Annotated in this window: 43 protein-coding genes (1 of these 43 only partly in view); 4 read left to right on the top strand and 39 right to left on the bottom strand. The window is 31.0% G+C overall.

Annotated features, from left to right (window positions below; translation table 11 throughout):
• The 4 genes from E4J94_RS12175 to E4J94_RS12160 form a co-directional block, all read left to right on the top strand.
• A protein-coding gene (locus E4J94_RS12175) for an amino acid permease (RefSeq protein ID WP_135836078.1) crosses the window boundary here: on the top strand, window positions 1-1,117 show its 3' portion. It extends 293 nt beyond the left edge of the window; the window shows 1,117 of its 1,410 coding nt (coding positions 294-1,410); its start codon lies beyond the left edge, outside the window; its stop codon occupies window positions 1,115-1,117.
• A 272-nt stretch (window positions 1,118-1,389) separates the two neighbouring features.
• Window positions 1,390-1,971: a hypothetical protein gene (locus tag E4J94_RS12170; RefSeq protein ID WP_135836077.1), complete on the top strand. Its 582-nt coding sequence runs from the start codon at window positions 1,390-1,392 to the stop codon at window positions 1,969-1,971.
• Window positions 1,972-2,028: 57 nt separating this feature from the next.
• Window positions 2,029-4,944 (top strand): hypothetical protein, encoded by a 2,916-nt coding sequence (locus E4J94_RS12165; protein WP_135836076.1) that lies wholly within the window; start codon window positions 2,029-2,031, stop codon window positions 4,942-4,944.
• A 15-nt stretch (window positions 4,945-4,959) separates the two neighbouring features.
• Window positions 4,960-5,463 (top strand): hypothetical protein, encoded by a 504-nt coding sequence (locus E4J94_RS12160; protein ID WP_135836075.1) that lies wholly within the window; start codon window positions 4,960-4,962, stop codon window positions 5,461-5,463.
• Window positions 5,464-5,886: 423 nt separating this feature from the next.
• Here the strand turns inward: E4J94_RS12160 and E4J94_RS12155 are convergent, their stop codons facing one another.
• The 39 genes from E4J94_RS12155 to E4J94_RS11970 all read right to left on the bottom strand — a co-directional run bounded on the left by E4J94_RS12155 (window position 5,887) and on the right by E4J94_RS11970 (window position 57,530).
• The gene (locus E4J94_RS12155; protein ID WP_135836074.1) at window positions 5,887-8,034 is read right to left on the bottom strand and encodes a DEAD/DEAH box helicase; all 2,148 of its coding nucleotides are present in this window, start codon (window positions 8,032-8,034) and stop codon (window positions 5,887-5,889) included.
• Window positions 8,031-9,347, bottom strand: a complete 1,317-nt coding sequence (locus E4J94_RS12150; protein ID WP_115000691.1) for an ATP-binding protein — start codon at window positions 9,345-9,347, stop codon at window positions 8,031-8,033. Before E4J94_RS12150 ends, E4J94_RS12155 begins: the two co-directional genes overlap by 4 nt.
• A complete protein-coding gene (locus tag E4J94_RS12145) occupies window positions 9,340-10,785 on the bottom strand; it encodes a tellurite resistance TerB C-terminal domain-containing protein (RefSeq protein ID WP_135836073.1) in 1,446 nt (481 codons plus the stop codon). Before E4J94_RS12145 ends, E4J94_RS12150 begins: the two co-directional genes overlap by 8 nt.
• A gap of 104 nt (window positions 10,786-10,889) precedes the next feature.
• Entirely contained in the window at window positions 10,890-11,915 is a 1,026-nt protein-coding gene (locus E4J94_RS12140; protein WP_135836072.1) for a TerC family protein, read from the bottom strand.
• Between the two features lie 9 nt (window positions 11,916-11,924).
• A complete protein-coding gene (locus E4J94_RS12135; protein WP_135836071.1) occupies window positions 11,925-13,436 on the bottom strand; it encodes a helix-hairpin-helix domain-containing protein in 1,512 nt (503 codons plus the stop codon).
• 4 nt (window positions 13,437-13,440) lie between these two features.
• Entirely contained in the window at window positions 13,441-14,907 is a 1,467-nt protein-coding gene (locus E4J94_RS12130) for a protein phosphatase 2C domain-containing protein (protein WP_135836070.1), read from the bottom strand.
• A gap of 2 nt (window positions 14,908-14,909) precedes the next feature.
• Window positions 14,910-15,953, bottom strand: coding sequence for a TerY-C metal binding domain-containing protein (locus E4J94_RS12125; protein WP_135836069.1), 1,044 nt, complete (start codon window positions 15,951-15,953; stop codon window positions 14,910-14,912).
• 11 nt (window positions 15,954-15,964) lie between these two features.
• Window positions 15,965-16,603 (bottom strand): vWA domain-containing protein, encoded by a 639-nt coding sequence (locus E4J94_RS12120; protein ID WP_135836068.1) that lies wholly within the window; start codon window positions 16,601-16,603, stop codon window positions 15,965-15,967.
• A 3-nt stretch (window positions 16,604-16,606) separates the two neighbouring features.
• Entirely contained in the window at window positions 16,607-17,245 is a 639-nt protein-coding gene (locus E4J94_RS12115) for a vWA domain-containing protein (RefSeq protein WP_135836067.1), read from the bottom strand.
• A gap of 8 nt (window positions 17,246-17,253) precedes the next feature.
• On the bottom strand, window positions 17,254-17,934 hold the full coding sequence (locus tag E4J94_RS12110) for a TerD family protein (protein ID WP_135836066.1): 681 nt from the start codon (window positions 17,932-17,934) through the stop codon (window positions 17,254-17,256).
• Window positions 17,935-17,968: 34 nt separating this feature from the next.
• A complete protein-coding gene (locus E4J94_RS12105; protein WP_135836065.1) occupies window positions 17,969-18,580 on the bottom strand; it encodes a TerD family protein in 612 nt (203 codons plus the stop codon).
• A gap of 2 nt (window positions 18,581-18,582) precedes the next feature.
• Window positions 18,583-19,545, bottom strand: coding sequence for a hypothetical protein (locus E4J94_RS12100; protein WP_135836064.1), 963 nt, complete (start codon window positions 19,543-19,545; stop codon window positions 18,583-18,585).
• Window positions 19,546-19,552: 7 nt separating this feature from the next.
• The gene (locus tag E4J94_RS12095; RefSeq protein ID WP_135836063.1) at window positions 19,553-20,629 is read right to left on the bottom strand and encodes a toxic anion resistance protein; all 1,077 of its coding nucleotides are present in this window, start codon (window positions 20,627-20,629) and stop codon (window positions 19,553-19,555) included.
• 6 nt (window positions 20,630-20,635) lie between these two features.
• Entirely contained in the window at window positions 20,636-21,190 is a 555-nt protein-coding gene (locus tag E4J94_RS12090) for a TerD family protein (RefSeq protein ID WP_135836062.1), read from the bottom strand.
• Complete coding sequence (locus E4J94_RS12085; RefSeq protein ID WP_135836061.1) at window positions 21,130-21,999, bottom strand: phosphoribosyltransferase family protein; 870 nt, start codon at window positions 21,997-21,999, stop codon at window positions 21,130-21,132. Before E4J94_RS12085 ends, E4J94_RS12090 begins: the two co-directional genes overlap by 61 nt.
• Before the next feature lie 2 nt (window positions 22,000-22,001).
• Window positions 22,002-22,667: an HAD family hydrolase gene (locus tag E4J94_RS12080; RefSeq protein ID WP_135836060.1), complete on the bottom strand. Its 666-nt coding sequence runs from the start codon at window positions 22,665-22,667 to the stop codon at window positions 22,002-22,004.
• Between the two features lie 7 nt (window positions 22,668-22,674).
• Window positions 22,675-23,253 (bottom strand): TerD family protein, encoded by a 579-nt coding sequence (locus E4J94_RS12075; protein WP_135836059.1) that lies wholly within the window; start codon window positions 23,251-23,253, stop codon window positions 22,675-22,677.
• Window positions 23,254-24,101: 848 nt separating this feature from the next.
• Window positions 24,102-24,485: a hypothetical protein gene (locus E4J94_RS12070; RefSeq protein ID WP_246034321.1), complete on the bottom strand. Its 384-nt coding sequence runs from the start codon at window positions 24,483-24,485 to the stop codon at window positions 24,102-24,104.
• A gap of 24 nt (window positions 24,486-24,509) precedes the next feature.
• Window positions 24,510-25,538: a hypothetical protein gene (locus tag E4J94_RS12065; RefSeq protein ID WP_135836058.1), complete on the bottom strand. Its 1,029-nt coding sequence runs from the start codon at window positions 25,536-25,538 to the stop codon at window positions 24,510-24,512.
• A complete protein-coding gene (locus E4J94_RS12060) occupies window positions 25,535-25,894 on the bottom strand; it encodes a hypothetical protein (RefSeq protein ID WP_135836057.1) in 360 nt (119 codons plus the stop codon). Before E4J94_RS12060 ends, E4J94_RS12065 begins: the two co-directional genes overlap by 4 nt.
• 165 nt (window positions 25,895-26,059) lie before the next feature.
• The gene (locus E4J94_RS12055; RefSeq protein WP_135836056.1) at window positions 26,060-27,061 is read right to left on the bottom strand and encodes a hypothetical protein; all 1,002 of its coding nucleotides are present in this window, start codon (window positions 27,059-27,061) and stop codon (window positions 26,060-26,062) included.
• Entirely contained in the window at window positions 27,061-28,002 is a 942-nt protein-coding gene (locus E4J94_RS12050) for a hypothetical protein (RefSeq protein WP_135836055.1), read from the bottom strand. Before E4J94_RS12050 ends, E4J94_RS12055 begins: the two co-directional genes overlap by 1 nt.
• A 2-nt stretch (window positions 28,003-28,004) precedes the next feature.
• On the bottom strand, window positions 28,005-32,576 hold the full coding sequence (locus E4J94_RS12045) for a fibronectin type III domain-containing protein (protein WP_135836054.1): 4,572 nt from the start codon (window positions 32,574-32,576) through the stop codon (window positions 28,005-28,007).
• Window positions 32,577-32,594: 18 nt separating this feature from the next.
• Window positions 32,595-33,293 carry an IS1 family transposase gene (locus E4J94_RS12040; protein WP_135836053.1) on the bottom strand — a complete coding sequence of 233 codons (699 nt, stop codon included), beginning with the start codon at window positions 33,291-33,293 and terminating at the stop codon, window positions 32,595-32,597.
• 270 nt (window positions 33,294-33,563) lie between these two features.
• Window positions 33,564-34,019, bottom strand: a complete 456-nt coding sequence (locus E4J94_RS12035) for a hypothetical protein (protein ID WP_135836052.1) — start codon at window positions 34,017-34,019, stop codon at window positions 33,564-33,566.
• Between the two features lie 104 nt (window positions 34,020-34,123).
• Entirely contained in the window at window positions 34,124-34,396 is a 273-nt protein-coding gene (locus E4J94_RS12030; protein WP_135836051.1) for a hypothetical protein, read from the bottom strand.
• Window positions 34,393-34,845 carry a hypothetical protein gene (locus tag E4J94_RS12025; protein WP_135836050.1) on the bottom strand — a complete coding sequence of 151 codons (453 nt, stop codon included), beginning with the start codon at window positions 34,843-34,845 and terminating at the stop codon, window positions 34,393-34,395. The genes E4J94_RS12030 and E4J94_RS12025 overlap by 4 nt, the downstream gene beginning before the upstream one ends.
• 1 nt (window position 34,846) lies before the next feature.
• Window positions 34,847-35,014, bottom strand: a complete 168-nt coding sequence (locus E4J94_RS17620) for a hypothetical protein (protein WP_168801870.1) — start codon at window positions 35,012-35,014, stop codon at window positions 34,847-34,849.
• A gap of 110 nt (window positions 35,015-35,124) precedes the next feature.
• The gene (locus E4J94_RS12020; protein ID WP_135836049.1) at window positions 35,125-35,322 is read right to left on the bottom strand and encodes a hypothetical protein; all 198 of its coding nucleotides are present in this window, start codon (window positions 35,320-35,322) and stop codon (window positions 35,125-35,127) included.
• A 46-nt stretch (window positions 35,323-35,368) separates the two neighbouring features.
• The gene (locus tag E4J94_RS12015) at window positions 35,369-35,749 is read right to left on the bottom strand and encodes a hypothetical protein (RefSeq protein WP_135836048.1); all 381 of its coding nucleotides are present in this window, start codon (window positions 35,747-35,749) and stop codon (window positions 35,369-35,371) included.
• Between the two features lie 68 nt (window positions 35,750-35,817).
• Complete coding sequence (locus E4J94_RS12010; RefSeq protein ID WP_135836047.1) at window positions 35,818-36,204, bottom strand: hypothetical protein; 387 nt, start codon at window positions 36,202-36,204, stop codon at window positions 35,818-35,820.
• Between the two features lie 17 nt (window positions 36,205-36,221).
• The gene (locus E4J94_RS12005; RefSeq protein ID WP_135836046.1) at window positions 36,222-38,318 is read right to left on the bottom strand and encodes a hypothetical protein; all 2,097 of its coding nucleotides are present in this window, start codon (window positions 38,316-38,318) and stop codon (window positions 36,222-36,224) included.
• Between the two features lie 346 nt (window positions 38,319-38,664).
• Entirely contained in the window at window positions 38,665-39,453 is a 789-nt protein-coding gene (locus E4J94_RS12000) for an Imm49 family immunity protein (RefSeq protein WP_135836045.1), read from the bottom strand.
• A gap of 1 nt (window position 39,454) precedes the next feature.
• Window positions 39,455-44,383 (bottom strand): fibronectin type III domain-containing protein, encoded by a 4,929-nt coding sequence (locus E4J94_RS11995; protein WP_135836044.1) that lies wholly within the window; start codon window positions 44,381-44,383, stop codon window positions 39,455-39,457.
• Window positions 44,384-44,393: 10 nt separating this feature from the next.
• Window positions 44,394-49,034, bottom strand: coding sequence for a hypothetical protein (locus tag E4J94_RS11990; protein WP_135836043.1), 4,641 nt, complete (start codon window positions 49,032-49,034; stop codon window positions 44,394-44,396).
• Between the two features lie 17 nt (window positions 49,035-49,051).
• A complete protein-coding gene (locus E4J94_RS11985) occupies window positions 49,052-50,797 on the bottom strand; it encodes a porin family protein (protein WP_135836042.1) in 1,746 nt (581 codons plus the stop codon).
• Window positions 50,798-50,805: 8 nt separating this feature from the next.
• Window positions 50,806-52,158: a PKD domain-containing protein gene (locus E4J94_RS11980; RefSeq protein ID WP_135836041.1), complete on the bottom strand. Its 1,353-nt coding sequence runs from the start codon at window positions 52,156-52,158 to the stop codon at window positions 50,806-50,808.
• Window positions 52,159-52,164: 6 nt separating this feature from the next.
• On the bottom strand, window positions 52,165-55,425 hold the full coding sequence (locus tag E4J94_RS11975) for a T9SS type A sorting domain-containing protein (protein WP_135836040.1): 3,261 nt from the start codon (window positions 55,423-55,425) through the stop codon (window positions 52,165-52,167).
• A gap of 17 nt (window positions 55,426-55,442) precedes the next feature.
• Window positions 55,443-57,530 (bottom strand): fibronectin type III domain-containing protein, encoded by a 2,088-nt coding sequence (locus tag E4J94_RS11970; protein WP_135836039.1) that lies wholly within the window; start codon window positions 57,528-57,530, stop codon window positions 55,443-55,445.
• Window positions 57,531-57,671 lie beyond the last annotated feature (141 nt).

Below are 57,671 nucleotides of genomic sequence, written 5' to 3'. Positions count from 1 at the left end.
AACTATGGGTGAATTCATTGCTTGGATTATTGGCTGGGATCTAGTATTAGAATATGCTTTGGCAGCAGCTACCGTAAGCGTAAGTTGGTCGGCATACGTCGATAAATTTTTACAAGGAATAAATATTCATCTACCTCAAGAATTATTACATGCTCCAGCAGATGGAGGTATCATCAATTTACCTGCAATATTTATTGTGTGCTTATTGTCTTTAGTATTAATCAGAGGTACAAAAGAATCTGCAATTATCAACAATATTTTAGTTGTCTTAAAAGTAAGTGTTGTAATTGTATTTATTGTTTTAGGTTGGAGTCATATCAATCCTGAAAATCATATTCCATTTATTCCTAAAAATATCCCAGGAACTCAATTCGGAGGAATGCCAGGTATCGCAGCAGGTGCAGCTGTCGTTTTCTTTGCTTTTGTAGGTTTCGATGCTGTTTCTACTGCAGCTCAGGAAGCAAAAAATCCACAAAAAGGAATGCCTATAGGTATTTTAGGTTCTTTAGTTATTTGTACTATTTTGTATGTATTGTTTTCTTGGGTGATGACAGGTTTAGTACCTTATCAAATCTTTAAAGGAGATGCTTCGCCAGCTGCTACAGCTTTTGCAGTTACTGGTTATACATTTTTACAAAGCGTTTTGATTTTAGCTATTATTGCAGGATATACTTCCGTTATTTTAGTCATGTTACTAGGACAAAGTCGCGTATTTTACAGTATGAGTAATGATGGACTATTACCTTCATTCTTCTCACATGTACACAAAAAATTTCATACGCCTTGGAAAACTAATTTATTCTTCTTAGTATTTGTAAGCATTTTTGCAGGATTTGTTCCAATCAAAGATTTAGGTCATATGGTAAGTATCGGAACTTTATTTGCCTTTACTTTAGTTTGTATTGGTATCATTGTGATGCGTAAAAAAATGCCAAATGCCGAACGTAAATTTAAAGTTCCATTAGTCCCATTCGTTCCTATTTTAGGAATTATTGTTTGTGTTTATTTAATGACTTCATTAACAATGGAAAGCTGGTGGCGACTTTTGATTTGGTTAATTATTGGAATCTGTATTTATTTTTTCTACGGAAAACTACATAGTAAAGTTGATGATTAGAAAATCATTATTTTTGAGTTTTTTTGAAATCCTTTATCTAAAAAGATAAGGGATTTTTTGTCTTTATTATATTTATATACTTAAGTGATTTGCTAATCCAGTATAGACAAAACCACACAAAATCTATGATATGATATCTAGATAATCTAAAATAATCTTATCAGATTCTTTCTTCAATTAATTATTTTTGTAATTAAAATCATAAAATTATGTGAACATTCTCTTTTAATTTTGTATATTCGTAAACATCAACCGATTAACACTATACATGTATGAGAGAATTTTTATTACATTATCTCAATCATACTAAATCTACTTACCTTTTCTTATTATTGTATTTTTTATCAACTTCAGTTTTTCCTTATATAGGAGAAATAAATGAAGAGGTTAATTCTGAATCTCCTACAAATAAAATAGTTATAACAATAAAAGAGAATACAACTTTTTATATTTCTGAAAACACTATTATATCTAATATAGGGACGAAAGAAAAAAATGATACTACTCCATCTCAACAAAATAAAATATTAAAAAAACAGATATTTAAAACTTCCATAAATAAATCAAAAAGCAAAGACAAGCAAAATTTATCTCAATCAGAAAAAGTTTATAAACACGAAAAACTCTTTTATTTACCCTATAAGTCCTCTACTTTTTTTAATCTATATAAACCTAGTGCTCTTGGTGTTTATTATGAGATATTTTATAATTATGCTGCACTTTTTATGACTTTTATAAATAAGATTACAGACCACGATATTCAATACAAAAAAAAATATTACCATTATATTTTTTGCGATTACGCAATCTGCTTGTCTCACTTAGAAATACGCTCTCCTTCATTGTTTATTTAGTTAATTAATATTTCTACTGCCAACCAAAGATTTATTAATTAAACAACTACTATAAACATGAAAAATATTATACAGAATTTATTTCTGTTCCTATCTCTATGCCTGTTTAATTGGGCATACGGGCAGGGAGCATGCAACTCTCCAGTTACCTGGACGAACAATAATTTTGCACCAAATGCTCTTACTGTAAATTCATCGCAAGGTCTCGGTGATCATTTTGCGAATAAAAATAGGTTAACAGACTCCGATTTAACAAATGCAGCAACTTGGACCTCAGTAGTAATTAATCCAACAGCAAATATTGAGGTACAAAACAATTCAACAACTTATCCTGCTGGTACTTATGCTGGAGTAGTTCTGTCTGAAACAAGTACAGTTGCTTTATCAACAACTTATCGAGTAGAAACATATTTAGGTAACGTAGCTACTGGAGATGCTATAACAGTAGAAGTACCTATAACTGCTGTTTCTGCTTCCAATAGAAATCTTGGAGTAACTTCAACCAAACCGTTTAATAAAATAAGGGTAACCGTCACAACATTAGGAATAACAACAACAGCTGTTAACTATGTTTATACCATCACACCTTGCGCAACTCCGCAGACTTTGGTCTGTAATACAAGCACTCGAATTATAGAGAATAATTTTGCAGCTGTCGTTAATTATGAGAATAATAGAACAGGAACAAGCGGACTAACAGTAGGTAACATTACAAACATTGGAAACATTGTCAATAGCGATACAACAGATTTTGCTACAATGTCTTTAGGGGTTGCATTAGGCGCTTCAGCTCAAGTATCGGTAAAAGATTTGAATAAAACATATGATGCAGGATCTTTTGCAGGATTTGAGATTTCGAACACCAATCTACTCAATTTAGATTTATTAAATGGAACAAAAATCGTCACTTATTTGAATGGTGTTTTACAAGAAACATCGAATAGCAATACCTTACTCGTTAGTTTGTCTTTATTAGGAGGTGCTAACAGAGCTGAAGTAGGATTTACGACAACTCTACCATTTAATGAGGTTCAATATGTTCAGACAAATCTGCTAGGACTTAATGTGTTTGGATCAACTCAGATTTATAATTTGGTGGTAAAACGTAATTGTAACGGACCAGCACCCTCTTGTAATGTAGATACTAGAATTATAGCCCCTACTTATCCAGCAACTGTCCAACAAATTCGTACAGGTACGGGAGGAATATCTGTTGCCTCAGTAAGTAATTCAAATAATGTTGTGAATAGTGATATAAATGATTATGCTTCAATTAATGTAACAGCTTCTTTAGCAGGTACAGCAACCTTATCTGTGGCGACAAGTGGTCAGCAATTTAATGCAGGATATTTTGCAGGATTTGAAATCTCGAATACAAATTTGTTAAATGTTAATCTATTAGGTGGAATTTCAATCAGAACTTATTTAAATGGAGTAGAGCAAGAAACATCAAATTCAAATTCGCTATTATTAAATGTAGGTGTTTTAGGCAGTGCTCCACGCAGTGTTGTCGGTTTTGTTACAACAAAACCATTTGATGAGGTTCAATTTAGAATGTCAACATTATTGAGTGTTGATCTGTTAGGTGAGACAAAAATTTATAATATGATTGTCAAACAATTTTGTGAAGGACCAGCATTTGTGTGTAATACGAATACATTAATAGGGAAGAATCAATATCCAGTTAGTATTGGTAACAATACAGGAGTTACAGGTATTGCTACAGTCGGAAATATTGTAGATATTGACCATATTTTAGATAACAATCCTTTAACTTATGCTAGCATTAATATTCCAGTGGGAGCACTTAGTACAGCGACAATAGCTATACACAAACAATTGACACCTTTTAGCGTAGGAGCATATGTTTCTTTTGATGTTGAATTTACAAGTTTGATTAATGTAGCTGTTTTGCCTAAATTAAAACTTCGATTATTAAGAAATAACGCACAAGTAGGGATTATAGAAGGAAGCAATTTCCTTTTGGGTGCAAATGTGGCAACAAATATTCGAAAAACATTAGGGTTCAAGGCGCCTGCTACATTTGATGAAATACAATTAATTTATGAACAACCAGTAGGTATTTCATTAGGAATCGTTAAGATATACGATTTATACATTATGAATCCATGTCAAAATCCTATTGACTGTAGCACTAATCGTCCTATTGAAAACACACCTACACACCCAGTAGTTATAAATCAATTTAAAACAGGACCTGAAGGACTCGCTTGTGCTTTGTGTGGAGTTGACAACGCTCAAAACTTAATTACTCCATCAGCTACGGATTATGCAACTTTAAACATGAATGTTGGAGCTGGAGGAACAGTAGGAATAAGTGTTTTGGATTTAACAAACAGATATCCAAGTGGTACCTACGTAGGATTTACAATAGAAGATGTACCTTATCTTCTTCAGGCAGACGTTTTGGAAGGATTTTTTGTCAAAACTTATCTAAATGGTGTTTTACAAGAAGTAGCTAATGATGCAAGTTTACTGGATTTATCGATCATATTATCAATTGGAACAGGAATGAAAAATTATGGATTCCGAGCAACTAAACCATTTGATGAGGTTAAATTTGAGGTCTTTTCTTTGATAAGTGCTTTCAACAATATAAAAGTATACAATCTTAAAATAGATGCAAGTAACCCGACCGCTAATGACGGAAATCTAATTTGTCAAAATAATATATGTGTTAAACAAGGTGATTTTTCAACTGCAGGTATTCCATCTTCAAGTGTAGGAATATCATCTTTAGCCTCTCCAAGATCAACATGGCCAGCCGACGTTCCAAATGGATTTATTGTATTAGAATCAAAGAATAAAGGTCTTGTAATTTCTAGAGTTTCTAGCTCTACAAATGTTCTTCAACCACAGGAAGGGATGTTAATTTATGACACTAGTGCAAGCTGTATCAAATTATATAACGGAACAACTTGGAAATGTATTTCAAAATCTTGTAATGAATAAATAACTGTTATAATTATGAAAAATCTTGTTTATACCATATTAATCTTAAGTAGCTTTTCTTATGCTCAAATTGCTGTAGGAAAAACAAACGTTGTTGGATCAAACACATTATTAGATTTTGATCAAAGCTCAACAAATTCAAAAGGCATTATTTTACCTGCTGTAACCAATACTACAAATGTAACACCTACTAATGGAACATTTGTCTTCGACATTAATACAAAAAAGGTACGTATGGTTGAAAATAATGTATGGAAAGATCTCAGCGATATAGGAAATACATCAAATCTTATTTCAAATACATCCAATGATATAGGAAATGGAGTTATTATTGGAGCCGAGACCTCTGTCGCAACTGGCATTTTAGTCTTAGAAGCAACAGACAAAGCTATGATTTTGCCTAAAATCTCGAATCCTCATTTAACCGTCAAAAGTCCTTATGCAGGAATGATATGTTATGATACAGTCAGTAAAACACTTGCTGTATTTGATGGAACAAATTGGAATTATTGGAAATAAAATATTTTTTAACTTAAACCAAATTATTGAACAAACCTAATGATGGAATTATATCTGTCATTAGGTTTTTATAGTTATTAAAAATAATATCTCACTCCTTATTTTATTAAATAAAAAAAAGAGATTCTAAATAATAGAATCCCTTTCAGCGGGCTGAAAGGTACTTCTGTCGAACATTTGATGTCATTTTTGACGTTTTTAAATAAACTTTAATTTTCAGATTTTCAAAAAATCATTCTATAAAATATAACAAAAAAAATGATATGATTTAAGAATAAATAAAAAATGGTTCTCTTTGTCTTTTAGCGGGCTGACAGTTATTTCAGTCGAACGTTTTATGTAATTTTTGACGTTTTTAAATGAAATTTTTAAGTGATAATTCTTATCTTTTAAAACCATTTTTTTATAATTACAATTGTAACATTACTTATATTTCACAAACATGTTTGTTTCTCCAAAATTTTTAACTTCATTAAAATCGAAGTACTTTGTTTTGATTAAATCTATCTGCATTTCAAGTGGTAGATAGATAGCCCATTTTGAAAAATCAAGCATTTCTTGTCCTTTTTCAAAAGCTAAAAGCATTTGAAGTTGCTTTTCTATTTCCTTTTTCTCAATATTTTTTAGAATATTTGTAAAATCATCAACCGAAAAAGATTCATTAATAAGCTCGATAGAACTTGATGATTCATCTATCCTATTTTCAATTTTGTTTAAAGTCAAGAGAAAAGAAATAGTTCTATTAACTTTTGAACTTGAAAAAGTATAAAAGATTTTCGATTTTTCTTTTATCAAAACTGGGCGTTGTTTTTTAAGATTTTCAATTTTGAGAAATGAAAATTCTTTTTGCAATTCGAATAAAGCAAACCTGCTGTTTTCATCTATAAAATCATAATCTGTTTTGGATGTAAGCACTTCAAACATTTTTTCTCTAATCTTTGAAGCTACATCTGCACTATTTCCGAAGAAAAGAGGTTTTTTACCATCATTTGTCGGAATAACTTCAACTTTTTTGGATTTAAAATCTACGTCAATTATTTTCCAAATTCGAGCTGATAGAAATACATTTTCGTTTACAATTAATTGAGGAGACAAAGGCAATTCACCTATTTTATTGCCCGAGTTTACAACTTTTAAAAAAGTATCTGTTTTAAAAAGTGAATAAAAATCTTTAGAGTTTACAAGCGGTTCAGCATCGATCCCAAGAATAATTTCATTTCCTATTTTTTCTAAAAAATCTAAACCTATGAGATGATTAATGAGCGATAAAACTTCGTTTTTACTAATTTTTAGAAAAGCAGGATTGTTTGAAACTTGCAAATATAACTTCTCAATTTCAATTCCTGAAGAACTTTTAACAATAGATAAAATCTGATGCAAAAGAACATCATAAGGCTTATCTGAGATAAAAACTGGCTCTATAAAATTTTCTTGATATAAAAGCCAAGACGCCAACGATTGCAAAAAACTCCAAGAATCCGTTGAATAAAGAACTAAATTACTATCTTTTCCTACTCGTCTTCCACTTCTCCCGATACGCTGTATTAGCGATGCAATACTGTGTGTAGCATCAATCTGAACAACTTTATCTACATTACCAATATCAATTCCTAATTCTAAAGTTGAAGTACAAGAAATGGTGAAATTTTGTTGATTTGTATTTTTTGCAAAAAACTCTACATATTCACGCGTTTCTTTATCTACAGCCGAATGATGAGAAAAATAATTTTGATGACCTCCAACTTTATCGGAAATTTTCTTCAATTTTACAGCAACTTCTTCCACACGTCCTCTTGCATTGGGAAAAACTAATGCTTTACAATCTCTAGTTTCTTTATACAAATCTTTTAAAAGATCCAAAGGCAATTCCGTAGAATTGGAATCGAAATATCTAAAATCTGCATTAATAGGTTTTGGTGTAGTATCTCTAATGACTTTTGTATGATCTGGATTACCAAAAAATGACTTTAACTCAACATATTGGTTTGCATCACTCACGGTTGCTGAAAGTCCAACTACAGATACTTTTTTAGAGCTTTTTTGCTGCAATCTGTGAATCAAAGATTGTAATTGTAAACCTCTATCTGAACCTAAAAAATTATGTATTTCGTCAATAACAATATATTCCAGCAGGGAAAAAAGTTGAACAACATTATGAGGTTTATTGCAAAACATTGCTTCAATAGACTCTGGTGTAATGAGAAGAATTCCATTTGGATTTTTTAGAAGCTGTTCTTTTTTACTTTTACTAGCTTCGCCATGCCATTTTGTTACAGAAATATCCAAATAATTGCAAAGTTGTTCTATTCGCAAAAACTGGTCATTAATTAAAGCAATTAAAGGTGAAATGTACAAGACTTTAACACCAGATTCTTTAAAATTTACTTTTGATAAAATAGGAAGAAAAGCCGCTTCCGTTTTACCAGAAGCGGTTCTTGATATTAATATGTAATTGTTATCAGTAGAAGTAATTCTCTGAATTGCAGCTTCCTGAATCGGACGAAAACTATCCCAACGTTTATCTCTTATGTACTTTCGGATCGGCTCAGAAAGCAATTCGTAAGTCGTCATATTTCTTCGATTGAATCTAAAGCTACAAGGTCATTTGGTCTTTCGTCAGAAATTTCGATTTCTCCAAACAATTTTCTTTTATCAATTTCAGGATTTTGACGAATAATGTTGAGAATATTCAGAAAATCTCGAATTACTTCACGAGGTGTCAAAAACTCGGAAGCTCCAGGTTTATTAAACATTTCTTCCATAAATGAAGTAATATCTTCATCAGAAACATTTAATTCTGTTTTATAATTCAAATCAAAAATGGATTTTAGTTTCGTTAATAAAACAAAAATTTCATTGTGATTTAATGGTTTTAATTTAATGACAGGTTGTGCAAAATCTCTTATTTCTAAAGTTTCAAATTTGTTAGGTTCTAAACGAGATTTTAAAGCTTGATAACTAAATAATCCGCGTCTTTCATTTTCTAAAAACTCTTTAGTTCCTGCAAAATTTATAAAGAAATTAGAAACCTTTCCTTGGAAACAATCATTATAGATCGAAAGAATTTTTTCATAATTTTTTTCTCTCGCTGCCGAAGTTGTAATCTTGTATAAATTGATAGCTTCGTCCAGATTTATCATAAATCCACTGTAACCCATACTCACAAATAATTTGCAGAAATTTTTGAGCATATCATAATAATTGGAATCATTGATTATCTCTCGAACTCCAAGATCTTGTCGTGCTTCTGTTTTGGTTTTGTATTCTCCTTTCAACCATTTTAAGGCATTTCGGCGAAGATATTCATCGCCTTTTATGTAACCTTCATAGTATTTAATAATTACCGAAGCGAAATCAAAACCTCCGACTTCCGTAATCTCGTTAACGGTTTTCATTATTGCGTTTTGTACTAATGGCAAATATTGATCATTACGAATATCTGAAAGAGAAATATTTTGTTCTTCACTTACTTTTGTGATAACTTGTTCTATCCATTTTTCTAAAAGCGTTGGCAAAGCACCACCTTCTGGCTTTGTTTGGATGGCAATGTTATCCATAATTGCGGCATACAACAAAACACTTTTTCCATCATTTGCATAAATTCTATTTTCTGGAGTAAAATCGGCATTGGCAACAACAAATTTTTGTTTTAACGCCACCGTATTTAGCAAATGAAGCATAAAAGATTTTCCGCTTCCGAAATCTCCGATCCAAAATTTAGCAAGACTATGACCATTTTTCACATCTTCTAAAGAACTGATAAAGGCATTTATCTCTTCGGAGCGCCCAACGGTAATATGTTGAACGCCTATTTTAGGAACAACACCGCTTATTAAAGAATTAATAATTGAAGTTACTTCTTTGGGTTTAATATTGTCAATCATTTAATAATAGTTTTTTGTAATAATCTGGATAAATCGTGTAATAATCATCATCTTCTTCAATCAAAACATCATCAAGCATTTCAAAACATTTATCGTTGATCGCATCAATGGTAGAATTGAGAAATAAATTTTTAGATTTAATAAAATCTTCAAGCTCGTTTTGAATCATTGAATAGCTTGATTTTTCAAATAATTCTAAAATATTGACTTGAATATCTGATAATTGAAGATCATCCTTAAACTTGAATGAGTTAATCGTTTCATTCGTAACTTCTGGAAGAATAAATTCTTCGGTTAAAGTTTGCTCTGTTTCAGTAATTTCTATCGATTCTTCGTCACCAAGGTACTCTTCTAACAATTCAACAGTTAATGAATCTTGCTTTTGTATATCTGCAATTGCACTTCTATCAATGCTAATTTTCTTTCTTTTAGGTTGAAAAATAGTTGGTATAAAAGAAATTGTACGTTCGAGATTCTTATTATTAATGAATTGTTGTACTAAATCTACAAAATTATTTACCTCATCTTGATTTCTAAATATTACTTTTTGAATCGATTTTGGAAATTGTTTGTTCTCAAATTTTGTTGAAATAATATCTTTATCCAAATATTTAAAATACAATTCTAAAGCAACAACTTTATCAAAATCAGCAATAAATTTCGCTGCCTCAAAATAGATATGACTTGCGGACGGATTCTTTTCATTAATATCAACTAAACGGTCAATTTCCCAATTAAACCCTATAATATTTGAATAATGTTTTACAACATCATCAAATTTGGTTTTCCATCTATTTGTATTCGTTTCATTTAAAATAATATTGGTTTTGGAATCCGCATCTAAGATCTTAGCTTGATCTTCTATCAAAAAAACAGATAATTTTGAAAGAATTTTCTTTTCATGTAACCTTATAATGTCTGGATTTTGATAATCAAGATTGGTATTTATTTTTCGCTTAATTCCGTAAACTTCTCTTACTGTATTCTCACAATATTTTAAAATTTGTTGGAGAATTTCTATTTTGATCGTTTCAATGGTATAAACGTAGTTAAGACTTTCTTTTCGATAGTTGTATTTATTAACGATGATAATTTCTGACATTTCATCGATGACATTAGAATATGCTTTATTAACGGGTATACATTTTTCTAACAGAAAATCATAGGCTCTAAAAAATTGTTTTAAAATCTGAATTCTACAGAAAATGATTTCATTAAAAACATTATCTGCAAAATTTATCTTATTTAATAATTCAATTTGATTGGAATTTAAATTCAATCTTTTTGAAAACTTGTCGCCTAATTTCCAATAAAAATCTTTGTTTGAATTTTCAAATTCATTTTCATCAAAGCGAGGTAATGGCATAGGATTTTGTCCTGAAACATCAATGATTGATGAATCATTATTCAAATTTGAAGAAGTAGAATTTTCATTCATTAAATAGAAAATTGGGATTCATTATTTTAGAAGAAAAAAGCATTCGGATTAATAAATTAACAAAGTAAAATAACAATGCAAATGCTTTTGTATAAAGATATTTATTATGCTTTCGCTACATCCTCATCATCCTTATCTGGAAACATGATAGATGCAATAACTGATAATACCAAAATACTCCCAACGATTGCTAACGAAATTGGAGAAGGAATATGGTACCACGGAGATATTAGCATTTTTACTCCAATAAAACTCAATATAATTGCTAATCCGTAAGGTAATTTGCTAAACATATGAATGAAATTAGCTAATAAGAAATATAATGATCTAAGACCTAAAATCGCAAAAATATTTGAGGTATAAAGAATAAATGGATCTTTAGAAATAGCAAAGATTGCTGGAATAGAATCTACTGCAAATAGTACATCTGTAAACTCAATAACCGCAACTACAACTAAAAGCGGCGTTGCCATTTTAATTCCGTTTTGGATTGTAAAAAATTTATCACCATCATAATTGTCTGCAACTTTGTAGAATCTTTTTACCAAACGAGCACCAGCAGTTTTACTGAAATCTTCCTCATCGTCGTCGTCGCCACCGCCCCAAGATTTGATACCCGCGTAAACTAAGAATAATCCAAATAACGTCATTACAACATTAATGCGGACTGGTGTTCCGAAAATAACCCATTCTGGCAAGTAAGTCAAATTAATAATACCAACACCTGCAAAAATGAAAATCGCACGAAAAACTAAGGCTCCAATAATTCCCCAAAAAAGAACTTTATGATGCAAATTTCTTGGAACTTTGAAGAATCCAAATACGAGAATAAAGACAAACAAGTTGTCCACTGAGAGTGCTTTCTCAATCCAATAAGCCGCTTGGAATTGGGTGAATTTTTCAATGGCGAGATCATGTCCACCTGCGTCCTGGTTAAATACCCAATAGACAACTCCAGAAAATACCATGGCTAATGATATCCACACAATTGTCCAAATAGTTGCTTCCTTAGAAGACACTTCGTGTGCTTTTTTGTTAAATACTCCAAGGTCTAACAATAGCATTACTATTACTACGATAGCAAAACCAATTACTAAACCAGGATGCAAATCAATAATACTTTTATCCATCTTTTTTAATTATTTATTAGTTAAAGTTATATACATTAATCGCCCTCCATCTTCGTCAGAAAGCATTATTTTTTTCCCATCCGTTAACTCTACCATCGAGTTGATAGGAATTGGTTTATTCTCGGTTACATCTTTCATATTGGGTAAACTTTGGTTGACTAGAACCCATTTATTTTGATAAAATGTAAAATATCCAACAGGTTTTTTATCTATATCACTTAAACTTTCGTTTCTGATTACTTTTCTGGAAACATGCCATTTGAAAAGATATTGATTGTGATAGACCATCAAACGATGATTTTCGGGTTTCCAAACATCATCTTTAAATTTGTAATATAAATCCACAACTGGTAAAGTGCCTTTATGTGGTGTTCCGCAAAAAGGACATTTAGGCTGCGATGTATTATCAAAAACATACCATTTTTCGTCACATTGCAGGTTACTACAAGGTTGTATAAGATCTACAGTTTTCAATAAAGCGGTTTCCCATTCATTTGCAATTGGTCGTAACATAGGGTTGTGTAAACCATCTATAAAAGCTCTTCTAAATAATTCAGAAAGATATGGTCCTGTCACCGTATAAGGTATTTTTTTAGGATCTCCCCAAAATAAATTCCATTTTTTAAGTTGATCAACTTTTACACGATTTGTTGTATCTGTAGGATGCTCTATAAAAATTGCTTTTTCTCCCATAGATAAAACCTCATCTTTCTCAGAATCCAAATCCCAAATTTTACCTCCACGTAAAGGATGTCTTCTTAACAAATACATGTAAATTAGTACAGGCAAAGCGTGTAAATCTGTTTTCTGATTAGGCAAAATTCTATTAGGATCTTGAAGTGGTAGATGCTTTGTTTTTAATACTTCTGGAGCAATAAAATCTGCGGTTCCTATTACATCTGGAGGAAATAATCCTGGGACAACCAAACCATCAATATCAATTATTGCAGCTGATTTTGAAACTGGATCTACTAAAACATTATTGTAAGATAAATCTGAATGTGCTAATCCCATTTGATGCATTTTTTTCACTCCACGTGATATGTTAATTCCGATTTGAAAATAACTTAACCAATCTCCTAATTCGGAATTATCTAATGATAAAGGGTATTCTTTATTTCGGAAAGAAGGTGTTGTAAACCATTTCCCTACTTTTTCTCCTCCTTTTATTGTTTCATCAGAAGTATAACCTTTCGAAAAGAAAAATTTTGGATTATAAATAGGAACAATAACTCCTGTTTTTCCATCTTTTTCTACAGCATCGTAAGGCCAGCGAAATATATCATCTAAAAAATAATCTGAACTAGTTCCACTTTTTATGTTATCGAGGTATAATTTGACTATTCTTTTTATTCTTTCTTTTTGATTAAAATCTAATGAATCTCGAAAAAAAGCAACTACATACTTTTTATCAGGAGAAAAATAAACATCTTTCATGCCTCCCTTTTTAGGGTTACCATCATCTATAAAATCATATGATTTGGTATTGTCTATGATTGAATTTACTCTAATTATACTCATAATCTTAGTATATAATAGCTAAAGTTCTGTCATCATGATTTCCTTTGCTCCAAAAATCCATCCAACGAGATAATTGATTTTCTATCTCAGAATCATTTATAAAGTCAACAATTGCTTTGTCTTCATTTTTTCCACTTAAATCGTGTAAAAAGTTCTTCCAAGTTTCCATATTTTCTAATTTACTTTCAACAACAAATTTTGGATCATAAATACCATCTGTCATCAAAAATAATTTCGAAAAGTCTTGGAAACAATTTATTCCGAAACGGTTGACCATATCAGGTCTAGAAAAAATTTCTGGCATTGTAATAAAGCGAGTTCCACCTCCAAATTCTCCTACATCAAGAAAGTTAAGTAGTTTCACTTTTGTATCATTTTCTTCTAAAATATTAATTGGGCAATCTCCAACTCCAAAAGATAAAATTACATATCCAAAATCGAATTTTTTAATTAACGTAAATATCAATGTTGTGTGAAGATCTTTCAACGTAAATTCATTATTACTAGCAAAGGTTTCTAAATCTGTATGTAGTTTTTTTACCTGTGTGTAAAGAGAATTTATAATAAGACCTTTAATTTTCAGTTTAGAATCTTCGATTGTTTCAGGTGTTGAAGTTTCTATAATTGAAGATTCATCTGTAACTTGATTTAAATCGATTTCAGAGTTATTTGATTGATTAATTATTGGTTGTTCAGAATAATAATTAATTATTTGTTCTGATAAAGTTTTCAATAATTCTTCATTTTCAAAAGCTTTAACAATATTTTCAGTTGCAAATTTAGAACCTGCTCTAGCGAATTTAGCAGAACCTGCTCCGTCTGCAAGGGCAATAATTGACCAATTTTCGGGTAATTCTTTTACCATAAAATCGTCATCTCTTGTAGTTCCTTCATGAGCATGAGAGCGACCACGTTTAGAGACTACAACAATTTTTTTATTTAAAAATAAAGAAGAAAAAGAGGTATCATCATCTTTTGAGAATCTGATGTCTTTTGCACTAGGTTTATTCAGCCAAAGATCTTTGGGATCTGCATTTACAATAAAAGGAATTTGTTTTATATCTAATGTTAGATTTTCATCTTGTGTACTATAAAACTCAATCTGAATTTCTATTGTATTAGCTATTGTTGGTGTGCCAAAAATAGTGTTTTTTTCTTCGTCAAATTGTAATCCTACAAGTTCTAAGTTTTTAATATCACTTATTTTAATTGAAGGAAAAGAAGACATATCAAACGTGTAATTATATTCCTTTTTTGCATTTGCATTTGGAATATAAATATGAGCTTCTCTAAATTCTTCTTTGTATATATTCATATAAAAGATGTCTAATATTTGTTGCTTTATTTCTTTAATAGATTTAGATAGTTCATATACTTTCTCATTTTCCATTAATTTTGAAATAGTTGTATCTACTATTTTTGAATTTTCTATTTCTTTTTCTTTTAGGATTTGAGTCAATAAATTTTCCATATTTATCCTAAAGTTCTATTAATATCAAAGTCTTCTTCTGACATACCATAATACCCTTCGTTTCCACACCATGGACATTTTGCTGGACCATCTCCTTTTATACAATGAATTCCTCCACATTGGCAAGTTGCAAGAGCATAACTATTGCCACAAGCAGGACAACTAGGATTACCATATAGTTCATCCGCAGAAATTTTAACTTGAGATTTATTTGGATCTGAGAATTCTTGATAAGAGTTTTCGTCTATTTTGAATGCGCATACTACTTTAAAATATGATGATAACAAATCCATAAAACCAGAATTTTTAAAATCCTTTTTATATTTGATGAGATACGATTTTTCTGTATCAGAGCATTTTCCTCTTATTACAACTGTATTTTCATCAGGAATTTCATGTTTTTTCGTTAAATCAATCTTCTCTACTAAATCAGAATTAGCTTTGCTTAGATTAATTCCATCAGTATTGGTATTGTTTACATTTTCACTTGTTGCTTTTATAGATGCTGTAACCCATTTAAAGAATTCTTTGTACGAGTTCACATCAGTATTATTAAACAACAATACTTGGTCAGATAATTTTCCTAATAAATTTAAGTTGGTATTATCTCCTATAGAAATGATAATTAAATTACTTTTTCCTTTGTAATTAGAGTTCCAACGCCCAATTGCTTGATCAGTAGAATCTGTTGGAATCCCATCTGTAAATAAAAATATAATTGGTTTCCAATCTCCTTTTCTTTCAAAAGTTGTCTTTACAATATCTCTATCAATAGCATTCATTAGTTCTTCTAATCCTTTTGATAAAGATGTTCCACTACCAATTGGAATTTTGGGTGGATAAAATGTAATAATATCTTGTAAAGGTGTGATTATTTTACTTTTACCTGCAAAACCAATAATTGATAACCAAACAGTTTCTAATGCGTAAGGATCAGTTTTAAGTTCTTTTATGATTGTAGCAATACCATCTTGAACTTGCTCAATAGGCTCTCCCACCATTGATTCTGAAACATCAATAAGGAAGTATATGGGTAATCTTCTCATAGTTTTATGTTTTACACAATAATATTAAGTTCACTTGGTGGTGGTGGAAGTGTCATTGCTTCACCTGTACCTTGAGATTTACTTCCCATTTCGATAGATGAACTTACCCATTGGAAGAATGTTGTAAGTGTTGATACATCAGTCGTGTCTAATTTGACAACGTTATCTGTTAAATCTTGTAAAAAACTTACTTCTGCTTTTGGTCCTGCTGCACAACCTACAATTACGCCAAAATCTAATGATTTAATTTTCGGAACAATTTCTCTGTATTTTTGCAAATCAGAAGGTTTACCATCAGTAAATACAAAAAGTAAAGGTTTCCAATCTCCTTTTACATCTTCGGACCCTCTGACAATTTCTTTGTTAACAAGCTGATAAACCATCTCCAGTGCTTCTCCAGTATGAGTAGGTCCACTATCTGGACATTTAATTTCTACAGGATGAAAGCTTGCTAGATCTATCAAAGGAATTAAATTTTTAACTTCTCTATCATAGGTAATGACACTAAGATGCAAAGAATCCATTGCTTGAGGATCAGATCGCAACATACTTATCAAACCATTAAATCCATTATTTAAGGCTGCTATGGGCTCTCCTCTCATAGATCCTGAAGTGTCTAAGAGGAAATAAGCTAATAATCTTCTATTCATAAATTAAGAAACAATTACTAACTCTGAAGGCGGTGGCGGTAATTGATCTATTTTTTTCAAATCAATTCCAGATTCTTCTACTTTTGTTGATGTTGTAGAAATAGATGCTGTAACCCATTGAAAAAATTTAGATATACTATCTGAATCAGCACTATCTAATCTGACAACTGAATCAGCAATTTGTTTTAAAATAGAATCATCTGCTGCACTTCCCGCTGCACAACCTATTATTAATCCTTTATTTATTGCTTTTATTTTTGAAAGACCTACTTGCCAATCATCTGTTGGTACACCATCACTCATAATAAAAGTTAATGGTTTCCAGTCTCCTTTTTGTTCTGTTGTAGTTTTGGTAATTTCAGTTTCCATTCTATCTGCAAGCAAACTTAATGCTGCCCCCAAAGAAGTAGTACTTTGAGCTTTAATATCAACCATTTGAAAAGAAGCTAAATCTGTTAAAGGAATAATTTGTTTAGCTTCGTGATCAAAAGTAATTATGCTAATAAAAGCTGTTTCAATAGCTTGTGGATTTTGACGTAAAGAATGAATCATCATTTGAACTCCATTTTTCACAGCTTCTATAGGTTCTCCAGACATTGAGCCTGAAGTATCTAATAATAAATAAACAGGTAACCTTCTCATAGTATAGATTATTTATAATTCTGTAGAATTCTTTGAATGGTTTGAATAAAGATTTTATCATCTGATGGTTCTCCTATCGCATCAAATTTCCATTCACCATTGCGTAAATAAAGTTTTCCTAATACTAAAGCTCCTTTACCTCTGTAACTAGAATCTGTAACGATATCATAATTAGAATGTACGTTATCTACTCTAGTTGGAGTTCCTTCATACATTCTTATTTTGGCAAAAGGTATTTGCGAAAAATCAAAATTTTGACCTTTGTTAAGGTAAATATTTATAAAGAAAAATATCTTATCAATATTTGGACTTAAGTGATTAAGATCAACTGAAATAATTTCATTATCTAAACCATCGTCACCTCCGACATCTCCTTGTCTATCATCACCACTATGACGAAGACCTCCATCTTTGGAAGATAGTTTTCCTAATGGAAAATTATTATTGGATAACCAAGCATTATAATCTGGAGAATAAATCCAATCTACCATTTCATTATTAGAATCAAGCATAACACAGCTTAAATCTAAATCTACATCTTCTACAACTTTCTTAGATCCCATGCCTAAGAAACCAGGTTTAATAGTTTCTATTGCTCCCCAGTTTACACCAACACAAAAATTAGTTAATGCTTCTCCCGTGCTTTTCCTTAAGTCAATTTTTTGACCTTTTTGTAAATTAATTGCCATTTTTTTATAGTATTTTAGTAGGTATTGTTATTTTTTATAAATAATTATGTCGAACTGTTTCTACAGTCTCTTGTAATTTTTTATCGCTTGTTGGCTCTCCAACTGCGTTAAATTTCCACTCTCCATTTCTTTTATAGAATATACCTAAAACCATAGATACATGTCCTGAAAAACCTTCACCTTTTGCAATATTATAAGTTGCAAAAACTTCTGAAACTCTTGACGGTGTTCCTTCATATATGCGGATTGAAGCAAATGGTATAGTTCCGAAATCTTGTCCTTTATAACTATTAAGTACAAATGCTACAAAATTTACGTTAGAATTAAGTCTTGAAAAGTCTAATGTTATCACTTCATTGTCTAAGCCATCATCTCCTGAAACATCACCTGTCAAATCATCTCCGCTATGACGAACGGCTCCATCTTTAGAAGCCAATTGACCAAAGTATATAACATCTAAAGGATTTTTGTTCTCGTCATATAAAACACAACTTGCATCTAAATCGACTGCCTCTTTAGAGATTCCTCCAAGCCACCCTTTCTTTTCAATAGCTCCCCAGTTTACACCAACACATACATTTTGCAATGTGCTACCATTATCTTTTTGTAAATTAATTCTTTGTCCTTTTTGTAAGTTAATTGCCATAGTTATTGTAATTTGTTATTTAAGTTTAAATCAAGCATAGCGTTAAGTATATTCATTTCTTCATCTACATCAATCACTTGATTAACGATATCTTGATTTTCTAATGTTTCTTTATATTTTTGTAAAACAGATAATATATCTTCAGACAAATCTGTTTTCATATGCTCTGATTTTAATTCTAATTCTTTATTTCTCAACACAAGGTCATCGACAATATTTTTCTGACTCGATACATTAGGAGAAGTATCTAATAGAAGCATGATATCTTTTGCTAAAAAATAAAATTCATTCGTTTGTAAATTCCAAATAAATTGATCTTCTGTATTTGTAATTTTAAATAATTCGAATATTTGATTATTACTGTTATAACCGCAAACAAAACGAAGCATAAAGTTGTTCAAATTGAGTTTTCCTAATAACTTCTTTTCAACATCTACGTTTTCAAACTCATAATATTTTGTTTTTGGAAGACTTAACAAATAATTGATTTGATCAATCCTTCTGTAATAATTCATCGCATAATTATTAGAAAAATTTCGAATTATCTTGCTATCAAAATCCATCCTAACTTCTACCATATTATAGTAAAAAGATTTTAAATAATCTGAAACAAAACTATTATGAAATTTCTTGTCTAAATGAAATCCTCCCACATCGTTATTTGAGTAACTTTCGATATATTCTTCATTCTTGTCTATTTCGGTATAGATAGCAAGAATGTTGGCCTCTTTCTGTTTTTTGATTTTTTCCAACAAAACAATAAGACTATCCGTATATTGTAGGTGAAAAAGCTCGAGCTTATTAATATCTAAATCGTTTGGTGATTTTGTATTAAAATAAGACTGAATAAGTTCTGTCTTTATGATGATATTAATAAGATCTGCTTTATCAAAAAACTTACTTAGAAGCTTTAATTTTTGTAATCTTTTTTTACTTTTTTTTATTATCTCTTTGTCCTGATCCAATTTCTATTTAAGAATTTTGAATTTGTTTTTTCAAAGTATCTTCTAATTTTTTTAATTCTACATCTAATTGCTGTCTAGACTGCGCACCTTGTTGTTGTATTTGTTTAACTTCTGTCAAGGTATTAATCAATGAGTTTGTTGTTTCTCTTAAAGTATCCATAGAAACTATTGTTTGCTCATTTGCTTTGGCTACATCAACTGTATTTTGTTGAAGTCTTTGGGCATTTTTTCTAAGAATTTCTTCTGTTGTAGATGATACTTTTTTCTGAACTTCTATATTTTGTTGTTGACGATGCATCGCAACTGCTAATGTCAATTGATTTTTCCAAACGGGTAAAGTTGTTGTCAAAATAGTCTGCGCTTTTTCCGCTATCGATATATTGTTACTCTGGATTAATCTAATCTGTGGCAATGATTGCAAAATGATAAATCGAACAACTTTAAGATCTGCTAACCTTCTATCTAATCTGTTAATGAAATCTCTTTTATCCGAAATCTGATAATCTTGATAATTATCAGGATTTGAATCCATTACTGCTAACTCTTCGTTCGATTTTTGTTGCTTTATAGTTCCTGCAATTATATACTCTTCAATCTTAGAAACCGAATCTATATTGTTCGTAAAAATGGTTTGTAAAACAGCATTGTCTTTTGTAGAAGTAATAATTCCTGCATTTACTTTATTAGAAATATCAGAAATATTATTGACAATTTTATCATATTTAACAAACAGAGTTTCTACAGAAGTTACCATATTTTTAAAGAATGGTAATTTCTTAAAAAACTTCTTTACAGAACTACCTTCTAATTCATCTACATCAACATAGTTAAGTTCTATCAATAATTTATTTATTAATTCTCCTACTTCTCCAGAATTTGATTTTCTAACATTATTAAGAAATGAATCACTTTGATTAGCTAAAGAATTTTGCAATTCTGATCCAAAACTTATTATAGAGTTTGGATTTTGCTCATCGATAGAGTTTACAATACTATCATATTTTTGTAGTTCTAAAGTATTTATTTGAGAAAGATCTACATTCCCATTCTTATCTATAGCTGTGTTGGTTATTTGTAATTCCATTTTTTTTTACTGATATAAGCTTAAATATTTAGCAAGACCTTCTCTTTGTCCGTTCCCTACAGCTTCAAACTTCCATTCTCCGTTTCTTTCATAAACTCTTCCAAATTCAACTGCTGTTTCAATAGAAAAATCTTCATCTAATTCATATTTAAGAATTTCTTCATTTGTGTCTGTATTAAAAATTCTAATAAATGAATTTCTTACTTGTCCAAAATTCTGATTTCTAGAATCTGCTTCATGTATTGTAACGACAACAATAATTTCTTTTACTCTTGGATCTACACCTGTAAGGTCAATTTTAATTTGTTCGTCATCTCCATCTCCATCTCCTGTTAAATTATCTCCTGTATGTGTTACAGCTTTATCAGGTGTTTGTAAGTTATTATAAAAAACAAAAAACTCATCTGAAATTATTTTTTTGTTTTCATCTAATACAAAAACAGATGCATCTAAATCAAAAGAACCTCCTGTAGAAGAATTATTTGCATCCCATCCTAAACCTATAGTGAATTTTGGTGCGTCAATATTTTGTCTTTGTCCTTTTTGTAAGTTGATTGCCATTTTATTTTATTTTTTAATTGATTAATATTGTTTTTATATTCTTCTACTTGATGATAGTTGTTACTAATTGCAAGTCCTAACATTTGATTTAGCTGTTCTTTTGTTATATTTTGACAAACGAATTCAAAATCTTCATTCTCCATCAACAAAATATATTTTGTGATTCGTGTATTAAAATGAAAATGTTCGCTATTTATAACATCAACCAGATCTTTAGCAGATTTTATTTTATAATAATTATAGTGATTCTCTATTTTTGGATGAATACTTGAATTCATTAATTCAGCAAAATAAACAAAAATAAATTCACCATTAACATGATATTCTTTTAATATTTTATCTACTGTTTTTTCGTGACTTCCTGTAATTTTAATATCATCTATAAATATACAAAATTTGCCATCTACAAAGTGTTTGTCGATATAATAAGTATCATTCGAAATTAACTTAATCCTTTCTTCAAAGCTCATATTCCCGTAATCATCTACATAAGTTTGTTGACGATGTATTTTACCTTCAATACAAGCTGATTTTCCATTTTGAAAAAGAAAATAATTGAGCATTTCTTTGAAATAAGAACAAAGAAAATTAGATGCTGTAGGGATTGAATGATATGGACTTGGAAAAAGAATAATCTCTTTTTGTTCTAAAATCTCTGTACCAAATTCTGTTATAAATCCATCAAATAAGTCTTCTGCAAAAAGTTTGGCATAATAGGTATCACCAAACTTAAATCTACTATATCCTGCCTCATCAAAAGGGCAGTTTATTTCTTCATGTATTTTATGTAAACTGAATCTTTTATTCATTGTTAATCAAATTTCACTAATTTTCCTTGAATCCCATATTCCAATGCTCCATTATAATCAGCAAAACTATTGTCTCCAATATGAATAATTTTACTTTTATCTATATCTTTTATTTCTAATGTCTTCTGGTAAAGATATTCAAATATTTTAATATTTGGCTTAGAAAAACCTACTTCATCAGAAAAGATCATAAATGAAAAATAATCCGCTAAACCTAAGTCTTCCAATACCTTTCTCAGCGAATTACCATGTATAAAAGCTGTATTACTAAGTATATTTGTTGTTTTTCCTTGATTCTTTATTTCTTCTAATATCACGTAAATATCCTTCCACAAAACCTCTGGTAGGTTTTCTAGAAATAGTGTATCTGCTAATGCAAAAAAATCTGTCAATTGAGGAGTAGTTATCTGAGTAATATCTTTTTTTAATGCATCTAAAATTAAATAAAAAACCTCTTCTCTAGGAATATGATTTCCTGTTTTTTCTGAGATTTGGTTATATAAATTATCATAATATCTTATTGTTTTATTAATTTCTTCTAGACTTTTATCAATAGAAAAAAAATCTTGAAGTAATTTTGTTCTTTTCGGTTTAAATTGAGGATTAGACTTAATTATTGTCATCCACAAATCAAAAGAAAAGTGATCAAACGATTGTATATCTATCACTAAAATTTTATTTAATAATTGATCCGTTGTAATATTTTTCTAGGAAAAACCCTAAATCTGCTTTGTAACCAATTCCAGATGCTTCGAACTTCCATGCGCCATTTCTTTTATATAAGCGACCGAACTCTACACCTGTTTCTATTGAAAAATCTTCGTCTAATTCGTACTTAGCCACTTCTTCATTATTATTGTTATTATCAACAATACGTATATATGAGTTGCGAACTTGTCCGAAATTTTGCTTTCTTCTTTCAAAATCTTCAATAGTTACAACAAAAAGAATTTCTTCTACTCTAGAATCAACTTTACTTAAATCTATTACAATTGCTTCGTCATCATCACCGTCACTGTTTCCTCCCGTAGGATCATCCCCTGTATGTGTCAAAGCTCCATCTGGTGAATTTAAATTATTATAAAATATAAAAAAGTCTTCTCCAACAAGTTTCCTAGAAGAATCAATCATAATTGCTGATGCGTCTAAATCAAAAGCATTTCCCGTTCCTTCATTAGGATCCCAACCAAGACCTATTGTTAATTTTGTTAATCCGATATCAATTTTTTGTCCCTTTTGTAAATTAATTGCCATTTATTATTATTTTAGTTTTTATAGTTGTGTTATTTTTTGCATATGACTTATGATATGTTGGCTAAATATACAAAAAGCTTTGTAGTTTAAAATACGGTTTTCCGTAATTCAAAGTTATTAATCTTATTCAATTATTATGAATTTATAAATAAGTCTATTTTTAAAACGATTATTTCTAACATTTTCGTTAGTTATATCTTGATTAGGAGAAATTTTACTATAAAAAACAATAGTATTTTATTTAACTGTTGTCCATTTTTGATTAGTGTGATTTATTTTATTTTATTGAAAATCAGTAAACTATATTGTGTATAAAATATTTAAAATAACAACTTACTTGGGAATTAGAAATATTCGAATACATTAAAAAATTTTACAACAAAAAAACATAGTTTTTTGAATTATAAAATTATTAAAGAATTTAATCAACGAAAAATAAGTTATAAATATGTTGTTTAACTTATACTGTACATTTTGTTAGTGTAATCAATTCCATACGTACGCATCAATTTTGGATCGCCTGATTCTATTTTATCGTTTATGCCTAAACTTGAGATGTCTAAAATAGGTTCTTCAACAATTTCAAAATCTACGCCGATTCCTTTGTAGGTTTTTATTTTTGGGCGAACAATCGCGCTTTTTGTTGCAATCTTTTTATTTCGCTAAATCGCTACGCAAAAAGGATTTACACGCCAATCGCTGTCGCAAATTTTGGTTTTCAAAGAACTTACTCAAAATTACCCAATAGTAGAGATTAGTCCACTATTGGGCAAAATTATTTTATGGTTAATTTATTGTTTATGTGTTTTTTACGAATCACCAACACATCTGATACACTACCCTAGCTTTTACAAATCCGCGCGATCAAGTTGACTGGCTAATATATCTTTCAATTTGTGAATTATAAGATTACCTTTACTATCTAGAATAGTAAACAATTCATCATTAACTTGGGGTTCTTTATAGAAATGACCATCAATTTCTATTTCCTCACCCTGAAATACAACTTCCTTTTTCTCAGTATCGAAAATATCATAGGCATTAGAAATCATAGATACATCATTTAATTTAGCTGTATAGTAGATATATCTATCTTTTGATCTAGAAATCATTGATGTTACTTGAAATATTTCTGGAATACCTAAATCGTGTTCTTCTACAAATTCCATTATATCTGCTTCGAATTGTCTGTCTGCCAAATATTTTATTTCAAATCCTTCTATTGAATTCACAAATTCTTTAGGTCTATTTCTTAATTATCCAAAAACATAAAGGTTATTCTCTGTAGTATGCACAAAGAATTTTCCATTGCTCGATTTTAAATCTTTTACTAAACCTTTTTCTTCGATTTCTGTATGAAATACTAATTCCATGGTTTCTATATTTAAAGCTCCTACTTGCTGACCTCTTTGTTCAGAAAAATACAAGTAAGGATACTCAACTGTAAAATAATCTGGCGAAAATCTAAATTTCACTTCTGTTTTTCCTAAATCTACATCGCCTATTTTATCGTCTATTATTTTGTTTAATGGAAATAGTGTTTCTGATAAATCAATACGATTTACTTCATACGTTTCGGGGTTACTTATCCATAAAGTTTGGTCGTATAATGTATAGCCTAGTCCATTTATTAATTTTTTACCCAGTGTTTCTTCTGTGCGATAAAGTTCTTTACCTGTATTAACATCTAATACAATAGAAACATATTTATTCTGTGATAAACCATTTGTGCGTAAATGAAGTATTAGCTTTTCTTGGTAAACGTAATAATAGCGTAACAAGACTTCTTCTGAATCTAATAAGTCTGTAAATGATTGTTGCCAAATAGTTTCATTATTTATAATATTTTTTAAAGTAATTAAATCTTTATTCTTTGAAATAAAACACTCATCTTTAATTAGTGATAAGCTTCTATTGTATATATTAATTTCAAAAAAACTAATAATTTCGTAAGTATTTTTATCTATAAAAACCCAATATTCATTATCGATACTTTCATACTGCCCAAAATAATTACACCTATTTTTTCTTTTATCTATATCATTTCTAATACCTAAATAATTATTCAAAGAATAAATACTTTCCAATGTATTAATGGAATAAAAAATGGTTTTACCAGCGTTAATATCATAAGTAAAAAGTTTGTCATCAATTCGCGAAAAACCATTAAATTTCCCATCTATTTTATTTCCATCTATCAATAAATTATTTTCATAGACAGTGATTAAGTTTCCTCTAAATGTTACGTCAAAAACATCACAATTGTATTTAGATATATACTTCATTTGAATACACTATTAAAATTTGACTGGTTATTAAAATGTTCAATTATTGCTTCAGCAATTTTATTCCTTTGCAACTCTGTTATCCCCCTTAAATCATCTCTTCCTAAGATCTTATTAGCTTTCTCAGCAGGAATATTTTTTAACATCTGTCTTCCCTCATTAGAAGAAAGATATTCAATCATTTTATCTTTTGTAAGTTTTTGTCCTTTGATACGCCATTGTAAGTTGTTAAAACTTTCGATATTATTTAAATCTCGTTTTACAAACTCATCCAAAAATGTTTTCTGTGAAACAGTTTTATCACCTCCATACCATTTGAATTCTATCAAAAGATCGTCAGCACTACTTGAAGTCAATCCTTTATCATTTACAACAATATCTATAAAACCGTTTGAATCATCTATTTTACTTACCCTTACTTCTCGATTTATTGTTTTTCCAGTAAAGGTTTTTGTGTCCTTTGAGATGTCTTCTAAAATATAAAAAATGCCTTGTTTAGAATTGTTGGCAGAGCTTTTGAATTATTCACGTTCAAATAAATACAATGTATTTTCACTATCTTTTACACCAAAATATTTATCATTAGCTTGTGGAACATCTACAAAAAAATGAAATTTATCTTTTATTTCTAGTTCATAACTCCATTCTATTTCTAGTGTTTTTGTATTAAATATTCCGGTGATGTTATTACTTATAGATTGTGATTTGTTATTACCAACAAAATAAATAATATCTCCGCCATAATAAGATCCATTGACCATAGAAAAATCCTTGAAATCCTTTTTTATAAAAGCTTCTTTTGTTTTTGTTTTTGTGTCTATCTCTATATAATAGAGATAAGCCAAAATTTTGATTACACCTGTTGTTTCGTCTAAAAAACAATTATTAATAAAAAATGAAGTATCTAGTGTTTTATTTAATGATTCGAATTGATATTGTTCTTCTCCTGTATTTATATCTAAAGCCAAAATTCTATTTCCTGAAAATAGTATCCAAAGTTCATTCTCATAAACTCCGATAAATTTTTCTAACTTGGTCTCTTCGTAATCTAAATGTAATTCGTTATAAAATTTAGGAAAACTAAATTGATAAGTCCATATTATTCCTTTATTTTTTATAAACAATGATAATAGATTATCATTGTTTATAAAAAATAAATATAAATTTTTATAAATATGTGAATTCACAATTTTACCAAAGCAGACAAAATCATCACTAAAAAATATTTTATTTTCTTTTATATCTCGATAAAGAAATTCTTTTTGGGAAATAATATCATAAATGAATGTTTCTTCTAAAAACTTTAATTGGTTTCCATTATAATCATAAAATGTATTTAAACTTTCTATTGTAAATACATTAAAAAAATCATTTTTAAAAATTACACCCCAATAATTATCATTCAATTCTATTATAGGTATTTCGTCATTCAATCTAAATATAGAACTATCTTTAATAAAATAAATCTTATCTTTAATAATTTGCCAATTACCTATTTTATCTTTTATTTCTAATATTTTCATTATTCAACAATTATATTTTTATAAATTTTGCTATCAAAATTATTTATTTCATCTAAAAAGTCTTTAGGTGTTTCTATATTTTCTCCAAACTGTTTTCTAATATTACTTATACTCATACCTCCTTTTTCAGTTGGTTTAAAAATTTCATTTACATTCTTCTTAAAAACTTTCTGAAATTGCTCTTTTACAAATCTAGTAGGATTGTCTGCATCTGCAAGTTTCATTATATTGGCTGTATAACTAAAATCTTCTCCAGATTTTAAATATCCCATTAATTGATCAACACTACCAGTGTTATTAGGAAAATTTTCCCATGTTGTTTTTTTGTAACTTTTATATTCTCCTAAATGAGTTCTACCGTTAATCGCTCTTTTTATATCAGCTTCAAATTGTCTGTCTGGTAAATATTTTATTTCAAATCCTTCTATAGAATTTATAAATTCTTTAGGCTTGTTACGCAAAGTATTCAACATAAAAGCTCCTCCATCGGCTTTTGGACCACTTGCAGACATTTCTGTTAATACTTTTATTACATCAGGTTTATCTTTGAAAGTGATAAGAGCCCAATCTAAATCATCAATTATAACATGCATAGGTGGTAATCCCTTATTACTACCTGATGTACATGTTGTACAACGTACATTTTCACTCTTTAGATTATCAATAATTTTTTCAATTCTTCCTGGATTATTTTTTATATAATCGGATTGTTTCTTTGTAAATCCAGCTAAAGCCTCTAATGTATTAGGATCTTGTCTTAACTGTTTAGATTCAGAAAGTATTTTATAAGCATCATAATTTTCTACTGGAGCATTTTTGTAAAATGCTTTAAAAGCATCATTTTTAGAATTAGCTATGTCAATAAATAAATCATTTGCCCAACATTGTGCATTTAGGATAATTCCTAGAAATACAAAAACTATTAATAATACCTTTTTCATAATTAGTTGCATAAAATTAATTTAGGATTCTTTTCTCTTAGATTCTTCCAAGCATCGAATGCGTTCTGATTGTCCAATGCTTTTAATACATCTGATGATGCATTACCAAAATCTTTTTCAAAAATCTTTTTCAATTCTGGATCATTTAACCATTTTTTCAGGTTTGGATAATCTTTTATTAAATCATCTATATGAGAACCTGTTAAGTTATCCAAAGCTTTTTCGATTTCAGCTTGGTTCTTACTTTCTATTTTTGTTAAACGATTTCCTGTTTTGGTTTCTATTAAAACTGTACCAGCTCCTTCGTCTACTAATTTCACACCTTTACTTGCTAATTTTCTATCGAGTTGTATAGATGCTTCTAGTAGGTTGTCACTTAATTTTGTAGCTAATTTTAGTTTATTTAAAACAGATACTTTTGTTATCGCCCATTCTCCCGCTGTAAATACGATTGGTACTACCATTACGGTAATTTCACCATATCTATAGGCGCACATATCAGCAATAGAACCATCTTTTAATTGGTACTGATCACACTCGGTAAAATAATTTTTAATAAAACTATCTCCTACTTCTATCGCTTTTTCTACAACAGTAATACTACTATTTGCTGGTGGAAATAAAATAACTTCTAAGGCTTGTCTTGGACTTGCTGCTTGATTTTGAGAAATTTTTTGAAGATTCTTGTAATAATCTACATAAGATTTCATCGTAACAGAAGCTCCTCCTTTTACTAAAGCTACAACACCTTCTACTATCTGTACAACATCTACGCTAGCTGCCAACTCATGTGTTGCACCTGTAATAAATTTAACTGTTGAAGATGAATTTTTACAACTTTCTTCATTTGTTGCACAATACAATATTCCAAAGAAACCATAATAGGTTGCTGCACCCACTTCCATCGCTATTTGGTCTGCTCGTGGTACATTTTTGTAAGCATATGTTCCTTTTAGTTCCTCTAATGCTTTGTTTATGTACTCTTTGGCACAAGTATCTCCTGATTTTCCTGCCTCTGGTAATAATTTTATTAACCAATCCGGGGTTTCAAAACTAAAATCTATTTTTAGTTCGCCATTTGCTTCTAAAGTTGCGATGACATGATTAGATTTTTTTAACGCTTCTGCTAGTTTCTGTTCATAATCAGGGTCATTTTTATCTAACAATGTGTAGGTAATGTTTTTCTCCGGAAACTGTGCTTTTATCTTATCTTCAATAATTTTATTAGCTTTTTGTAACAGTTCTTCATTGGTTTGTGTCCCATTACCATTAGAATTTCCATCACCTCCTTTATCTTCTTCTTTTTTATCTTTATCTATTACTTGAGGATTAGCAGAACTACATCTAGTTATACCAGCTTTGTAATAGTTACTGTTTGTAATCTTCACTTTAGATAAAGTAGCATAATTAGATGTGAAATAATCAGCTAATTGTTCTTTACTATTGGTTTTTACATCTCCATAAGAAACCAACATATATTTCACAATACAATTAGATAAATATTGATAAAGGAATACTTCTTTTGAGCTTTCCAAACTAGTATTTCTATTAAATTTGGATGAATGTTTAGAAGCATTTATTTTCTGATTCTTTGCATTTACATATTCGTTCTCAGTTGAATCCCAATAAAAATAATCTTCATCATTATCATCCCCAAATACAAACCCACTTAAAGTACCTACTGGTACATTTACTCCATCCTTTTTATAAATATATTTGCTATCGACTAATATTGGTTTTAGATTTGGATCTAAATCATAACGACCAGCCAACTCTCCCTCTTCCTGTCCTTGGAAACCATAGAACTTAAATGCTGGATCACCTATTTGTTGCCAATCTTTGTGCGATAGGATTTCACTTTCACTATAATCCATTAACAATTTTGTGTTGTTTGCTGTTGGATGTTCAAGCTTAAAGATTCCGTGTCCTAATTCGTGTGCGGCTGTTTTGGTTGGTGCATTTTTGTACACATACCCAAACTGTCCATTTAGGCGCATATAACCTGCTTGTCCTGTAGAAGACGATTTGTCTGTTACAAATAATACATAGCGTAATTCTTTACTTCTTGTGTTTAAGTAAAGATTGTTAATTTTTATCTGATCACTACCATAGGTACGCATCAATTTTGGATCGCCAGATTCAATCTTTTGTCCTATTCCAAGGTTTGAAATGTCTAAAACATTTTCTTCAACGATTTCAAAGTCTACTCCAATAGCATCATAAACTTTCAACAGATTTTTGCGAATGTTAGTCAAATCAGTTTTTGATTTGTCATCCAACGGAACCAAATGTACTTTGGCTTTTTTCTCTTTAAGATGCACCAATTTAAACGAGCTAACGACTTGTTGTTTCGCTAAAGAATCTTTTGGTACAAGAACCGCGATTACATCTTCTTCTTGGTAATTGTAAGCACCTTTTAGCGTCAATTCATAACGGCGATTGGTTTCCGATAATTTGGTTTCGGTTGCCTCAATCTTCTTACCTGAACGTAGTGTTTTGAAAACAATTTGTGCGTCTGTTAACGAAGCGTCTGTTAGCTTAACATCTGCTTGTAATATATCCGTTTGTCCATTGACAACTAATTTGTAAGGTATAGCTATCGTTTGTCCTTTACTGTCTTTTACTGTTTCGTAATCGCTTATCGGTAAATTCGTTTTGTCTTGTGTATCAAAGCTAAATTTAGTGTATGGAGTTTCCTTATTTTTAAAAGGAATTTCTTGCCATTCTAACTCAATTCCTTTAGCCGTGTATTGATTGACCACAGCACCTTTTCCACTTCCCGAAACGCCATCTGTATTTTGTCCGTTAGAAGCGCCACTTGGGTCGACTTGTCCTCCTTTGGTAATATTTCCCTCTTTGTCTACTTCCCAAATAGTACCATTAGGATCTGTAATCGTTATATCCTTTCCGCCTTCATAAGTCTGACGTGGTGGTTCTTCTCCATTTTTACCTGGTGGTCCGATGATTGTGATCGTTCCTGGAGGTGGTGTTGCACTATACACAATAGAGTCGATAGGGAAATCACTCTTAATTTCCTTGATTCCGCCATCGCCAAATATGCTGTCTATTGTTCCTGAAACATAATGAACTGCAGATTCTGTAGGATCATACGTCGTTTCAACTATACCACTAATCAACTGACGATCAGTATTAATCTGAATATTACTAAAACTTACTTTTACTTTCGTATCCGCTAAATAAGGAACAACAATATATCCTTCGCCTGAATATGTTCCATTACCAGTTGACTTGATGACCGTTACAGGAAAATCTCCTGCTGTAAACACTTCATTGGCAACTAACATCGTTTGTAATGGTGCTTTATTGGTAATGTTGATGTCTGGCATCATCCCACATTGAACAGTGTTTGAGGTGTCTTCGCTATCCGTCGTGAAATATTGAATATTACTGTACGAATAGGCATTGTCTACTCCATTCTCGTAACCATTGTTATACGTTTGAGCAAGCCCACAAACAGCGCCTACACGGTATTCATATTCTGTTTTATCGGCTAATCCAGAAATGTAAATCATTTCTTGATACGCTTCTTGCTCCATCCAAGCGGTTGATGTTCCTTTTTTTCGGTACTGAATACGATAAAGACCATTTGGTTTTTCTCCTGGATACGACCAACGAATTTCAACACGTCCGCGCCCTGCATTTTTTGCAGATAAAAAACTTGGAACTTTACAATCTTGGATATAATCAAAATAGAAAATTTCTGATAATCCATTGTTCTTATACACGCCATTGTCTTCGGTTGCATTCCCACCTAAAACAGGATTCCCAGATTTCGCTTGTACTTGCCATGCATAGCGTTTACCTGGTAACAATTGGGTTTTATCAAATCCATAAAAAAGGGAATTGCTGTACACTTCTTCTTTCCATAAAACTGGTGAAGCCAAGAAAGCTGTAACGGGATCACGTTGAAGATCCCAAATCTCTTTCATGGTAAATATATAGCGCGTATTTGGAGCAACTTGTCTTGGCATCCATTGAAAGACAATATGCTGAATTTCATTTTGTTTTTGAACTAATTCCTTGTTTTGAGGCAACGAAAGCATTGGTGGATCATATTGCACAAAATAAGCAGTAGAGCATGATTTACGCGACAATGTTCGACCTGTATTGACATCTACGACTTCAAAACAAAAATTATATTGTCCTTGTGGTAAAGTTTTGGCATAATTTGCAGCTGAAATTCCCGAAAGGTTCTGTAATTGAAATAAGGTTCTTAACTCTACATTGGTTAAGATTAACGGTACACCTGGAGATAACGTAATATCTCGCATACCGTTTATATATTGATTCGAGAGCGCAATTGGTGTGGCATTCAAACCACTTTCTAACGAAAAACGTAAACGAACTTGATGACTTGGTTCCATCAAATCGGTCATTAACAACTGAAGTTGTAACTTATTCTCATTCGTCGTCGCATAATCTCCTAATTTTAGACTATAAGGTGGTATCAGTACAGGCGTTACCTGTACTGGATATTGTTGGGCTCCAACTAACTGAAGTAGAAAAAGGAAACTTAAGATTATAAAGCGTTGAAATATGATTAGGTTTTTCATCTTTTTTTAGGATAGGTTCTACATCCAAAAATATATTTTCAGAATAGCGGTTGTAATTCTTAGACTTTTAGAAAAACATATAGTTCTTCTTTGAAATCTTCTTAATGATGTCCTTATATCTAAATTTTTTCTTTCTATATGATTCGTACCATATTGTTTTGTACAATGAATATTTTTAGGTATAAGAGATCTATAACTAGGTAATTTATCTGTACAAATTCTTTCTGCTTTAGAATATAACAATGTTTTCACAACAATATTAAGCGTTTTATTTGTCCTCTTTCCAATATAAAAGCTAATTACTTTTCTTGTTTGGTGATCCAAAGCATAAACTAACCATTGAAGATTTTTTTTATGTTGAATATAAAATCTTAATTCATCCAGCTCATATTTTTTACCATAAACCAAAATCGGACGTTCAGCCTTCTGAGCAAGAAGAATTATTCGTTTGAGTAATGTAGTAGTTGAGATATTTAAAACTCTCGCAATTGAACGGATTCCTAACCCTTCTTTTACTAATTGTACTATACTTCTATTAATTTGAAGATGACAACCTTTATAACTGTAAAAGTCTAAAAATCTATGGTTACATTTTTTACAAAAAAATTGTTGTTTTCTTGTTTTGGTATGACCATTTTTGACAATTTGTCTTGAATAACAAAAGGGACAAATTTGTGTATCACTAACTCTGATACACAAGGTAGAAGTTTCAAGCATTTTAGGCGGTTTTTGAAACACAAATATAAATAAGAGTAGAATACATCTACTCTTATCATCTAAAATAATTATTAAAAACTATTGAATAACAACAATTTAACTTCACAAAAATCTTATATCACTAACTCTGATACATTACCGTATTTTTTTATTTTACCATCAATAACTTGCTCAACTATTACCTCATTGAAGTCATACTTTGGTGGCACTTTACTGTTGACTTTCTTATTAAAATCATTCCCACGTTTAAAGAATTTTTGTACTTCCTCCCTATAAAGTTTTTAAAATTTCCTTCTTAAAATCTTCATATATTGAAAATATCTCATCTAATATCTCTTTCAATTCTATTTCAGAAGAATATTTTGGAATAGGAAAATCTTTTCTACTAAATGAACTATCTAATTTTTCACAAATCGAATCAAATCTATGGTCAGGTTCAAGATACTTATCCCCAATTTTGATATAAAGCATAGGTTCTATAATGCCGTCCTTTAACACTAATTGGATGATAAATAATACTCCATCGGTATTTTCTTCAATCTTATAAAAATTTTCCTTCTTAAAATATTTTATTTTATAATCATATTTTGATAAAATTTTATCATACAATTCCTTTTTATTACCATTTAATCTTTCGCTGAAATTATTATGGTTTGTACTTAAAATTTTAAATCTATTTACAAAATCTATTTCGTTGTAAATAAGGGTTAAATCTATATTATTCATCTAAATATTTTATTGAATCATCATATACTTGAGAAACAATATATTTTCCAAACCTGTCCAATATTTCTTGATTCTCTTTCATAATTATATATTTATTTTTTAAATTAATTTACACCATTCCAAGGAATATTTGCAATACTTTTTACGCCTTTTGTTTGCATGTCTTCTAATCCTTTTACTACCCAGCCTGTTGCTATATCTTCTGGAATTCCTGCATTAACCATTGCCTTGACTTCTATATTAGTCATCTCGCCAATTTCCATTTGCTTAAGTGGATTAGCTTTTCGCCAAGCTGAATATAAAGAATTTTGTTGCCCTGTAATAGCATTATGAACAGATTGCCCTCCTACTGCATCTTTTGAAATACTACCAATCAATATTCATTGATAAACTCATCTAATAATCCTATTACATCTTGTATATAATTGGTCAATCTATCTAATGAATCTAATACAAATCCATTTTCATTTATTTTTTCAGCAATATCTGGATTGAAATTAAGATATCTCAAGAATGACCCTGTATTTGAAATTCTCTCCTCAAGTAAAATATCATTTACATATATATACATATATACGTTGAAATTATTCTTGCTAATAACAAAACGATATTCAAAACGATGATTCCTTTTATTTCTATCTATTACATAAGTACCATCTGCTACATATTGTATATCATATCCTAAGGTTTTAAATGCTTTAAGTATATCAGATTTTTTAAATAACCAAAAAGATTTACCTTCTCCTATATATTTTTCTCTTATATGAAGAAACTTATTTGCGTAATCAATTCTTCCCAAAATATTTATTTCTTTTTCTGGTATCATATTATTCTATTTCAAATACAATTTCAATTCCCTTTTTTCCTGCAATTTCTTTAAACTCATTCAGCTTTGACGATATTTCATTTGACTTAGGAACTTCCAGTTTATATTTTCCTTGCAATGTTTTACCATTTAATTCAGAATATTTGGGTGCTGTAATTTTTGTTCCCACTTTATACTTATTAATCAATTCATTACAATAACTTTCGAATGTGGATGTTTTGATAACATCGAAGTCTGTTGCTTTTCTTGAAACAATTTCTAAACCATCATTATAGCCGTCTAATCTATATTTTTTATCTTACCATCAATAATTTGCTCAACTGTTACTTCATTGAAATCATACTTTGGTGGCACTTTACTGTTGACTTTCTTATTAAAATCATTCCCACGTTTAAAGAATTTTTGTACTTCTTCCCAAGATAGTTTGTTGCCTTTTTTAGCAGCAATATCATTAAGCCCGATGTCGCGGATTTGCAACCCGTGACCTTATCTATTAAAAATCCGCGCGATCGGGTATAGAAATTTATTTATCTCTCTCATTTGAGTATTTGCTAAATCTATCTATCCAACCGTTTTCAATAATAGGTTCAGCTTTCAAATTCTCACTTATTTTTACTAAATCAACCTCTTTACCGTCTTCTTTGAAGATCAATTTAAATCTTTCATCTTCTTCAAAAAGATTAAAAAATTCAAACAAAACCATTCCAACACTATCAATTAACATCTTTCTAAATAATTCATATTCATCCTTGTCTAAATGGTTTAAAAACTCCTTTTTTGTTTTAAAAACAAGAGGTACATTTTCTTTTTTTCTAATACTTTCAAAGTGATTTAATAATCCATCTAAACAATTATCAATTATTTTTATGCCAAATTGATCCAATATTTCTTTATTGGTTTCCATAACTATTTATTTTGTTATCTTGACATTAATTTACACCATTCCATGGGTTGCAAATCCGCGCGATCGGGTTATTTTTCATTTTTATTATTCTTTACGTCTGCGTATTTACTAAACCTATCTATCCAACCGTTTTCAATAATAGGTTCAGCTTTCAAATTCTCACTTATCTTATTTAAATCTAACTGATTGTCACAAGTATTACCATAAACTAATTTATATCCATCATTTTCTTCTAATACTTTAAGAAAATCAAATAATGCCCCGGACAATATTTCTTTAGTATATTTCTCTATTTCTTTTTTTTGAATTTCATTCATACCTTTAAACAGATTTAGATAATCCTCTGTCTGAGACAAATCTATAATACTATTCATTATAAACCGAAGCTGACTATCATAAACATTTTCGATAAGAATATTTCCAAATTCATTTAAAATTTCATTATTAGATTTCATATTATTTTATTTATATTTTAATTTACACCATTCCATGGGATATTTGCAATACTTTTTACTCCTTTTGATTGTAAATCCTCTAGACCTTTTACAACCCAACCAGTTGCAATATCTTCTGGGATCCCTGCGTTAACCATTGCTTTTATCTCTATATCAGCCATTTCACCAATTTCCATCTGTTTAAGTGGATTCTCTTTTCTCCAAGCAGAATATAATGCATTTTGATTTCCTGTAACCTTAGCATGTATATTTTGAGGGATACCCGAATTTACTGTTTTCCAAGCATCTTCTAAAGAAGAAGGCTTTATACTAAATGCCTTTTTGTAATCATAGTTTTCTACACCTTCAAAAGCTTTTTTAGCAAGAGGGTGATGTCCTTTAACAACATTGTATTCTCCGGTACCTTCTAAAACATATTTGGCTTTTTTCTTTAAATTATTGATAACATCATCAATATTATTTAGAAAAGCTTTCTCTATGTCTTTTTTTACTTCTTTTTCAATTTTTTTAGCAACGTCTTTCGTTCCTTCTTCTAAAGCGTCTGCTCCTTTTTTAAAGAAGCCAGCTCCCATTGCCATAGATACAACCTGTACACCATCTTTACCTATTTCATGATAACCCAAATAAGGTTTATCTGAAAAATTATAATTTGCAATTTTATTTTTTACGGCACTTTCAGCAGATGCGTAAACAGAGCTTGGACTTATATTTTTTACGCTATTCCAAATACCATTACGTACTTCTTGTTTTGTAGAAACATCGTAAGCCAATTTTGCTAATTGTGGATAGCCAGTAACTTCGTCAATTACACCATCGCTAACTCCTGCAAAAGTAGGTGGAATATGGATATTGGCTTTATCATAAGCTTCGTCTTTATTCCAATACTCTTTTGGCATTGCCGCCGTTTCCCAAATACTTTCACCAAGATCTCCAATGGTTTTTAGCCATTCGCGACCGTTCATGTCTTTTACATAGAACTCGCCACCGTCTTCGGTCTGTTCTCTAAAACCTTTTTCTGGTGTACCGTCTAATCCACCTAGCTTATTTAGTTTTTCCTCGGCAAGTTGTTTAATTTGTGCTTCTAATGCCGATTTTTGTTCTGCAATAGTTGCATTCGCTGGTTTGCCTAATAATTGTACCTCTACTGTAAATTTACCAGTCGTTTCGTTTTTGTAAATAGTTAAGGTATAACCATCTTTTTTGATTGTGTCTACTAAAGTACCTTTTTCTTCTTGCGGAGTAGACTTACACCCTGTAGAAGTAATCGTTTCTATTACTCCTAACGAAGTATTATAGTCTCGTTCTTTGTATTTACTTCCACTAAAAGTTTTATTTTTTGGTAACCAATCAGTTGTAATATTAACAGATTGTTGTAAAATCGTATAAATAATTTTATCCTGATCTCTTACAGCATGTATAAAATGTATATTTTGTTCACCTGTTTTTAAATTAGAAATATCTTGGTTATATAAAATACGATTTCCTTTTGTATCCTTTGCCCAACTATTTGATGCTTGACTAACTTGGAAATACCCTTTAAAAGTTCCTGAAGATGAATTTAATTCATTAAGTGCAATTGCTATATCACTTACCCATCTTTTTCCATCTTTCGTTTCAAATCCATACAAAACTCCATTATAACCATTCAGATTGGGTTCATTACATAAAAACGAAATTTTAGTTCCTTCTTTCAAGAATACTAATTCTCCAGATGGACTTATAAAATTACCATCCTCATTTAATATAAATTCTTTATCTATATGTTCCCCCTCACTTTGATCTTGGAAACCATAAAACTTAAAGGCTGGATCACCGATTTGTTCCCAATCTTTGTGTGATAGGATTTCGCTTGTGCTATAATCCATTAACAACTTTGTGTTGCTTGCTGTTGGATGTTCAAGCTTAAAAATTCCATGTCCTAATTCGTGTGCGGCTGTTTTAGGAAGTGCATTTTTGTACACATACCCAAACTGCCCATTTAGGCGCATATAACCAGCTTGTCCTGTAGAAGACGATTTGTCTGTTACAAACAAGGCATAACGCAATTCTTTGCTACGAGTATTCAGATAGTGGTTGTTAATCTTTATCTGATCACTACCATAGGTACGCATCAATTTTGGATCGCCGGATTCTATTTTATCATTTATTCCTAAACTTGAAATATCTAAAATAGGTTCTTCAACGATTTCAAAATCTACGCCGATTCCTTTGTAAACATTCGTGATGGTTTTATTTTTTGGGCGAACAACCGCGCTTTTTGTTGCAATCTTTTTACTTCGCTACAACGCTACGTAAAAAGGATTTACACGGCAATCGCTGTCGCAAATTTTGGTTTTCAAAGAACGTACAATAAAAATACCCAATAGTAGAGATTAGTCCACTATTGAGTAAAGTTATTTTATAATTAAAGTATTGTTTGTGTGTTTTTTACGAGTTACCAACACATCTGATACATTACCTTTAGATCTTTTCTTTCAAAAAATCATAAGGAATTTCATAATTCTCTAATGGTTGAATAGGTAATAGCTCTTTTGGTATCAGTTTACTTTTTACATCAACTTCCAATCCCATTATCCACGCTAATTTTGCGTAGCCCAAAGCAGGCATAGAAATGTATTTTTTTAAAATTGCATCGTCATTTCTTTTCTGATGAATTTTTGGACTTACCATCTCCTTTAAAATAGCTTCACATTCCGAAATATTTTTTTGGTATAATGCTTTAAAAAACCTTACATCATATTGCAATGTGCTATTTTCATTTGGCTTATTAAACCAAATTCTATCCATTATTTCAATGTTTCTTTCGATTAATGCATCATTTCCTAATAAAAATTGTTGTACAGTATGTGTGAAAATTGCAGCTTCGCCTGCTAAAACATTTTCTTCCATTGTAATTGGAACAGGCTTCTCGGTAATATCATCTAAGTATGTACTTTGATAACTTAGTTTAGCAAAAGTATTTTTTATAAATGATACATTATCTGATAACATGGCATAACCAATCAATGTCAAATCATAATCAAACAACCTATCTTGATATCTTTCTATCCTAAAGGCATCAAGTAGACCACATACATAAAAATGTTGTTTAGCTTTACTTATATCATTTTCTTCGAAAAAAGAATATAAAGCGAAAATGAGATTATTTTGTTTTAATCTTCCAACCCAAGTATCTGTTAATATTTCTATTTTTAAAAATCGCTTATCTCTTTCGAGATAATCATTGTTAGTTTCTATTAATGATATCATATTAAAATCTATCTGAAAGTTTAGTAAAATATCCTGCTCCTGTACTTTTGTCAATAGCAAAAACAAAACGTTCTACAATATTTTCGTTTTCTAATGCTATTGCGAGTTTCTTATGTTCACCACCTTTTTTATTGAGCTTATCCGCGACATGTTCAAACGTCCACTTTTTACTCATTTGTGTTGGTAAACCAGTCTGTGGATTGGCAGGATTTATTGTTAATCCACTTGGTTCATCGTAACCTTGTGCAGACTTTACATCGTCAAACTCGTCTAATATTTTATTTTGTTTAAATTGTTTTCCCTCTATAATCATAATTTCTGTTGGGTTATCTAAAGTTCCTTTATAGGCTACTACATCAAATCCATTATTTGGACCATATTTACCTAAATCCTTTGTAACTGTATATCCTTGTTTTTTCAGTGCTTCTGATACAATGCTCTCTGTTAAATCTCCACCTTTATCTAATCCAGCTTTAATTTTTGTTAAATCATCTGCATATTTTGAACCTAAACTTGCAATAAAATCAGCATCAAATCCTTTAGTAAAATTAATAAACTTTAGATTAGTTAATTTTTTACCAGTTGGCATTACCTCTTTCAGAGCTTTTAGCTCATTGATATCAAGTACCTTTCCAGCACCTTTAACAATATCATCAATTTCATCTAACGCTTTTTCTATATCAGTAGCATTGGTACTATCTACTTCTTTTAGTACTTTACCTTCGGTATTTTTTATTAAAGTTTTACCAGCTTTTTCCTCTAATATAACAGCTTTTTTGGTAAGCTTAGATTCCAAAGATAATATGTTTTTTGCCAAACTCTCGGTCTTACCTATCAATTTTGCAAACTTACCAATGTCTTTTAGTTTAGTAACGGCAAGGGTTCCTCCGGTAATTACTAAAGGCGCAACCATCATGGCTATTTGTCCATTGCGATAAGGACACATATTGGCTACAGAACCATCTTTTAGTTTATATTGGTCACATTCGGTAAAATAATTTTTAATAAAACCTTCGCCTATTTCTATTCCTTTTTCTATAAACGTAATATGCGTATTTGTTGGTGGCAACAACAGAACGCCCAATACTTCTTTAGGTGAAGCATCTCCTTTTATAGCAATTGTTTTTAGATTATTATAATATACAACTGGTGAGTTTACAATAGCTTCTCCGCCTTTTGTAACCATGGTAACAATTCCTTCTACCATCATTACAACATCAAAGTTTGTAATTCCTTCGTTTATTGCTCCTGCCAAAAACTTTCCTGGTACAGAAGAATTTTTACAACTTTCTTCATTTGTTGAACAATACAATATTCCAAAGAAGCCAGAATAGGTTGCTACGCCTACTTCCATCGCTATTTGGTCTGCTCGTGGTGCACTTTTGTAAGCATCTGTTCTTTTTAAGGATTTTAAGGCTTCATTAATATACTCTTTGCCACATGTATCATTCGATTTGCCTGCGTCTGGTATTATTTTTAATAACCAATCTGGGGTTTCAAAACTAAAATCTATTTTTAGTTCGCCATTTGCTTCTAAAGTTGCGATGACATGATTAGATTTTTTTAACGCTTCTGCTAGTTTTTGTTCATAATCAGGGTCATTTTTATCTAACAATGTGTAGGTAATGTTTTTCTCCGGAAACTGCGCTTTTATCTTATCTTCAATAATTTTATTGGCTTTTTGTAACAGTTCTTCATTTGTTCCATTTCCTGAACCATTACTACCATCTTTCCAATTTTCACCTCCATTTCCTGAACTTTCTGATGAACTACATTCTAATATTTTCCAATCCACTTTTTTAGATTGACCTAAATTTATTAACTCTTTCGGTGATACTCTTTTTCCATTCGTTACAGAAATATATTTGCGCTCATTACAGTCAAGATTATTTTCATAGAATAAGTAAATAGTTTTAGAAATATCATATGTATTTGTTACATCTACAAAATCTTTAAATTCTTCTCCTGTACCATTAACTAAATATTGTTTAGCATCAGTATTCCATAAATAATTTTTACCGTCTACTGCATATACAAATCCAGATAACGTACCTTCTGGAGCAATATATTTATTTGAAGAATATGTTGTTCTTGTTGTACCTGCTGAAAATACTTTATAATCTGGTGAAATAGCATAACCTCCAGCCAATTCCCCTTCACTTTGATCTTGGAAACCATAGAACTTAAATGCTGGATCACCGATTTGTTGCCAATCTTTGTGTGATAGCAATTCGCTTTCACTATAATCCATTAACAACTTTGTGTTGCTTGCTGTTGGATGTTCAAGCTTAAAGATTCCGTGTCCTAATTCGTGGGCAGCTGTTTTGATTGGTGCATTTTTGTACACATACCCAAACTGTCCATTTAGGCGCATATAACCAGCTTGACCTGTAGAAGACTGTTTATCTGTTACAAATAACACATAGCGTAATTCTTTGCTACGATTGTTTAAGTATAGATTATTAATCTTCTTTTGGTCGCTTCCATACGTCGACATGATTTTTGGATCGCCAGATTCGATTGTATTACCGATGCCTAAACTAGAGATGTCTAAAACATCTTCTTTTACAACTTCGTAATCGACACCAACAGATTTATAAATAGTTGTAATGTTTTTCTCTATCGCTTCTAAACGGTTTTTTGAAGTTGCATCCAACGGAACCAAATGTACTTTGGCTTTTTTCGCTTTTAAATGCACCAACTTAAACGAACTAACGACTTGTTGTTTTGCCAAAGAATCTTTAGGCACAATTACCGCAATAACATCTTCCTCTTGGTAATTGTAAGCACCTTTTAGCGTCAACTCATAACGACGATTGGTATCCGATAACTTAGTTTCGGTTGCGTCAATATTTTTACCAGAACTTAGTGTTTTGAAAACGATTTTTTCGTCTTTTAACGAAGCATCTGTTAGCTTAACATCTGCTTGTAAAATATCTGACTGTCCATTGACAACTAATTTGTAAGGAACTGCAATGGTTTGTCCTTTGTTGTCTTTTACGGTTTCGTAATCACTTAGTGGTAAACCTGTTTTTTCTTGTGTATCAAAATCAAATTTAGTTGCACTTGTTGTTTGCCATGTTAACTCAATTCCTTTAGCCGTGTATTGATTGACCACAGCATCTTTTCCACTTCCTGAAACACCATCTGTATTTTTTGAAGTAGAAGGGCCACTTGAATCTACTTGACCACCTTTTGTAACATTTCCATCTTTGTCAACTTCCCAAATATTTCCTTCTCCATCTACAATCGTTGTATCACGGCCTCCCTCATAGGTTTGACGTGGTGGTTCTTCACCATTTTCACCTGGTTTTCCTATGACCGTAATTGTACCTGGAGGTGGAGTTGCACTATACACAATAGAATCGATAGGGAAATCACTCTTAATTTCCTTGATTCCGCCATCGCCAAATATGTCGTCTACTGTTCCTGAAACATAATGAACTGCAGATTCGTTTGGATCGTAGGTTGTTTCAATGACACCACTAATCAATTGACGATCGGTATTAATCTGAATATTACTAAAACTTACTTTTACTTTTGTATCCGCTAAATAAGGTACCACAATGTATCCCTCTCCCGAATAAGTTCCATTACCAGTTGACTTGATGACTGTTACAGGAAAATCTCCCGCTGTAAATACATCATTGGCAACCAACAAATCTTGCAAAGGAGCCTTATTGGTAATGTTGATATTTGGCATCATGCCACATTGAACCGTATTCGAAGTATCTTCGCTATCGGTTGTAAAATATTGAGTGTTACTGTACGAATAGGCATTATCTGTCCCATTTTCGTAACCATTGTTATAGGTTTGCGCTAATCCACAAATTGCACCTACACGGTATTCATATTCAGTTTTATCGGCTAATCCAGAAATGTAAATCATCTCTTGATAGGCATCTTGTTCCATCCAAGCGTTTGTAGTTCCTTTTTTGCGATATTGAATACGGTATAATCCATTTGGTTTTTCGCCTGGATAAGACCATCGAACTTCTACGCGTCCTCTTCCTGCATTTTTGGCTGATAAAAAACTTGGTACTTTACAATCTTGGATGTAATCAAAATAGAAAATTTCTGACAATCCATTGTTTTTATACACGCCATTGTCTTCGGTTGCATTACCGCCTAAAACAGGATTTCCTGATTTGGCTTGTACTTGCCATGCATAACGTTTACCTGGTAATAACTGTGTTTTATCAAATCCATAAAAAAGGGAATTGCTGTACACTTCTTCTTTCCATAAAACAGGAGATGCTAAGAAAGCGGTAACAGGATCGCGTTGTAGATCCCATATTTCTTTCATCGTAAAGATATAGCGTGTATTGGGAGCCAATTGTCGTGGCATCCATTGAAAAACGATGTTCTGAATTTCATTTTGTTTTTGTACCAATTCCTTGTTTTGAGGAAGCGAAAGCATTGGCGGATCATATTGTACAAAATAAGCTGTTGAACATGATTTGCGTGATAACGTTCGACCTGTATTGACATCTACGACTTCAAAACAAAAATTGTATTGTCCTTGTGGTAAAGTCTTTGCATAATTTGCAGCTGAAATACCAGAAAGGTTTTGTAACTGAAATAATGCTCTTAACTCTACATTGGTTAAGATTAATGGAACGCCTGGAGATAACGTAATATCTCGCATACCGTTTACATATTGATTCGAGAGCGCAATTGGTGTGGCATTTAGTCCACTTTCTAACGAAAAGCGTAAACGAACTTGATGGCTTGGTTCCATCAAATCGGTCATTAACAATTGTACTTGTAACTTATTCTCATTAGTTGTCGCATAATCTCCTAATTTCAAACTATAAGGAGGAATCAGTACAGGCGTTACCTGTACTGGATATTGTTGCGCCCCAACGAATTGAAGTAGAAAAAGGAAGCTTAAGATTATAAAGCGTTGGAATATGATTAGGTTTTTCATCTTTTTCTAATTATTTGTTTTCAAAATAAAGTTGTTTCTGTGTTCCGTTCTTTTCGCCTGGCATTAAGTACTGTACTTTTATGGTATATTTTCCTTTTGGTACAATTCCGTAAGAAGAATTTATCAACTCATTGATCCCACTAGGTCGATTGTTCGCTGGTATGCTCATATATTTAGACGCTGCTTTTGAAACCAATTCGTACCAATCTGATTTATAATACCTGAATAAATCATATTTGTAAGGGAAATAGTTCGTTAAGAAACTATTCGGTTCATTATTTTCTAAATACATGATGTAGGAAGAAAATACTGGTAATGCCTTGATTGGAGGAATACCAATCTGATCTTCTTGACGATCTAATGTTAATCCATCAATTGGATATTTCGAATACAATAATCCGTTGAATTTATTGGCAAAATCATCTTCCATTAAAGCATGGATATTAATCAACGGTTTATTATCCGTGTATTTTGTTCCAACTAATTCTGGTATATCAAAGGCTTCGTCTCCATTTGTGGTAGCATTTTGTAACATAATGACATCCGAACTCACTTTCTCCCAATAATGGTTGAATTTTAAACGATTCAGTTTTTCTTCTAACGTATTGTATTTACTCGTTTCGAAAGCAAATGCTAAACGCTCAATTTCTCCATCTTTTGATAATTTCTGCGCTTTTTTAGTTGTTGTTTCTGTTTCTACAGCTGAACCTTCTTCTTCACCTTGCGTATTCGTGCTAGTAGAGGTATTATCCGAAGTTTGATTACTTGAACCATTTGCAGACTTTGCAACTATTCCTAAAGTATATTCAGTTCTATTCGCTAATTCTGGTATAGCAAATCGTACTTCATTCGCCGCTTGATCGTAAGTGAAATCAGTTTCAAGATCTTTTCCTTCTTTGGCTTTCAAAATAGTTTTAGTCGTCCAATTCGGGTCTTCAAATAAATAATCTTGTCCTCGTTTTAATTTGATAAAACCTTTGTTTGATTCTTTTTTATAATAATTATTTTGATCGACAACAGGATAAGCATACTGAATATTATGTAATGGAATAACAGTAGGAGCACCTCCTGTTGTAAACTCACGTTCTTCTATTTCTGTTGCTTTTTTACCATCAACCATCATCACTTGATAAGCGCCTCCTTTTTTCTCCATGAAACTCACTTCGATTACCGCTTTCATTTTTTTGTTTGGAGGTAAAATATCTTCTGATACAAAGTTGGCACGATCACTTGCTTCATACTCAATTTTACCCTTTATCTCTTTACCAGCATCATCAATAATTGTAAACTTGTCAATAATAATTTTGTAGGTATGATCGCCATCATCTTCAGGGATAACAACAGGTTCGTTAACAGCTAAAGCAAACGTTGCTTGTGGGATAGCAAATACATCGACATTGGTATCCTCTTTTTGTGGTGTAACATCTGTAATGATTTTCATTCCACCTAAAACAGATTCATTTTCTAATTTACACTCTTCTCCAAATTCTAATTTGAATCTGAATTTACCTTTGATTAATCCACCTAATAAATTATAATATCCACCAAGATAACCTCTCATCCAAAACGGATTTGGTCCACGTGCTTGTAATAGAGCAGCAGCTCCAGCTTTGATAATAGGAATTTTCTTTTTGATGAAGAATAATTTTATCTTAATACCTAATTCTCCTTGTAAATAAACATAGGCTTGACCATTGGCATACCATCCGTTGATACCAATTTGTTTTCCTCCTCGGTTACTACATACAGCATCACCATAATTTTTCAACATAATATCAGCTCCAAATCCTGCTGCAAAACGAGCATAAAGGAATAGCGCAGTCATATCACCTGTATCAAATTTGAAGTGTGATCCAAATGCAAAACCTTTACCTTCTCCAATAGCATTTAGATTTTTCATGTAATCTAAATCGCCTTGTTCTAATCCAAGAATTTGAGCAACTTCTACAGGAGGAGGAGGTGAGCCCGGAATACGATCACCCACCATAAAATAACTTTCAGATTTTACATAGAAACTTCCTACACCTACTTTTAATCCAATCATATCAGTAGGAGTACCAATATGCATATACCATTCATCTGGTGCAATATGTAGTACTGCCCATCCAGCTCTACCATTAGGTCCTGTTCCTTTAATGAAGTCTCCTACGCTTACATTAACATCTAGATTTGCATGAAATATTTTATTGTTGAAATCATAATCCATCGCTAGTTTAGCAGATAAAGCTGCATTTCCAGCAAGTTCTGTTGGATAATAATCATCAACATTTACATCCAATACATTCTTTAAAGGACTGTTATCACTGGTTAAATCCTGTGTCAATTTTTGTGTAAATCGTCCACCAATTGTTTCATGAACTTTGTCTTGTAATTTGTTTAATGGATTTGGAAAACTCAAAGTAAGATCATTCATTACTTCTGCTTCTCCAATAAAACCGATATTACGTAACCCTCCGTTTTTGTTGGTCGAAATATTAAAAGAAGCCATAAGTGATACAGCTTGTTTTGATCCCACGTTTCCAAATATACCTGCACGTAATGCTACTCCTACAGATTCATCTGGTTTAAAAACAAGTGCTCTATTTTTATATTGTAAACTTAACTGAGAATCTGGAATCATTCGGTAAAATGCTCCTCCACTAAATCCTGTGATATTAAAATAGCCTGTATTAATTTTTAAACCATCAACCATTCCTTCAAATCCCCAGTACCTGAATGTACTACGACCAAAAATAGCATTTAAAGATATTGTTCCATTCTCTCCTAAACCTTTTACTTTTTCAGCCAAAAGAAATGCTCTGAATCCTTTTCCATAAACAGGATCATCGCGCATAAATTCTAATTCTCCACTAACAATTGCAAATCCTACATCAACTCTGTCTAATCCAAGTTTTGACATTCTAAAGCCATTATAACTCCATCGTTGTCTAAGGTTATTTGTTTCGACTACTCCGTTGATAAAAAAAGCTCCTCTTGCAGCAAAATTACCATCTTGTAACCCGACTGTAATGTCTAAACCTAAATTGGCTTGCGTTTCATTTAATTGTAATACAATTTTATTAATTGTAACAGGGAAGTTACCGATTTGATGAGCGCCTTTCGTACCAAAATAGTCCACTGTCATGATAGGACCTCTTGTTTGCAGTGTTAATCCTTGGAATTCAACGCCCGTAAATTCAGATTCTTTTTGACCTTCTGTGTTATTTTGATCAGCTTTACCATTGGCTGCAATATCCAACGAACCATTTAAAACAGCTTTTGGTAAAAATTCTTTGTTTCGGACTAATAATTCGACATACGAACCAGGAAGTATGGATGCTTTTGCACTCCAAATAGAAAAGTCTAATTTTTCTTGAACAGATACAGACAACAAATATTCTTCTTCTGTAATGTATCCTGTATAAGCCAATGTCCCTAAATTATTGGTTGTAGTTTCTTTGGTATTTTGAATAGGGAGCTGCATTTGCCCTTTTAAGTTTGCTCCAATTATTTTTGAAGCAGCTAAATCAACTCCGATTTGATCTAGTGAATAACTCCATGCATTTTTTTCTCCTGTTATACCTTCTTTTAAAGGAAAAATATTGTTTGCTGCAAATTTTCCTGATACGCCATAACGGTCAATAATCAAATGATGAGCTTCAAATGAGATTGGAACTGTTCGATTTTTTTCTGTTTTAAATTCTTTTGGTAAACCAACATGTAAAGATTCGACATAAAATCCTCGCCAACTTTCTGTTCCATCAATCAAATAACCGTGAGTTGCATAATATTCTGGAAATACAACATTAGGATCTGAGCGTAAATCACTCATATCTAATATGGCTTGATTGGCATAAAATGTAAAGTATCCTTGGTTTTCTTTTTGGGTTTGTTTCGTTACGGCAAAAGGTGAAATACTAACATTAACAAGTAAATCATTCCAATTGGTTGCTTTCACAGAGAAATCTCCTCTTACACGTATTTCATCATCTTCTATTACTTTTCCTGTTTCAAGTTCTACAGGGACTAAAACTTTTCGAGAAACTTGAACATTACCTTTTAGTGAAAGTTCTTTTATGCCGTCACAATCGATAACAACATAAGTTAAGTCATTCACAGAGTTTCCTCCAGATCCTTCTTTTTTATTAAGGTAACCTCCTTCTAAAGTCAACAACCATTCTTTGTTATTGAATGGAATATGTACATTTCCTAAAAGAGATAATTTAGCGTCTCCAATAATCTTTCCTTGGTAAGATAGTTTTACATCTTCAGCTCCAAAATACAGTTCTTTTTTACCTCCTTCAGCGCCTTGTTGTGGCGTAATAATGCGTGCATAAACATTGATTAAAGCATAGTCTGGTGTAAATTTAGCTTTAGTTACGACAATACCATATTCTACATTATCAATCACTTCCTTCAATCCAATCGGAAATTCTGTTAATTGGTTTGGATTAATGGAACTTGTATAACTTTTATTTTTTTCAACAAGGTTAAATGAACCCATTGCTTTTCCTATTTCAAGATCAATTAGAGGATCTTGTAGACTAGGAGCATATAATTCTTTGTAAAATTCTGTAGAACCTCCTTTTCCTATGCTATTATTTGCAAATAGATTTAGTGAAAAGAAGAGACAAAATAAGATGCAAAATTTAAATTGTATATGTTTTATCATTGGATCAAGGTTAATGGTTAAAAAGAATAATTATATCCTATTGTAGCGGTTAATTCATTCAATTTTTTGTCAGGAATATCTTGGTTGGTATTTCGAAACATTTGAATAATAGACGCACTAAAATTATGTTTTTCCCAAGGAGAATAGCCTGCGTTAACTCTGAAATTAGTAACCTTTGTAGAGATTGAATTACTTGATGATGAATTATAAGAAACACCAAATGATGTTTGGAGTTTATTTTCTATAAAACTTTTATTAATACTCGCCGAAGGTCCCCAAATATTGGTTGTTTTAGAAGCTGCATACATATTTGTATAATTGGCAGATGCAGCAATACTCATTGTTTTTTCAGGAAATCCTAACGAATAGGTAAGATTTGCATTATGAAAACGATTCAATCCTCCTTTTCTCACGATATTATTTTCTCTATTGACCATGTCATTCAAGGAATAATTGAAATTAATGTTCTGTGTCAGCTCTTTCTTATTTGATAAAATATAATTGGCATTAACATTGATATTTTGAGAAATCTGTTTATAGTCAATCGAATCTTTTGGCTGTTGTAAAGCCAACGGATTATCATTGATATTTTTGAATTGGTTCAATTGATTGTTTGTGTACATTGTAAAATTAGAATAACTAGCTGTGACCATTAGTTTTTCTCCCATTTTTACATTTGTATTAACCGATCCAATCCATCGTTCAGTTTGTTTTAATTTGGCAGCATCTAAATTATCGCGTTGTCTTCCAACATTTGCAGTTACATTGACATTTCCTTTGAATAAATTGAAAGCTGTATTCAGTGTAATATTCTCCAAATCATTGTTGAAATAATAAGCCCCTAACGTTTTATAACCTGGATCGATTCGTTCATACTTTACACCTAGACTAGCTGTTTTTAAATTCAAATTAACACCTGCGTTGTAGGCATTAAAACTTTCAGAAGATACATTTGATTTCAAGAATCGATTCGAGATTCCTTTTGAATAATTGCCTTTTTCTGCTCGTGTATCATTGATAAGTCCCGAATTAGAAAATTCAGCAAAAACTTCTAAATTTTCTAATAATTTGAAACTTCCTTGCATCGATAATACCAAATTTTCTTGTGGTGTTATACCTTTATGATCAATGGATTGCTTCAACGAATTATAATCATCTTTTGCATAAAAACCGATTAAGCCTAATTTGTAGCGGTCTTTTTCCCATTTCAGATGTGCACCATAGCCCATTCGTTTATACGCAGGGATAGTTTGTTCTTGCCCATCATCTTCAATGGCTTTATTTAATCGTCCTCCCATCACTGCTATTTTGAAAGGAATATCTGGCGTTAATTCTAAACCAACTCCTGTAAATAGTAATCCGTTATACGTATATGGCGAGAAAGACATATTTGAATCTCCAATATGCGCTTTTACCCATTTATATTTTGGACTTATACTAATTCGATTAAATTTAAAAGGCACTTGATAACCTAACTGAGATCCTTGATTGGTTAAACTGTAGGAAATAGGCATTGACCAATTATAAAAACCTAAATTCAAATTTCCATTTAAGAAATAGGTAAATGCTTCTCTGCTTTGGTTCACATTTGAATTATAGAAAACGGCATTTGCAGAAACTCCTCCTGAAATTTTAAAAGGATTCTTTTTAAGCGTTTCTTTCAATTTATCATCTAAATTTTCCAGATCAACTTCTTGTGCATTCAATTGACTTGTACAAAAGCAAAAGAATAAAATTACCAGACTAATTGTTTGTTTCTTCATAGCGCGGCTTATTTATTTTTAGGTTTTTGTACTTTAATTGTCGTCATGATGTAGGATTCTTTTCCATTGTTGATAAATCCTTCAATTTTTACTGCTCCTTTTCTTCCGTCTGCTGTCTCAAAAAGAACAACTCGATTGGATACTTTATCATCAAATGCGGTTTTACCTCTTGAAGATTCTGTTATTGTCAATCGATTAAAATCACTTCCATTGTCAATTGCATCAAATTGAGAAACGCTTAATTGAGTTCCTACTAATTCTTGAGAATTGATAATTTTGGTATGAATGGCATTTTTAATTGCATTAAAGGATTTTGTTTGAACCTGATCTGGTGATAAAAATTCATTGTAATCAAACGCTGAACTCAATCCGAAATAGGCAAAATCAATCAATGCTCCATCAATCCCATTAACTTTTTCTTTATTAATTACTTGTCCTAATTGAGATGAAAAGAAAGAACCTAAAGATGAATGTGCTGTGTTAATTCCTAATTTAATATGCTCGAAAGTAAGTAGATTTTTGTTTGCTTTTATTTCGACTTGTTTCTCTAAAACTTTAGATTCTTTGTCATTTTTAGCGACCAATTTAATTGTATTTAGACCTATAGTTGTTAATACAATTGTAGGATGTTGTACTGTACTAAATGGTGTCGCAGAATTATTTACGTACCACTCGTACGATATTGCTTGAGTAGTTTTATTTGATAAATTTAATGTAACTGGTGTTTCATAATCTTGGTCAATAAAATCAACTGTCCAATCAAAATCAACATTCATGGCGTTTTTCACTTCAATAGTTTTTTCAACTGAATATTCTTCACGTCCATTCTGAATCGTTAATTTAATTTTATGTTGTCCAGCTTGATTAAAAACAACAATAGGATTTTCTATCGAGGATGTAGAGGGAGTTCCATTTTCAAATTCCCATAAATACTTCGTTACACCTTTTGATAAGTTTTTCAATTGAATTTTAACTGGAGCTGTGTCACTTCCTTCTTGAATCCATTCAAAATCAACTTTCATTGCTGCATCAACTTTAAACTCAACAGTCTTTTCTTCTTTTATTCCATCTTTATTAGAAGCTTCTAATTTGATAGTATACGTTCCTGGCTCTGTATAAACAACAGTCTTTGGATTTTTTTGAGTTGAAGTTGGTTCTGTTGCACCATCAAACGTCCAATTGAAAGTATCTGCACCAATCGTTTTATTTTTGATGTCAACTTTTACAGGTACTGAATAGTCATTATTTTGAATTGTGATTTCAAAATCAGCTTCAATTGCAATCGATTCTTCTGAAGCACAGGATTGGAAAAAAGATAAACCAATCAGTAAACTTAATATATAATTTAATATTGTTTTCATAATAGGTTATTTAGTCAACATTCTTCTTACTAACATCTCATTTTCGGTTTCTAAAATGACAAAGTAAGTACCTGAAGCTAATGTTTGGTTAAATGGGATTTCGAATTCTGTATTGCGATTAAAGTCACTTGAAACATAGATTTGTTGTGATAACATATCAACTAATCTTATTCGAATTGGTTTGGCTTCATATAATTTAACCAACACTTTATATACGCCATTATTTGGATTTGGTGTAACAATAAATTCTTTGATATTAGAAACTGTTTTAGGATTTGTATCAATTCCATTTATGTTTTCTTCCACCAAAACCTCTTTGTAAAATGTTTTTTCACATTCACCTTGATAACCTTTAAGACCAAATTGATATTTTCCAGTTTTAGAAAACTTAATTTCGATGTTCTCGTTTGTTTGTTGAATGATATTGAAATCATTTGTTTTTGGTAAAATCCATTCAACACGTTCTGGAACTATTTTAGATGTATTCACCAATTTCACATTTGCATCAACAAAAGCATGTGTAGCAATCATAAATTCGGGTTGTAAAATAGCGGATGAACTTTTTATGATCACTTTATCTGTTGCAGAACAACCTGCTTCATTGAAAACTTTTACTGTATATTCTCCAGGTAAAGCGATCGAAATTTTAGGTGAAGTTGAAATGATTTGTCTATTTTGATCAAACCACTGATATTTTGCATTTTTATCAGCTATTGTGACATCATATTCCATTGAATCTCCAAAACATAGTGTAATATCTTTTCCTAAATCTACTTTAGTTTCTACAGGTTGCGTCAACGTATACGTTTTGATCGTTTGGCAACCATTTGTATCAGTAATCGTAACGGTGTAATCTCCTGCTGAAAGACCAGAAATAAGCTGACCTTTTGCTCCATTTGACCATTCGATTTGATAAGGAGCTGTTCCTCCAGCTACAGTAATTTCAATTACACCATTTGTTGCACCAAAACAAGTTGGATTGATTTGTTCAATAACATTTACTTCAAAACTTGATGGTTCTTTGATGGTTACTGAATTTGTTGCAATACAACTATTTTTATCTTTGATGGTTACAAAATAATTCCCTGCGCTTAATCCTGTTACAGTACTTGTTGTATCCGATGTATTCCATGTATAAGTATAACCTGCTGTTCCACCAATTGGTGTAGCTTTTACAATTCCTCCAGTATCACTGTTACAAATTAATTCATTTGCTTCTACAGCAACTGCTAATTTTGTTGGAGAATTAAATACAAGTTCGGTTTCTGTTTTGTTATTATTTTGATCAGAAACTTCTATTTTATATGTACCAGCTGTAACCTTATTTAGGTTAAGTGTTGTTTCATTGGTAAGTTCTGTAAAAATGCCATTTACTTTTTTGTACCATTTGTATTTATAAGCACCAACTCCTCCTGTTACATTCACTTGTAATTTTCCATTTTCTGCTTGATCAGGAATTAAATTTCCATCTGCATCAAAATTTCCAATATACTCGTTGTCGATGTGACATAAAATTTCTTCTTGTATTTTAATCTCTGCAGTTAGAGGCAAGGGTTGCTCGACGATAAATTCTTTTGAAATAAGACCACAACCTCCTTGTCCATTTAATGCTAAAGCATAGTTTTTATCCTTAACGGTTAAATAATATTTTCCTGCAGGAATGTCTTTTAAAACAATCGTGAAAGGATTATTTGTAGCATCTGTTATAATTTTTGAAGCATCAATGATTTCTCCTGTTGGAGAGTCTTTTCGCCATTCATAGATATATGATCCGTCAGAATTTGGAGTTCCTCCAATAACTCGAACAGAAATGAAACCATCCGATAACCCATAACCTTTTGGTTGTTCTATTGTAATTTCGTTATCAGGTAGACTCAGTGGTGCTTTAGGCTCATTTATTGTAACTTTTACTTCTTTTATAACAGCTCCATCTTTTGCATAACACCCACTAGAATCCATTACTTTTATCGTGTATTTTCCTGCTGGTAAATTTTCTATTTTAGTTGTACTTGCTGATGAAAAATCAACCCAATTATCCACTAAATTATTTGCATCTGTAATAGAATATTTGAATGTCCTACCTGGTTCTCCTGTTGCAGATAAGCTAATTGTTCCATCAGCTCCTCCATAACAAAAAACATCGGTTGACTGAGTGACTGAAAATTCTACAGGTTTTGGTTCTTTTATGGTAAATTTATACGAATATTCATCTCCATCCGTAAAAGTTGGATTTCCTTTATATGAACCGATAAGATCTAATTTGTAATTTCCTTTAGCTAATCCTGTGATGGTATAACTTGATGCGTTAGCTAAAGCTGATAAATTGTAATTACCTACAACACCACCATTATCTGTATTAATAAGTGAGCCTTCTAAGATTTCATCTTGTTCTAATTGGCGATCAAAATTTAAGGTTGCTTGTCCATTATTGTCCCCAAAACAAGTGATGTCTAAAAATGAAGCTGTTGTGATTTTTGGAGCTGATAATATTAACGTTAACAAAACAAGATTTGATTTTGAAAGGTATTCGTTATTTTCAAAACAAGAAACTGTACGGAAATATATCTTACGTCCTAAATATTGTTTATAATTATTTCCTAATAAATCTTTACCTGATACACTAAGAATATGTTTGTCATACAAACTACTTTCAATATCTTGCCAATTGGCTTCCGTAATATTACCACTTTCATCTGAAATATTATATTGATAATGATATAATCCTGGAGAAAATCCTTCTACATCTAAAAGTTTAACTTTTGAATCATAAGGTAAATAGGTATTTGAAAGTCCATTTATTAATTCGTTTTTAAGAATATGAATTGGGGTAATTGATAAATCAAAATCTAATTTAAATGTTACTCTATTTCCATTTCTTGATCCACTTACTTCTTTTACAAATGTTTTAAATGGACAATCGGTATCAATATTAATAATTTCATCTATACTTGCTGTGCCTCCATTACAACCAATACCAGTATTCGCATGATGGAAAGAATGGATTTTAATTTTACTTACTTTATCTGGAACAGTAATTTCTATTGGACTATTATCTATAAACGGACGATTACTATAACTTTCTTTTATCGTATAAATTCCCCCATTGACAGTAATAACTTCAATCGTATATTCATTTGTTCCACATCCTTTATTTCCATTTGAATCATATTTAAGTTCTGCCAAAAATCGAGGTAATTTAACAGAATAATTTTGAGCTTGGATAGTAATATTCAGTAATAAAATAAAAAAGATTAAAATTTTTTTCATAGTAAAATAGGATTGATTTAGTATTCTACGGTTATTTTTTCGGTTGTTGATGGTTGATTGGATGATAACATGGCTTTAATCAAATAGGTATATTTCGTTCCTACGGTTACATTTTTATCTTCCAAATAATTCTGTTGACCATTCAAAGTGGTTAATAAACTTGATTTCTCACCATCCTTTTGTCGATAAATCACAATCTCTGTGATATCATTCATTTGATTTTTCCAAATCAAATCGATTCTTCCTTTTTGAGTATTTACTATTCCTGTTAAATTAGAAATCACTTTTTTAGGTCGCAAATCAATATTTCGTAATGTAATATGTTGCGATTCTTTTGATACCAAATTATTTTTATCAATCGCTTTCAAAAAGTAGACATAACGTTTATCGGATTGTAGTTCTTTATCTTGATACGTATATATAGGATTTAACTCCTTCGTTTCATATATCTTTTTTGCAACAGCATTTTGCTCATCAATATCGATTCGGTACAATTGATGCAAAGCAACATCTTCGCTCACACTTTTATACCATTCAAGTGTAATAATACCATCTTTTATTTCATATTTACTAAATGTTGGCATTTGTGGAGGAATAATATCGGGCTTTTCAACTTCAATAATTTCAGAAGGTTCAGATTGATTTTCTCTAAAATCCACAGCTGTTACATAATAATATACAGTTCTATTAAGATTAGTCAATTGTACTGAATCATTAAATTTAGCTTCTTTAATGGGTTGCGTTGTAATACGCATTAACTCTTCTCCTTTCTGATTTCCTCTAAAAATATGGTACCCTTCAAAATCTGTTTCTGTATTTGGTTTCCATTCAATTCGAGCAATACCTGCCGAATCTATCTTCGCTTTTAATTGTGTAGGAATTGCAGGAGGTGTACTATCTTCGGGTTGTACAAGAACTGAAAATGACTCACGGTTATCATTATTCTTACCAATAGCTTTAACCTTATAATAATTAGATGATGATTCACTTTTAACAATAACTGATCTTATATTAGTTGAAAGTTTATTCTTTACAACCTTATAATCATTCTCCTTATCTGTAGGAGAATGCAATAATTCAAAATACTGAATTTCAGCTTCATTTTCTTTAGGAAATTCCCAACCAATAGTTATCTTATTATCATCATTAACTTTTGCAGTTTTTATACGTGGGGTAACTTCTAACTTTTTATGACCTTTACCTGACACAATACTCGAATATGGTCCAAAATCTCCAAAAATATTTTTACCTCTTATTCTGTATGCATAAGGTTTATTCGCAATTTGTAAAGAGTCAACAAAAATCATATTATGAGATTCTTTTTGGGGCTGACTATTCATATTCATCACTGGTAAGTCGCTTAAAGTGGCAAAGTTTTTCCCATCTTCAGAACGTTCTACAAAATAAGACGTATAAACATCTCTTAATTGTAGATATTCCCATGATAATATCACTGATTTATCCTGAAAAATTCCTATAAAATCTAAAGGCTTAGGTAATTCAAATTCTTTATCTTCTATTATTGCCAATGCTTCCCCTTTTTCTATTGACTTTTCTTGATTGACTTCTACAATATATACATATCGTTCATTTGGTTTTATTGTTTTATCAATATATCCCCAACCAGCTAATGTTGCCACATCAAAGTCTAAATCAGCCGCCATCAAAGCATAAGCAAATCGTTGTTCTGATTCTTGAGATTTATTTAAAATAGACTCAAGTTTGCCTTGTTTTTGGCTTCCTAATTCTACCTCAAAGCTATCTCCAAATAAGGCTTGTGCAACAATTGCTGCATGATCATTTTTATTAACAATAGCTTCCCACTCTTTTTGCTTTGCAGGAAAAAATTGTCCGAAATCTTTTATTTCTGGAGTTGTTAAGGTTTTACCATCTCGAACAAGTGTATAACGTTTCAATGTAAAACCTAATATATTTGCTTTTTGCCATGCAACTGCTTGATCGACTGCCCAACGCAAACGAACTTCATTTTGTTTCACGCCAGTTTTTACACGAACATGAGGTTGGAGTTCTGATTCTACTGCTTGTTGACTATATAGGTAAATAGGTATAATTAATACCATGAAGAAGAATAAAAATCTTTTCATAGAGTTTCTGGTTTAATAAAAAAGTTAAAAAGTTGTAATATATCTACAGTATAGAGTATATATAAGAAGTATATAAAAGTATAAATGTTTTCATATCAATTGGTTTAGGGTTGAGCAAATATATAAATTTTTCTTAATGAT

Source organism: Empedobacter tilapiae, assembly GCF_004785645.1.
Classification (GTDB): domain Bacteria; phylum Bacteroidota; class Bacteroidia; order Flavobacteriales; family Weeksellaceae; genus Empedobacter; species Empedobacter tilapiae.
This window is presented reverse-complemented; position numbering and strand designations above follow the sequence as displayed.

Coding starts and splice junctions, on each gene's coding strand:
- E4J94_RS12105 (WP_135836065.1), bottom strand. CDS start 18,580: ATGGCAATTAACTTACAAAAAGGACAAAGAATTAATTTACAAAAAGAT.
- E4J94_RS12110 (WP_135836066.1), bottom strand. CDS start 17,934: ATGGCAATTAATTTACAAAAAGGTCAAAAAATTGACTTAAGGAAAAGC.
- E4J94_RS12125 (WP_135836069.1), bottom strand. CDS start 15,953: ATGAGAAGATTACCCATATACTTCCTTATTGATGTTTCAGAATCAATG.
- E4J94_RS12120 (WP_135836068.1), bottom strand. CDS start 16,603: ATGAATAGAAGATTATTAGCTTATTTCCTCTTAGACACTTCAGGATCT.
- E4J94_RS11975 (WP_135836040.1), bottom strand. CDS start 55,425: ATGAAAAAAATTTTAATCTTTTTTATTTTATTACTGAATATTACTATC.
- E4J94_RS12035 (WP_135836052.1), bottom strand. CDS start 34,019: ATGAATAATATAGATTTAACCCTTATTTACAACGAAATAGATTTTGTA.
- E4J94_RS12135 (WP_135836071.1), bottom strand. CDS start 13,436: ATGAGTATAATTAGAGTAAATTCAATCATAGACAATACCAAATCATAT.
- E4J94_RS11995 (WP_135836044.1), bottom strand. CDS start 44,383: ATGAAAAACCTAATCATATTCCAACGCTTTATAATCTTAAGCTTCCTT.
- E4J94_RS12145 (WP_135836073.1), bottom strand. CDS start 10,785: ATGAATGAAAATTCTACTTCTTCAAATTTGAATAATGATTCATCAATC.
- E4J94_RS12130 (WP_135836070.1), bottom strand. CDS start 14,907: ATGGAAAATTTATTGACTCAAATCCTAAAAGAAAAAGAAATAGAAAAT.
- E4J94_RS12025 (WP_135836050.1), bottom strand. CDS start 34,845: ATGATACCAGAAAAAGAAATAAATATTTTGGGAAGAATTGATTACGCA.
- E4J94_RS12010 (WP_135836047.1), bottom strand. CDS start 36,204: ATGAAATCTAATAATGAAATTTTAAATGAATTTGGAAATATTCTTATC.
- E4J94_RS11990 (WP_135836043.1), bottom strand. CDS start 49,034: ATGATAAAACATATACAATTTAAATTTTGCATCTTATTTTGTCTCTTC.
- E4J94_RS12075 (WP_135836059.1), bottom strand. CDS start 23,253: ATGGCAATTAATTTACAAAAGGGACAAAAAATTGATATCGGATTAACA.
- E4J94_RS12150 (WP_115000691.1), bottom strand. CDS start 9,347: ATGATTGACAATATTAAACCCAAAGAAGTAACTTCAATTATTAATTCT.
- E4J94_RS12050 (WP_135836055.1), bottom strand. CDS start 28,002: ATGAAAAAGGTATTATTAATAGTTTTTGTATTTCTAGGAATTATCCTA.
- E4J94_RS11970 (WP_135836039.1), bottom strand. CDS start 57,530: ATGAAAAGATTTTTATTCTTCTTCATGGTATTAATTATACCTATTTAC.
- E4J94_RS12090 (WP_135836062.1), bottom strand. CDS start 21,190: ATGGCAATCAACTTACAAAAAGGACAAAGACAAAATATTGACGCACCA.
- E4J94_RS12000 (WP_135836045.1), bottom strand. CDS start 39,453: ATGATATCATTAATAGAAACTAACAATGATTATCTCGAAAGAGATAAG.
- E4J94_RS12055 (WP_135836056.1), bottom strand. CDS start 27,061: ATGAAAATATTAGAAATAAAAGATAAAATAGGTAATTGGCAAATTATT.
- E4J94_RS12065 (WP_135836058.1), bottom strand. CDS start 25,538: ATGAAGTATATATCTAAATACAATTGTGATGTTTTTGACGTAACATTT.
- E4J94_RS12140 (WP_135836072.1), bottom strand. CDS start 11,915: ATGGATAAAAGTATTATTGATTTGCATCCTGGTTTAGTAATTGGTTTT.
- E4J94_RS12165 (WP_135836076.1), top strand. CDS start 2,029: ATGAAAAATATTATACAGAATTTATTTCTGTTCCTATCTCTATGCCTG.
- E4J94_RS12115 (WP_135836067.1), bottom strand. CDS start 17,245: ATGAGAAGGTTACCTGTTTATTTATTATTAGATACTTCAGGCTCAATG.
- E4J94_RS12040 (WP_135836053.1), bottom strand. CDS start 33,293: ATGCTTGAAACTTCTACCTTGTGTATCAGAGTTAGTGATACACAAATT.
- E4J94_RS12170 (WP_135836077.1), top strand. CDS start 1,390: ATGAGAGAATTTTTATTACATTATCTCAATCATACTAAATCTACTTAC.
- E4J94_RS12155 (WP_135836074.1), bottom strand. CDS start 8,034: ATGACGACTTACGAATTGCTTTCTGAGCCGATCCGAAAGTACATAAGA.
- E4J94_RS11985 (WP_135836042.1), bottom strand. CDS start 50,797: ATGAAGAAACAAACAATTAGTCTGGTAATTTTATTCTTTTGCTTTTGT.
- E4J94_RS12095 (WP_135836063.1), bottom strand. CDS start 20,629: ATGGAATTACAAATAACCAACACAGCTATAGATAAGAATGGGAATGTA.
- E4J94_RS12085 (WP_135836061.1), bottom strand. CDS start 21,999: ATGAATAAAAGATTCAGTTTACATAAAATACATGAAGAAATAAACTGC.
- E4J94_RS12045 (WP_135836054.1), bottom strand. CDS start 32,576: ATGAAAAACCTAATCATATTTCAACGCTTTATAATCTTAAGTTTCCTT.
- E4J94_RS11980 (WP_135836041.1), bottom strand. CDS start 52,158: ATGAAAACAATATTAAATTATATATTAAGTTTACTGATTGGTTTATCT.
- E4J94_RS12160 (WP_135836075.1), top strand. CDS start 4,960: ATGAAAAATCTTGTTTATACCATATTAATCTTAAGTAGCTTTTCTTAT.
- E4J94_RS12015 (WP_135836048.1), bottom strand. CDS start 35,749: ATGGAAACCAATAAAGAAATATTGGATCAATTTGGCATAAAAATAATT.